This window comes from Halorussus marinus, from assembly GCF_004765795.1.
GTDB lineage: Archaea > Halobacteriota > Halobacteria > Halobacteriales > Haladaptataceae > Halorussus > Halorussus marinus.
In genome coordinates this window covers 1-56073 of record NZ_SBIV01000005.1, presented here as the reverse complement: position 1 = coordinate 56073, position 56073 = coordinate 1, and the positions used below count along the sequence as shown (strand labels likewise).

At 68.9% G+C, this 56073-nt stretch carries 54 protein-coding genes (1 of these 54 only partly in view); 31 read left to right on the top strand and 23 right to left on the bottom strand.

The genetic code is table 11. The features are described 5' to 3' along the window. Nucleotides 1-945, top strand: the 3' portion of a protein-coding gene (gene hemG / locus EPY72_RS11160) for a protoporphyrinogen oxidase (protein ID WP_244605566.1). Its footprint begins 378 nt before the window's first position; the window shows 945 of its 1323 coding nt (coding positions 379-1323); its start codon lies off the left edge, out of view; its stop codon occupies nt 943-945. 9 nt (nt 946-954) lie between these two features. On the opposite strand, the gene EPY72_RS11155 is transcribed toward hemG, so the two are convergent. After that, nucleotides 955-1614 (bottom strand): helix-turn-helix domain-containing protein, encoded by a 660-nt coding sequence (locus EPY72_RS11155; RefSeq protein ID WP_135806473.1) that lies wholly within the window; start codon nt 1612-1614, stop codon nt 955-957. A gap of 83 nt (nt 1615-1697) precedes the next feature. On the opposite strand from EPY72_RS11155, the gene EPY72_RS11150 reads away from it, so the two are divergent. After that, complete coding sequence (locus tag EPY72_RS11150) at nt 1698-2987, top strand: cytochrome P450 (RefSeq protein ID WP_135806472.1); 1290 nt, start codon at nt 1698-1700, stop codon at nt 2985-2987. On the opposite strand, the gene hemE is transcribed toward EPY72_RS11150, so the two are convergent. Together hemE and EPY72_RS11140 are read right to left on the bottom strand one after the other, a co-directional pair. Further along, a complete protein-coding gene (gene hemE / locus EPY72_RS11145) occupies nt 2988-3998 on the bottom strand; it encodes a uroporphyrinogen decarboxylase (protein WP_135806471.1) in 1011 nt (336 codons plus the stop codon). Nucleotides 3999-4098: 100 nt separating this feature from the next. Then, nucleotides 4099-4695 carry an HD domain-containing protein gene (locus EPY72_RS11140; protein ID WP_134672374.1) on the bottom strand — a complete coding sequence of 199 codons (597 nt, stop codon included), beginning with the start codon at nt 4693-4695 and terminating at the stop codon, nt 4099-4101. 77 nt (nt 4696-4772) lie between these two features. Here EPY72_RS11140 and EPY72_RS11135 point away from each other — a divergent pair, with 77 nt between their 5' ends. Next, complete coding sequence (locus EPY72_RS11135) at nt 4773-5111, top strand: DsrE family protein (RefSeq protein WP_135806470.1); 339 nt, start codon at nt 4773-4775, stop codon at nt 5109-5111. A gap of 22 nt (nt 5112-5133) precedes the next feature. On the opposite strand, the gene EPY72_RS11130 is transcribed toward EPY72_RS11135, so the two are convergent. Further along, on the bottom strand, nt 5134-5853 hold the full coding sequence (locus tag EPY72_RS11130) for an EthD domain-containing protein (protein ID WP_135806469.1): 720 nt from the start codon (nt 5851-5853) through the stop codon (nt 5134-5136). A 122-nt stretch (nt 5854-5975) separates the two neighbouring features. Here EPY72_RS11130 and EPY72_RS11125 point away from each other — a divergent pair, with 122 nt between their 5' ends. The 3 genes from EPY72_RS11125 to EPY72_RS11115 are packed head-to-tail and all read left to right on the top strand — an operon-like array spanning nt 5976 to nt 8551. Continuing rightward, on the top strand, nt 5976-7250 hold the full coding sequence (locus EPY72_RS11125; RefSeq protein WP_135806468.1) for a M24 family metallopeptidase: 1275 nt from the start codon (nt 5976-5978) through the stop codon (nt 7248-7250). Nucleotides 7251-7292: 42 nt separating this feature from the next. Then, entirely contained in the window at nt 7293-8297 is a 1005-nt protein-coding gene (locus EPY72_RS11120) for an LLM class flavin-dependent oxidoreductase (protein ID WP_135806467.1), read from the top strand. Between the two features lie 56 nt (nt 8298-8353). Beyond that, nucleotides 8354-8551: a hypothetical protein gene (locus EPY72_RS11115; RefSeq protein WP_134672369.1), complete on the top strand. Its 198-nt coding sequence runs from the start codon at nt 8354-8356 to the stop codon at nt 8549-8551. Between the two features lie 38 nt (nt 8552-8589). Here the strand turns inward: EPY72_RS11115 and EPY72_RS11110 are convergent, their stop codons facing one another. Then, the gene (locus EPY72_RS11110; protein WP_135806466.1) at nt 8590-9003 is read right to left on the bottom strand and encodes an EamA family transporter; all 414 of its coding nucleotides are present in this window, start codon (nt 9001-9003) and stop codon (nt 8590-8592) included. Between the two features lie 107 nt (nt 9004-9110). On the opposite strand from EPY72_RS11110, the gene EPY72_RS11105 reads away from it, so the two are divergent. From EPY72_RS11105 to EPY72_RS11095, 3 genes are all read left to right on the top strand, one after another. Then, entirely contained in the window at nt 9111-10472 is a 1362-nt protein-coding gene (locus tag EPY72_RS11105; RefSeq protein WP_135806465.1) for a PGF-CTERM sorting domain-containing protein, read from the top strand. Between the two features lie 107 nt (nt 10473-10579). After that, complete coding sequence (locus tag EPY72_RS11100) at nt 10580-10915, top strand: DUF8048 family protein (protein ID WP_134672366.1); 336 nt, start codon at nt 10580-10582, stop codon at nt 10913-10915. Between the two features lie 230 nt (nt 10916-11145). Further along, a complete protein-coding gene (locus tag EPY72_RS11095; protein WP_135806464.1) occupies nt 11146-11481 on the top strand; it encodes a HalOD1 output domain-containing protein in 336 nt (111 codons plus the stop codon). A gap of 27 nt (nt 11482-11508) precedes the next feature. On the opposite strand, the gene EPY72_RS11090 is transcribed toward EPY72_RS11095, so the two are convergent. Further along, nucleotides 11509-13602, bottom strand: a complete 2094-nt coding sequence (locus EPY72_RS11090) for an alpha/beta hydrolase family protein (protein WP_135806463.1) — start codon at nt 13600-13602, stop codon at nt 11509-11511. A gap of 217 nt (nt 13603-13819) precedes the next feature. Between EPY72_RS11090 and trxA the strand changes: the two genes are divergently transcribed. The 3 genes from trxA to EPY72_RS11075 all read left to right on the top strand — a co-directional run bounded on the left by trxA (nt 13820) and on the right by EPY72_RS11075 (nt 17025). After that, nucleotides 13820-14251 (top strand): thioredoxin, encoded by a 432-nt coding sequence (gene trxA, locus EPY72_RS11085; RefSeq protein ID WP_134672363.1) that lies wholly within the window; start codon nt 13820-13822, stop codon nt 14249-14251. 1 nt (nt 14252) lies between these two features. Then, a complete protein-coding gene (locus tag EPY72_RS11080) occupies nt 14253-14807 on the top strand; it encodes a class I SAM-dependent methyltransferase (RefSeq protein ID WP_135806462.1) in 555 nt (184 codons plus the stop codon). A 976-nt stretch (nt 14808-15783) separates the two neighbouring features. After that, the gene (locus tag EPY72_RS11075) at nt 15784-17025 is read left to right on the top strand and encodes an orc1/cdc6 family replication initiation protein (protein ID WP_134672361.1); all 1242 of its coding nucleotides are present in this window, start codon (nt 15784-15786) and stop codon (nt 17023-17025) included. A 485-nt stretch (nt 17026-17510) separates the two neighbouring features. On the opposite strand, the gene EPY72_RS11070 is transcribed toward EPY72_RS11075, so the two are convergent. Beyond that, nucleotides 17511-19175, bottom strand: a complete 1665-nt coding sequence (locus EPY72_RS11070; protein WP_135806461.1) for an ATP-binding response regulator — start codon at nt 19173-19175, stop codon at nt 17511-17513. 133 nt (nt 19176-19308) lie between these two features. Beyond that, nucleotides 19309-20304: an MBL fold metallo-hydrolase gene (locus tag EPY72_RS11065; RefSeq protein ID WP_135806460.1), complete on the bottom strand. Its 996-nt coding sequence runs from the start codon at nt 20302-20304 to the stop codon at nt 19309-19311. A 149-nt stretch (nt 20305-20453) separates the two neighbouring features. On the opposite strand from EPY72_RS11065, the gene EPY72_RS11060 reads away from it, so the two are divergent. Together EPY72_RS11060 and EPY72_RS19425 are read left to right on the top strand one after the other, a co-directional pair. Continuing rightward, a complete protein-coding gene (locus EPY72_RS11060) occupies nt 20454-20756 on the top strand; it encodes a hypothetical protein (protein ID WP_135806459.1) in 303 nt (100 codons plus the stop codon). 79 nt (nt 20757-20835) lie between these two features. Continuing rightward, nucleotides 20836-21012 (top strand): hypothetical protein, encoded by a 177-nt coding sequence (locus EPY72_RS19425; protein WP_167599508.1) that lies wholly within the window; start codon nt 20836-20838, stop codon nt 21010-21012. On the opposite strand, the gene EPY72_RS11055 is transcribed toward EPY72_RS19425, so the two are convergent. After that, nucleotides 20997-21662 carry a uracil-DNA glycosylase family protein gene (locus EPY72_RS11055; protein ID WP_135806458.1) on the bottom strand — a complete coding sequence of 222 codons (666 nt, stop codon included), beginning with the start codon at nt 21660-21662 and terminating at the stop codon, nt 20997-20999. The genes EPY72_RS19425 and EPY72_RS11055 overlap by 16 nt on opposite strands. A 177-nt stretch (nt 21663-21839) precedes the next feature. Between EPY72_RS11055 and EPY72_RS11050 the strand changes: the two genes are divergently transcribed. Genes EPY72_RS11050 through EPY72_RS11040 form a run of 3 tightly spaced genes read left to right on the top strand, consistent with a single transcriptional unit; the run spans nt 21840 to nt 24949 of the window. After that, nucleotides 21840-22907: a Bug family tripartite tricarboxylate transporter substrate binding protein gene (locus EPY72_RS11050; protein ID WP_135806457.1), complete on the top strand. Its 1068-nt coding sequence runs from the start codon at nt 21840-21842 to the stop codon at nt 22905-22907. A 38-nt stretch (nt 22908-22945) separates the two neighbouring features. Then, nucleotides 22946-23452 carry a tripartite tricarboxylate transporter TctB family protein gene (locus EPY72_RS11045; RefSeq protein ID WP_134672355.1) on the top strand — a complete coding sequence of 169 codons (507 nt, stop codon included), beginning with the start codon at nt 22946-22948 and terminating at the stop codon, nt 23450-23452. Beyond that, on the top strand, nt 23453-24949 hold the full coding sequence (locus EPY72_RS11040) for a tripartite tricarboxylate transporter permease (protein ID WP_135806456.1): 1497 nt from the start codon (nt 23453-23455) through the stop codon (nt 24947-24949). Between the two features lie 29 nt (nt 24950-24978). Here EPY72_RS11040 and EPY72_RS11035 read toward each other — a convergent pair whose 3' ends face one another. The 5 genes from EPY72_RS11035 to EPY72_RS11015 all read right to left on the bottom strand — a co-directional run bounded on the left by EPY72_RS11035 (nt 24979) and on the right by EPY72_RS11015 (nt 30140). Further along, nucleotides 24979-25158 carry a DUF5786 family protein gene (locus EPY72_RS11035; RefSeq protein ID WP_134672353.1) on the bottom strand — a complete coding sequence of 60 codons (180 nt, stop codon included), beginning with the start codon at nt 25156-25158 and terminating at the stop codon, nt 24979-24981. Between the two features lie 78 nt (nt 25159-25236). Next, complete coding sequence (gene tuf, locus EPY72_RS11030) at nt 25237-26502, bottom strand: translation elongation factor EF-1 subunit alpha (protein ID WP_134672352.1); 1266 nt, start codon at nt 26500-26502, stop codon at nt 25237-25239. 97 nt (nt 26503-26599) lie between these two features. Continuing rightward, nucleotides 26600-27820 (bottom strand): MFS transporter, encoded by a 1221-nt coding sequence (locus tag EPY72_RS11025; RefSeq protein WP_135806455.1) that lies wholly within the window; start codon nt 27818-27820, stop codon nt 26600-26602. A gap of 84 nt (nt 27821-27904) precedes the next feature. Further along, nucleotides 27905-28864 carry an aldo/keto reductase gene (locus EPY72_RS11020; protein WP_135806454.1) on the bottom strand — a complete coding sequence of 320 codons (960 nt, stop codon included), beginning with the start codon at nt 28862-28864 and terminating at the stop codon, nt 27905-27907. Between the two features lie 106 nt (nt 28865-28970). Then, entirely contained in the window at nt 28971-30140 is a 1170-nt protein-coding gene (locus EPY72_RS11015) for an AI-2E family transporter (protein ID WP_168216028.1), read from the bottom strand. Nucleotides 30141-30423: 283 nt separating this feature from the next. Here EPY72_RS11015 and EPY72_RS11010 point away from each other — a divergent pair, with 283 nt between their 5' ends. From EPY72_RS11010 to EPY72_RS10970, 9 genes are all read left to right on the top strand, one after another. Then, nucleotides 30424-31104, top strand: coding sequence for a helix-turn-helix domain-containing protein (locus tag EPY72_RS11010; protein ID WP_134672348.1), 681 nt, complete (start codon nt 30424-30426; stop codon nt 31102-31104). Nucleotides 31105-31174: 70 nt separating this feature from the next. Continuing rightward, the gene (locus EPY72_RS11005; RefSeq protein WP_135806452.1) at nt 31175-32524 is read left to right on the top strand and encodes an ABC transporter substrate-binding protein; all 1350 of its coding nucleotides are present in this window, start codon (nt 31175-31177) and stop codon (nt 32522-32524) included. Nucleotides 32525-32545: 21 nt separating this feature from the next. Then, the gene (locus EPY72_RS11000) at nt 32546-33457 is read left to right on the top strand and encodes a carbohydrate ABC transporter permease (protein WP_134672346.1); all 912 of its coding nucleotides are present in this window, start codon (nt 32546-32548) and stop codon (nt 33455-33457) included. Next, nucleotides 33457-34329, top strand: coding sequence for a carbohydrate ABC transporter permease (locus EPY72_RS10995; protein ID WP_134672345.1), 873 nt, complete (start codon nt 33457-33459; stop codon nt 34327-34329). Before EPY72_RS11000 ends, EPY72_RS10995 begins: the two co-directional genes overlap by 1 nt. Then, nucleotides 34329-35459, top strand: a complete 1131-nt coding sequence (locus EPY72_RS10990; protein ID WP_135806451.1) for an ABC transporter ATP-binding protein — start codon at nt 34329-34331, stop codon at nt 35457-35459. The genes EPY72_RS10995 and EPY72_RS10990 overlap by 1 nt, the downstream gene beginning before the upstream one ends. 54 nt (nt 35460-35513) lie before the next feature. Further along, on the top strand, nt 35514-36905 hold the full coding sequence (locus tag EPY72_RS10985; RefSeq protein ID WP_135806450.1) for a CaiB/BaiF CoA transferase family protein: 1392 nt from the start codon (nt 35514-35516) through the stop codon (nt 36903-36905). After that, on the top strand, nt 36902-37978 hold the full coding sequence (locus tag EPY72_RS10980; RefSeq protein WP_134672342.1) for a LeuA family protein: 1077 nt from the start codon (nt 36902-36904) through the stop codon (nt 37976-37978). The genes EPY72_RS10985 and EPY72_RS10980 overlap by 4 nt, the downstream gene beginning before the upstream one ends. Before the next feature lie 204 nt (nt 37979-38182). Next, nucleotides 38183-39781 (top strand): methyl-accepting chemotaxis protein, encoded by a 1599-nt coding sequence (locus EPY72_RS10975; RefSeq protein WP_135806449.1) that lies wholly within the window; start codon nt 38183-38185, stop codon nt 39779-39781. Continuing rightward, nucleotides 39774-40511, top strand: coding sequence for a bacteriorhodopsin (locus EPY72_RS10970; protein ID WP_134672340.1), 738 nt, complete (start codon nt 39774-39776; stop codon nt 40509-40511). The genes EPY72_RS10975 and EPY72_RS10970 overlap by 8 nt, the downstream gene beginning before the upstream one ends. A gap of 46 nt (nt 40512-40557) precedes the next feature. On the opposite strand, the gene EPY72_RS10965 is transcribed toward EPY72_RS10970, so the two are convergent. Then, nucleotides 40558-40989 carry an NUDIX hydrolase gene (locus EPY72_RS10965; protein WP_135806448.1) on the bottom strand — a complete coding sequence of 144 codons (432 nt, stop codon included), beginning with the start codon at nt 40987-40989 and terminating at the stop codon, nt 40558-40560. Between the two features lie 165 nt (nt 40990-41154). Between EPY72_RS10965 and EPY72_RS10960 the strand changes: the two genes are divergently transcribed. Further along, the gene (locus tag EPY72_RS10960; RefSeq protein WP_135806447.1) at nt 41155-41745 is read left to right on the top strand and encodes an AsnC family transcriptional regulator; all 591 of its coding nucleotides are present in this window, start codon (nt 41155-41157) and stop codon (nt 41743-41745) included. Between the two features lie 24 nt (nt 41746-41769). Here the strand turns inward: EPY72_RS10960 and EPY72_RS19420 are convergent, their stop codons facing one another. Continuing rightward, nucleotides 41770-41940: a hypothetical protein gene (locus EPY72_RS19420; protein ID WP_167599506.1), complete on the bottom strand. Its 171-nt coding sequence runs from the start codon at nt 41938-41940 to the stop codon at nt 41770-41772. A gap of 229 nt (nt 41941-42169) precedes the next feature. Between EPY72_RS19420 and EPY72_RS10955 the strand changes: the two genes are divergently transcribed. Both EPY72_RS10955 and EPY72_RS10950 read left to right on the top strand, forming a co-directional pair. After that, entirely contained in the window at nt 42170-44626 is a 2457-nt protein-coding gene (locus tag EPY72_RS10955) for a ribonucleoside-diphosphate reductase subunit alpha (RefSeq protein ID WP_135806446.1), read from the top strand. A 1-nt stretch (nt 44627) separates the two neighbouring features. Next, the gene (locus EPY72_RS10950) at nt 44628-45614 is read left to right on the top strand and encodes a ribonucleotide-diphosphate reductase subunit beta (protein ID WP_135806445.1); all 987 of its coding nucleotides are present in this window, start codon (nt 44628-44630) and stop codon (nt 45612-45614) included. On the opposite strand, the gene EPY72_RS10945 is transcribed toward EPY72_RS10950, so the two are convergent. From EPY72_RS10945 to EPY72_RS10920, 6 genes are all read right to left on the bottom strand, one after another. After that, entirely contained in the window at nt 45615-46106 is a 492-nt protein-coding gene (locus tag EPY72_RS10945; RefSeq protein WP_134672335.1) for an acyl-CoA thioesterase, read from the bottom strand. A 61-nt stretch (nt 46107-46167) separates the two neighbouring features. After that, nucleotides 46168-47754 carry a cobyric acid synthase gene (locus tag EPY72_RS10940; protein ID WP_135806444.1) on the bottom strand — a complete coding sequence of 529 codons (1587 nt, stop codon included), beginning with the start codon at nt 47752-47754 and terminating at the stop codon, nt 46168-46170. Next, nucleotides 47755-48444: a cob(I)yrinic acid a,c-diamide adenosyltransferase gene (locus tag EPY72_RS10935; protein ID WP_135806443.1), complete on the bottom strand. Its 690-nt coding sequence runs from the start codon at nt 48442-48444 to the stop codon at nt 47755-47757. Beyond that, nucleotides 48441-49745: a cobyrinic acid a,c-diamide synthase gene (locus EPY72_RS10930; RefSeq protein WP_135806442.1), complete on the bottom strand. Its 1305-nt coding sequence runs from the start codon at nt 49743-49745 to the stop codon at nt 48441-48443. The genes EPY72_RS10935 and EPY72_RS10930 overlap by 4 nt, the downstream gene beginning before the upstream one ends. Then, nucleotides 49742-50791: a nicotinate-nucleotide--dimethylbenzimidazole phosphoribosyltransferase gene (locus EPY72_RS10925; protein ID WP_135806441.1), complete on the bottom strand. Its 1050-nt coding sequence runs from the start codon at nt 50789-50791 to the stop codon at nt 49742-49744. The genes EPY72_RS10930 and EPY72_RS10925 overlap by 4 nt, the downstream gene beginning before the upstream one ends. Nucleotides 50792-50895: 104 nt before the next feature. Beyond that, a complete protein-coding gene (locus tag EPY72_RS10920; protein WP_134672330.1) occupies nt 50896-51657 on the bottom strand; it encodes a cobalt-precorrin-7 (C(5))-methyltransferase in 762 nt (253 codons plus the stop codon). A 272-nt stretch (nt 51658-51929) separates the two neighbouring features. On the opposite strand from EPY72_RS10920, the gene EPY72_RS10915 reads away from it, so the two are divergent. Then, complete coding sequence (locus EPY72_RS10915) at nt 51930-54575, top strand: heavy metal translocating P-type ATPase (protein WP_244605565.1); 2646 nt, start codon at nt 51930-51932, stop codon at nt 54573-54575. A 93-nt stretch (nt 54576-54668) separates the two neighbouring features. On the opposite strand, the gene EPY72_RS10910 is transcribed toward EPY72_RS10915, so the two are convergent. Further along, nucleotides 54669-54851: a hypothetical protein gene (locus EPY72_RS10910; RefSeq protein ID WP_135806439.1), complete on the bottom strand. Its 183-nt coding sequence runs from the start codon at nt 54849-54851 to the stop codon at nt 54669-54671. A gap of 213 nt (nt 54852-55064) precedes the next feature. Between EPY72_RS10910 and EPY72_RS10905 the strand changes: the two genes are divergently transcribed. Next, nucleotides 55065-55460 (top strand): CopG family ribbon-helix-helix protein, encoded by a 396-nt coding sequence (locus EPY72_RS10905; RefSeq protein ID WP_135806438.1) that lies wholly within the window; start codon nt 55065-55067, stop codon nt 55458-55460. Nucleotides 55461-56073 lie beyond the last annotated feature (613 nt).

Below are 56073 nucleotides of genomic sequence, written 5' to 3'. Positions count from 1 at the left end.
AAGCGCGAGGTGCTCGCCGAGCCGTTCACCGACCCCGGCGACCCCGAGGAGTCGGCGGGCGAACTGTTCGTCCGGAAGTTCGGCGCCGAGACCTACCGGAACCTGCTCGGACCGCTGTTCGGCGGCATCTACGGCTCGGACCCCGACGCGATGCCGGCCCGGTACGCCCTCTCGGGACTGCTGAAGCTCGAAGCGCGCCACGACAGCCTGTTGAAGGCCGCGATCGCGCGCACGGCGGGCGGAAGAGCGACCCCGCCGGCGATCTCGTTCGACGACGGCCTCCAGCGGCTCCCCGAGGCGCTGGCGGCCGCCCACGACGAGGTCGTCCGGCTCGACACCCCGGTGACGGCCGTCCGAGAGACCGACGGCGGCCGATACGCCGTCGAGACGCCGGAGGGTACGACCGCGTTCGACGAGGTCGTGGTGACGACGCCCGCGGACCTGACCGCCGACCTCGTCGCCGACCTCGCGCCAGCGTCGGCCGACGCGCTCCGGGAACTCAGGTACAACCGCCTCGGGATGGTCGCGCTCGAAGCCGACCTCGCCGACGGCGACGTAGACCCCGACGCCCTGGGCTATCAGGTCGGCTTCGGCGAGGATCTCCGGACGCTGGGGGCCTCGTGGAACGCGAGCATGTTCGACCGCGAGGTCGTGACCGCCTTCCTCGGCGGGATGCACGACCCAGAGATCCTCGACGAGAGCGACGAGACGCTCGGCGAGATCGCGGCCGCCGAGTTCGAGCAGGTGACGGGCGCGCCGACCGAGGTCGTCGAAGTCCACCGCCACCGGCGCGGGTTCCCGGCCTACGACGACTCGTGGACCGCGCTCGACCGGGTCGAACTCCCCGAGGGCGTCCGGCTCGCGACCAACTACACCGACCGGATGGGCGTGCCGAGCAGGGTCCGAGAGGCCGCCTCGCTGGCCGCCGAACTCGCCGGAGAGTGAGCTGCGCCCTTACTCGGGGCCCGCGTCGAGCGCGTCGGCGACCAGCCGTGACTCCGCCTTCCGAAGGTGCTCGGCGACCGTGCTCGGCGCGAGGTCGAGTTCGGCGGCGACCTCGTCTTGGGTTGCTCCCCGCGGGTTGTCGTAGTAACCGAGGGCCGAGGCGGCCTCCAGGACCTCGTGCTGGCGATCGGTGAGGTGCCGACTCGGCTCGCCGCCGGTCCATCCGTCGCCGACGGTCGCCACCGTCACTTCCGCGAGGTCGCTTGCGCGCTCCACCGCGGAGCGGAGGTCGTCGCTCGCGCCGACGAGCGTGAGTTCGACCCGGCCGTCGGGACGGTAGCGAATCGGGAGCGTGGCGACCAGCGTTCCGGCGGTAAACAGCTCCGCGAACTTCCGCTGGTCGTCCCGTCCGTCCTCCCGAACGTAGACGTACGTCGCGTCCGCTTCGACCGTCGTCACGTCGAACGACCGAACCCTCTCGCAGTCGGCGAGGGCGGCCCGGACCGCGGCCTCCCCGCCCGCGATCGAGAACAACTCCGTGGGATCGTCGGGGTCGATGCCGCCCGAGAGCAGTGTCGCCACGCCGAGCCCGTCGGTCGATTGGACCGCGCCGTGGACCGGGCTGGTCGCCGAACGCGGCGGGCGGACGCGGAGTCGAGCGCGTTTCATCGGGCAACCCATCGTTGGATGTATATAAATAACCGGCTATACTCGGCAGCACGCCCTCCCACCGGACGCGATTACGTCCGCGTATGAGCGAGTCACGAGACGCCCCTCCCGGTCTCCCGGTGATCGGTCACGCCTACGACTACGCTCGCGACCCCCTCGGGTTCGTGGAGCGAACCGTCGCCGAGTACGGCGGCGCCGTTCGCCTGTCGGCGATAAAGCGGGACGCGGTGTTGCTCGCCGATCCCGCGGCGATCGAGCGCGTTCTCGCGAGCAACGCCGACAACTACCGCAAGGGCGAGTTCCAGAAGCGGGAACTGGAGGGACTGCTCGGGGACGGCCTGCTGATCAGCGAGGGCGAGCAGTGGAGCCGCCAGCGCGACCGAATTCAGCCCGCGTTCTATCCGGGTCGGATCGCGAGCTACGCCGAGACGATGGTCGAGTGCACCTCTCGTCACCTCGACCGATGGGCCGATCGCGGCTCGATCGACGCGACCGAGGCGCTGCCCGCCCTCACTCTCGACGTGCTCGGGCAGGTTCTGTTCGGCGCCGACCTGCGGGACGCCACTGAGGTCAGAGAGGCCGCGGCGGCCGTGACTGACCGGTTCGCGCCCGATTCGAGGACGCCGTTTTACGTCCCCGACTGGGTTCCGACGGCGCGGAACAGGCGCTACCGTAGGGCGGTCGCGCGCCTCGAATCGTTCGTCGCCGACCTCGCGGACTCCCGTCGGAGCGGCGAGGGGGACGACGACCTGCTCTCGACGCTCGTCGAGTCCGGCGCGGGCGACGAAGAGATCCGCGACCAGTTGATAACGTTCCTGCTCGCGGGCCACGAGACGACGGCGCTGGCGCTGACGTACGCGCTGTTCCTGCTCGGGACCCATCCCGACGAACAGGCCCGGGTCGCCGACGAGATCCGCGACCTCGACCGGCCACCCGCGCTCGGCGACGACCTGCCGCGGACCGATCGTGCGATTCGGGAGGCGATGCGGCTCTATCCGCCGGTCCCCGTGGTGATGCGGGAAGCGGTCGGCGACGACGCGGTCGCGGGGTGCGACGTGCCCGCGGGCGCGTTGGTCCTGTGCTCGCAGTGGGCGACCCACCGTCGACCGGCGTTCTACGACGACCCAGAGGCGTTCCGACCCGAGCGGTGGATCGACGACGAGCGGCCGGCGTACGCCTACTTCCCGTTCGGCGGCGGCCCGCGCCAGTGCATCGGCCGCCGGTTCGCACTGGTCGAGGCCCGCCTCGTGCTCGCGAGTGTGCTCCGGCGGTTCCGAGTCCGAACCGCGGCGCCCGCGGAACTGGATCTCGTGGCGTCGATGACGCTGGCCCCCGCCGACACCGTGGAACTCGAGCTCCGCGAGCGGGGGTAATTACCGCTCGACTTCCTTCGCGGTCTCGACGAACGCCGTCGCGTTCTCGACCGGCGTGTTCCGGTTGATGCCGTGGCCGAGGTTCAGGATGTGGCCCTCGGGGCCGGCCTTCTCGATGACTTGGCGGGTCTTCTCGCGGACGAACTGCTCGTCGCCGAGCAGATACGTCGGGTCGAGGTTCCCCTGGACGGGCACGTCGCCGAGTTCCGCGCGGGCGTCGGCCACGTCCACGGTCCAGTCGAGGCTCACCACGTCCGCGCCCGAGTCGGCGAGCAGATCGAGCTTGCCGCCGGGGTTCCGCGAGAAGACGATCGACGGCACGTCGACGGCCTCGAAGATGCGCCGGTGGAGCGGCTGGACGAACGCGGCGTAGTCGTCGGGGGTCAGCAGGCCGGCGTAGGTGTCGAACAGCTGGATCACGTCGGCGCCCGCCTCGACCTGAAACTCCAGATAGTCGACGACCACGTCGGCGAAGCGTTCGAGCAACTCGGCGAACGCGTCGGGGTGCTCGACCCGGAAGCGCCGGATCGGGAGCTGTTTCTTGCCGGCTGGCTCGCCGGCAACCGCGTACGCCGCGAGCGTGAACGGCCCGCCGGCGAAGCCGATGAGGCTCGTCCGGTCGCCGACGCTGTCATCGAGGCGTTCGAGGAGCGCGCCGACGTAGTCGAGTTCCTCGCGGACGTCGGCGTGACCCGCGGGCACGTCGTCGGGACCCTCGACGGGGTCGGCGATCACCGGGCCGACACCGCTCTCGATGCGGTAGTCGAGCCCGAGCGGTTCGAGGACGGTCAGGATGTCCGAGAACATCACCAGCCCGTCGGGCTCGAAGATCTCCCACGGGAGCAGGGTGATTCGCTCGGCCACCTCGGGGGTCGAGATGGCCTCCTTGAACGTGTAGTCGGCGCGAATCTCGCGGTACTCGGGGATGTACCGGCCGGCCTGTCGCATCAGCCACACCGGCGGGCGTTCGGTCCGCTCGCCGCGAGCGGCCCGGACCAGAAGGTCGTTCATGGTTCCGACGTTGGCTCGGCGGGGGCTAATGGCTTCTGCATTCGGCGCCAGACGACACGACCTCGCGGGGTCGACCCCGCCGAACGGCGCCGAGGGGCGCTCAGTCGGTCGTCTGGCTGTACGTCCGGACCCACTCTTCGAGCGTGATCCCCATCGCCGACTGGGTGATCGCGTTCGAACTCGCGGCGTTGGCGCTCTTGACCAGTTCGGCTTCGAGGGTGCGGTCGGGGACTTCCCCGAGGAAGTGTGGGATGGCACGCTGGACCGCGAGCGGACAGCCGACCTCGTGGGCCAGCGCGTACCCCGACAGCGAGTGGGGGATCTCCTCGCCGGCGTAGGTCGGGTCCGGCTCCCCGAGCGTCTCGTCGTCGACGTGGTCGACGTACTCGTAGCACTTGCCCACGTCGTGGAGCAGACAGGCCGCACGGATCACGTCGAGGTCGGGGTCCGCGCCGTGGAACTCCCGCTGTTCGGCGGCCGACGCGACCGCGATGCGGGTCACCCCGCGGACGTGCTCGACGTTCGAGACCTCCTGAATGTTCCACGCGTAGGGGACGTCGTGAACGTCGCGCCAGCCGCCGCGTTCGAGGCCGAGCGTCCACGCCTCGACGACTCGGTCGCGGAGCGCCGGATCGTCGATGTCGGCGAGCTCCGGGAGCGCGGAGCGGACCTGCGCGTCGTAGTCTGGCTCTGCCATGTGCCCGAGTCGTCGCGTCGGACCGTAAGCGTTGGCCCGGCCACAACCGTTTCCCGCGACCGCGCCGTCTCTCCGGTATGCGAACCGTGTTCCACCTCATCACCGGCGAGGAGGCCCAACAGCAGACCGCGCTCACCGTCGCGGAGAACCTCTCGAACGACGAAACCGTCGAGATGGACGACATCGCGGTGGTCGCGCAGGCGGAGGGCATCGAGCCGCTCACAGCGGGCGGGGACGGGAGCGAGACGGTCGCCGACCTGCTCGCGGCCGGGATCTCGTTCAAGGCCTGTTCGAACACCCTCGACACCATGGACCTCTCGGAGTCCGATCTCGTCGACGGCGTCGAGACGGTGTCCTCGGGCGTCGGCGAGCTCACCCGACTCCAAGACGACGGGTACGCCTACATCCGGCCGTAGCCGGTCGTCGACACCGACGAACCTACGAGCGGTCGTCTTTCTGGACCGTCTCTCGACCGATAAAGCGGGGGCGCTCCTCGACGGCCAGGAAGTTGTCGACGTCCTCGCGGGCCGCCTTCGCGGTCCCTTTCTCGGGGTCGTAGTCCCGCGAGCCCTCGCTTCCCAGCGCGTCGTGGAGCGCGTCGAGGTCCTCGAAGTAGAGTTCGGCGACGCCGTCGAACTCCGCGTTCTCCGGGTCCGTCGGCAACACGGTGGCGTACCGGACCACGCCGTCGATCTCGCGGGCGATCGGGGTATGTTCGGTCTGCCAGTGGTCGACGAACTCCTCGTGGGTCAACCCCTCCTTGCGGACGAGAAACGCCGAGTGCTTGTAGAGGCCGTCGGTGTCGCCGTCGACGTCGTCTCTCTGGACGACCTCCTCGCCGACGAATCGGGGCCGCTTCTCGACGGCCAGAAAGTTGTCGACGTCCTCGCGGGCCGCCTTCGCGGTCCCTTTCTCGGGGTCGTAGTCCCGCGAGCCCTCGCTCCCCAACGCGTCGTGGAGCGCGTCGAGGTCCTCGAAGTAGAGTTCGGCGATCCCGTCGAACTCCGCGTTCCCCGGGTCCGTCGGCAGGACGGTCTGGTAGCGCGTGACGCCGTCGATCTCGCGGGCGATCGGGGCGTGTTCGGTCTGCCAGTGGTCGACGAACTCCTCGTGGGTCAGCCCCTCCTTGCGGACGAGCAGGGCGACGTGTTTGTACATAATTCGGTGGTCGTCGGGAGCGGTGTTAAAACTACGCGCGAACCCGACTCCGCGTGTGCAGTGGACGCGTCCGGCCCGGACGGCCACTTACTTTCATTACAGACCTCGGCGTACGGACGGTCATGGGTTTCTATCAGCGCGATTTCATGGAAGGCACCCGGGGCACGATGGCGGTCGACTGGGAGGAGCGCATCGACTTCCAGCGACTGCGCCGCGAGCGCAAGGCGCGGGCGCTCGAACGGATGCGCGAGGCCGGGCTCGGGAGCATGCTGTTGGTCGACGATCCCAACGTCCGGTACGTCACCGGCCTCGCGATGACCGGCGGGTCGGGCGCCGACCACTACACCCTCCTCACCGAGGACGGCGACGTCGTCCACTGGGACACCGCCGACCACGCGAGCAACCAGCGGTACAACTGCCCGTGGCTCGACGACGTGCGGTACGCCGCGCCTGGGCTGGGCAACGTCCCGCGGGCGTCGGGGCGCGAGTCGGCCCGCGACTGGCTCGCGGGCAAGATGGCCGACCTCGTCGTCGAGGCGGCCGAGGAGTACGGCGTGAAGAACGAACCGATGGGCATCGACGTGGGCAACCGCTCGCTCATCGGGAAGTTCGAGGACCGCGGCGTGGACGTTCGGCCCGACGAGTGTACGCAGGCCATGGCGGACGCCCGGAAGATAAAGACCCGCGACGAGATCGAGTGTCTCCGGATGGTCGCCGCGCTCTGTGAGGCCGGCTTCCAGCGGATCACCGAGACCGCAAAGCCCGGCGCGCGCGAGTCGGAGGTGTGGGGCGCGGCCACCGAGGAGCTCTGGGGGCTCGGTGCGATGGTGCAGGGCGGCTACGTCACCTCCGGGCCGAACACCTGGCCCAAACATCAGGCCAACACCACCGACCGCGTGATGCGGCCCGGCGACCTCGTGTACGCCGACTTCTACAACGTCGGGTTCAACGGCTATCGGTCGTGTTACTACCGGACGTTCAGCCTCGGCGACCCGACCGCGGCCCAGCGGGAGGCCTACCGGAAGGCCCGCGACGACCTCTACGACGTGCTCGAACGCATCGAACCCGGCGCGACCACCGACGAGATCTGTCGGGGGTTCCCCGACGAGGACGGCGAGCAGATGGAGTGGTACGGCGCCGAGGAGTTCTGGGAGATGACCACGAACCACTGGGCCCACGGGCTCGGGCTCCAGCTCTACGAGGTGCCGCTGATCTGGCGCGGACTCTCGCCCGACCACCCGATCGAGATCGAGGAGGGGATGACGATGGCCGTCGAGACGATGCGGCCGGCCGACCGGCAGGGCGTCCGTGTCGAGGAGATGGTGGTGGTGCGCGAGAACGGCGTCGAGATCCTGAGCCAGTGGCCCGTCGAGGAGATCACCACAATCGACTACTAGCCGGTCCCGACAAACTAAGTCGACGGCCAGCGACCACGGGGTATGGAGATCGGCACGGGGCTTTTCACCTGTCAGCGCCGACCCGACGACGACAGATCGACGAGCGACATCTACGAGGAGATGCTGACTCTCGGCCGGGCGGTCGACGACGCCGGCCTCGCGAGCGCGTGGGTCTCCGAACACCACTTCGCCGAGGACGGCTACCTCTCGGCGACGATGCCCGCACTCGGCGCGCTGGCGACCGCGACCGACGACGTCGAGATCGGGAGCTGTATCGCGCTCGCACCGCTGTACGACTCGGTCCGGCTCGCCGAGGACGCCGCCACGGTCGATCTGCTCGCGGACGGTCGGCTGACCCTCGGGCTCGCCATCGGGTCGAATCCCCGGGAGTTCGAGGAGTTCGGCGTCCCCCGCGAGGAGCGCGTCGACCGGCTCCGGGACGCCACCGACCTCCTGCGCGCGGCGTGGTCCGACGGCCCGCTCGAGTACGACGCGCAGTTTCACGAGGTCTCGCCCGACGCGACGGTCACCCCCAAACCGGACGAGTCGATCCCGATCATGTACGGCGGGGCGGCCAAGCCGGCGGTCCGGCGGGCCGCCCGCGTCGCCGACGCGTGGTGTGCGCCCTCCGCGCTCTCGATCGGAGGGGTGCGAAAGCGCGTCGAGGACATCCGGCGGGTCCGCGACGAGGAGGGCCTCGACGGGGAGTTCGACGTCTACGTCCTCCAGCACGGCTTCGTCGGCGATTCCCGCGAGGAGGCGTGGGCGACGATGCGGGACGGCTACCTCTATCTCCAGCGCCGGTACGCCGAAATCTTCGACGACGAACCGGTCGCAGAGCTGTCCGACGAGCGCCGAACCGAACTCCGCGAGCAGGCCATCTACGGGTCTCCCGAGGACGTCGTAGAAGAGCTGACCGCGTACCGCGAGGCGCTCGGCGACGACGTCCACTTCATCTTCCGGACCTACCACCCCGGGATCGGCACGGACGCGATGGTCGAGTGCATCGAGCGCCTCGGCGGCGAGGTCGTCCCCGCGTTCGAGTGACCGGGCGGGCCGGCGACCCACGCACGTTTAACATCTCAGGGACCTTCGACAGTCGTATGACATCGAAGTGGCGACAGCTCCTGCCGCAGTTCGTGGCGATGATGCTACTTTACTTCGCGTCCGTCGTCGTCCTCGCCGCGGTCGGGGTCGACGGGTTCGTCCCCCGGATGATCGCGGCGCTGACCATCGCCTTCGGCTACCCCTCGGTCCTGCGGCGGTTCGACCTCGAACCCGAGGTGTGGAGACGGGAGTGAGTCCGGGGCGTCGAGCTCCACGCCGACGCGGCCGGCGGTCAGGTCGAGAGCACCGCCACGGCCCCGACCGCGAGCGCGATCCCCACCGCGTCGCGGGCGCCGAGCGACTCGCCGAGAAACAGGACCCCGAGCACCGCCGCGACGACGAAGTAGAGGGCGGTGATCGTCGAGACGACCGACGCGTCGCCGTACTGGAGCGCGGCGTAGTAGCTCACGCCCCCGACGCCCGAGAACAGCCCGCCGGCGAGCGCGTAGCCCGCGCCGACCCCGGTGACCGCGGGCGCGCCGCCCTGCGAGAGGATGTACGCGACCGCGACGCCGGCGCCCACGAGATACGAGATCGCCATCGCGATCTCGGGTTCGAGCGTCCGGGTGGCGAGGTCCGCCAACACCACCCACGCGCCCCACGTTACCATACCGACGCCGGCCAACAGGAGAGCCGTCCGGGACATGGCCGGACGCTCGCAGGGAGTCAGTTTACGCTTTTGGATGCGACAGGCTCCGCCTACGCCCGTACAGCCGGCCCATAACAAACACCGTCGAGCGTCGAGTGACGCGCATGAGACTGCTCGCAGCGGTGCTGACGGCGCTCGTCGTCGGCGCGGGGCTGGCCGCCGCCCTGCCCGCGATCGCCACGAGCGCCGCCGACGCCGGCCACGGAGACGCCGAGACGCTCGCCCGCCCCGACCTCCCCGAACAGTGGCAACGGACCCACGGGGGCGAGGGCGACGACACCTTCGCGGACCTGGTCCGAACCGACGACGGCGGCTACCTCGCGGTCGGGTGGGCCGGCGGCGAGGACCGCGACGGATGGGTCGTCAAGACCGACGCCGAGGGCGAGATCGAGTGGGAGCGCACCTACGGCGAGTCGGGCACCGACCGCTTCTACGGGGTCGCGCGGGCCGAGGACGGCTACGTTCTGGCGGGCCGGACCGATCGGGACGAGAGCCCGCGGGGCTGGATCGTCGAGGTCGGGCCCGACGGCGAGGTCGTCGCGGAACGGACGCCGTCGGCGGGCGCTTTCTACGCGCTCGAAGCCGACGATTCGGGCTACCTCCTCGCGGGGTGGACCCGGAGCGACCGCCGCGAGGGCGTGGCGCTCAGGCTCGACGAGAACCGATCGACCGAGTGGACCGAGGCGTACCCGACCCCCGAGCGGTACGGCGACGGCTACCTCCGCGCGATCGTGCCCCGTGAGTCGGGGTACTACCTCGCCGGCAAGGTCGAGGGCGAGACCGACGACGGGTGGGCGCTCGCGATCGGCGCCGACGGCGCCGAGCAGTGGCAGACGACCGCGGGCGGGGCCAGCAGGGACGACGTGTGGGCGGCCGCGCCCGCCGACGGCGGCTTCGTGTTCGCCGGCGAGACCGAGAGCAACGCCACCGGCCCGCGCGACGGGTGGCTCGTGAAGGTCGGCGCGAACGGCTCGGTCGCGTGGGAGCGCAGGCCGGGCGGGAACGGCACCCAGTGGCTCGACTCGGCGATGCGGACCGAGGAGGGCTTCCTGTTCACCGGAAGCTCGAACGCGGGTCCCGACGGGAGCGCGGACGGCTACGTCGTCGCGACAGACGCCGACGGTCGGGTCACAGACGAGTCGTACTACGGCACCTCGGGGTGGGACAAGCCGTGGCCCGCGATCCGCGGCCACGACGGCGGCTACCTGCTCGCGGGCCAGACCGGCGGCGCCGACGCCGACGGCCGGGACGGCTGGCTGGTCCGGATCGGGTCGCCGAACGCGACTGACGCCGAGACGACCGACCGAGCGACGACCGACACCCCGGGCGGCGACGATCCGTCGACCACGGCGCTCCGGGCCGAGACGGCGACCGCGACCGAGACGCCCTCGACCGGCGTCCCCGGGTTCGGTCCGGTCGTCGCGGTGGTCGGGCTCGTCCTCGCGGTGCTGATCGCGCGACGGTAGACCCCCGATCGTCGGGGCCCAACGCCGGGGTGTTCGGTCGCGACGGCGGCCGTCATCGATCCGACTCACCGCCGCCGTTTAACCGTGGGGCGGCCGTAGCGGCGGGCATGGCCGACCCCCTCGATCCGTTCCCCGACGTCGACGACGAGGCCGACCGCGCGCTCGTCGCCCGCCATCAGGAGGCCGTCCGGGCGCTCCCGGCTCTCTCGGTCGAGGATCTCGTCTACGACTACCGGACCCAGTTCCACCGTGACCCGCTCGTGGCCCGGACCGACGCCGCGTACTACCTCTCGGTCCGGAGCCACGTCTGGGCCGAGTTCGGCGAGCGGCTCGACGCCGGACCCGACGGGCTCTCGCGGCTGAAGGCGATCCACGCCGAGCAGTTCCGCGAGCACGTCGGCGAGCAGGCGGCCGACGACGCGATGATCCTGACCAGAGAGTGAAAGGCCCCGAGTCGATGCGCTAACAGCCTCGGAGTCGACGGGCTGAGTGGTCCGGAGTTAGCGCGCGAACCCCGGCCGCCGGCACGCTACCGGCAGTAATTTCCGGTGGTGAGCCGATAACGGTAAACGCGAACCGAGGGTTTTTTATCAGATACCGTAGTTCTCAGATGCTACGGAATCGGGAGTTCGGCTGTCCGTATCTAACTATGAGAGACGCGACGACACACTACGTGGAACGCGAACCGTCGCTCGACCGCGGCGAGCGGCCGGCGTACCGAATCGCAACCGACGCCGACGATCCGGCCGTCAGCGTCCCGCGGGCGGTCGCGGCGATCACCGACTGCGAGCCGACCGACGAGGAGTTCGTGCTGTACGACGTGATCGATCCGGACGCCCTCGGGCGGCTGTTCGACGACCGGTGCGACGGACGGCCGCGGACTCGGGGACGGGTCGTGTTCGAGTTGCGGGGGTGCCGGGTCGAGGTCCGGGCCGACGGGAACCACGTCGTTCACGGACCCCGTCCCGACGTCGAGGAGTCCGAGACGGTCGCCCCCGAGTCGGCGTGATCTGACCCGCGTCCCTGACGCGTCGACCTACGCGTCGGGGTCGTGGCGCTCGAACCAGTCGGTCAGCTCTTCGAGCCGGTGGATCGCCCGGTCGGGGTCGCCGATGGCGTGGTGCTCGTCCGGGTAGACGACGAGTCGAGCCGGCACGTCCTGTTTCTTGACGCTGACGTAGAGCTGTTCGGACTGGGAGGGCGGACACCGCCAGTCCTCGCCGCCCGCGGTCACCAGCAGGGGGGTGTCGATCTCGCCCGCGTCGACGAGGCTCGAACTCGCGTCGTAGCCCTCGGGGTTGTCCCACGGCAGGCCGTAGTCGTTCTCCCACCAGACGTGGCTGTCGTCGGTGCCGAACGACGACCGGAAGTCGTAGATGCCGTGCTCGGCGGCGGCCGCCGCAAACCGGTCGCTCGCGGTCACCAGATACCCCGTCGTCATCGCGCCGTAGGAGAACCCGGTGGCGAAACACCGCTCGTCGTCGACCCAGCCCCGGTCGACCAGTTCGTCGACGGCCGCGAGCACGTCGTCGCGCTCGCGGGGCCCCCACTCGCCGCGGATCTGCTCGCTGAACTCGCGGCCGTACGAGGAGCTCCCGCGGTAGTTCGTCCGGGCGACGACGTACCCCTGACCGGTCAGGTGAGCGTAGTCGAACGAGAACGTCGGCGCGTCGTACGCGATCGGGCCACCGTGGATCGAGGCGACCAGCGGGCGGGGGTCGGCGTCTGGGTCGTCGGGGTCGTACTCCGGGGGCAGGTAGGCCAGCACGTCGATCTCGGCCCCGTCGGATTCGACGGTGATGCGACGACACTCCGGCGTCCGAGCGCCCCCGACGAGCTCCTCGTTGACCGCCGAGACGCGGGTCGGCTCCGCCGAGTCGAGATCGACGGCGGGCGCGCTGAACACGTCGGTTCCGGCCGCCGGGTCCGAGAGCACGACCGCGGCGCGACCGCCCCGGAGGTCGAACCCCTCGATCGTTCGATCCCGGCCCTGCGCGTCGAACGTCCGCTCGGGGTCGCCTTCCAGGGTGAACCGTGCGAGTCGGGTCAGTCCCTCGTCGCCGATCGGCACGATCACGTCGTCGCCGTCCCAGCCCGGCGCGCCGTAGCGGGCGACGGTGCGGTCGAGGTCGCCAGATCGCGACGCCGGCGCGCCGAGCCGACCCGCGTCGGTCTCGCCCGAGGCGTCTGCCGGGGCGTCGCGCTCGGCGACGTAGACCCGGTCGGGGTCGTACCAGTTCTCGGGGTCGCCGCCGACGAACGCGAGCCGGTCGCCGTCCGGGTGCCACCGGAGACGCGACGCGGTGAGGTCGCCGTCGGTCACCCGCCGGAGGTCCTCGCCGTCGGGTGCGATCGCGTACACGTCCATCACGTAGTTGTCGTCGGGGCGGTCGGTCCGGTTCGAGAGGAAGGCGATCGTCGATCCGTCGGGCGACCACGCCGGTTGGAGGCCGATCGCGGGCTCGTGGGCGCCCCCGCCGTGGGCGTCGTCGAGCCGGTCGGCCTCCCGGCTCTCACAATCGACCACGAACAGATAGGTCCGCACCTCGTCGAGCCAGCCCTTCCCGTCGTACTTGTGCTGGAGGCGCTCGGTCTCGATCGGGGCGTCGTCCTCGCGGCGGGCAGTCAGGTACTCGCGTTGGTCCTCTGTCGGGTCACGGGCCGCGACCGCGAGCCGCTCGCCCGCGGGTCCCCAGTCGAACGACTCGACGCCCTCCTCGAAGTCGGTGAGCTGGCGGGCGTCCCCGCCGCGCTCCAGATCGAACGCCCAGACCTGCGGTTTCGGCTCGTCGGCGCCGGCGTCGACTCGCTCCTCGTCGTCCGACGGCTCGTCGTCGTCACCGTCGGCCCGCGAGACTGCGAGTTCGGCGTCGGTCTCTCGGGCCGCGACGAACCCCAGTTTCGTGCCGTCCGGGCTCCACGCGGGAACGCTCGCGTCCGACGCCCGCGAGAGCCGCGTGGGGTCGCGTGCGCCGTCGGCGGGCGCGACGAAGAGCGAGCTCCGGCGGTCGTCTTCGGTGCGGTCGAACTCGTCGGCGACGAACGCGACGCGCTCGCCCGTCGGCGAGACGGCCACGTCGGTCAGGAGGGTCAGCCCGTAGAAGTCCTCGACGTCGAGGGGTTCGCTCATACCGATCCGTGGGATGCGTGCCACATCAACGTACGGGCACGAGCAAACGCCGCCGGGGAGCTTCCGTCTCGCTGTCTCCCGGGCCCGGCGTCGCCCCCGAAACCGACCGCCTGCACCGCCGACGCTCCGTGGGCGGGGTCGGGACCACCATCGGCGATCGTCAGTATTGCAGGAAATTTGCACAACAGTTAATGCCGTCGGGCGACAAGTACGGACGATGACCGACGACGAACTCGAAGCCATCCGCGAGCGAAAGCGCGAACAGCTCGCCGGCGAGCGCTCCGACGCCGGCTCCGAGACCCGAACCGATGCGACCGACGGGGTGGGATCGACCGACGAACCCGTCCACGTCGAGAGCGTCGAGCAGTTCTCCGAGATCACGAGCGGCGACGGCGTCGTGCTCGTCGACTTCTACGCGGACTGGTGTGGCCCGTGCAAGATGCTCGAACCCGTCGTGGCGTCGGTCGCCGAGACCACCCCGGCCACGGTCGCGAAGGTCGACGTCGACCAACACCAGGGGCTCGCGTCCCAGTACGGCGTCCGGAGCGTTCCGACCCTCGTCGTGTTCGCCGACGGCGAGCAGGTCGAACAGCTCGTCGGGATGCAGGACGAACAGAGCCTGACCCGGGTAGTGGAGCGCCACGCCTGAGATGGGGTTCCACACGTTCGACGCCGACCGTGCCGACAAGCTCGAAGACGAATCGCGCTACCGCTACCTCTCCCGCGAGGAACTGGTCGAGGCGATCGACCCCGAGCCGGACGCCGCGCTCGCGGACCTCGGGAGCGGGACCGGCTTCTACACCGACGACGTGGCCCCGTTCGCGGGAGAGATCCGCGCGGTGGACGTCCAGTCCGCGATGCACGACGCCTACCGCGAGAAGGGCCTCCCGGAGGACGTCTCGCTCGTGACGGCCGACGTCGCGGACCTGCCGTTCGGCGACGGCGACCTCGACGGCGCGTTCTCGACGATGACGTTCCACGAGTTCGCGAGCGAGGCCGCCGTCTCGGAAGTCGCACGCGTGCTCCGGGACGGCGGGCGATTCGTGGTCGCCGACTGGTCGGGGGCGGGCCGCGGGGAGAGCGGGCCCCCGGTCGCGGAGCGCTACGATCGCGACGAGGCGGTCGAACTGCTCGAATCCGCGGGCTTCGACGTGGAGCGGGCGGACGAACGTCCCGAGACGGTGCTGATAGTCGCGTCGCGGTAGCCGACCGATCGGCCCTTTTGTCTCACCGTGTCACGACCCCGCCGTTTCCGCTGTCTCGAAGCGATCGGAGCCGTTCGGACCGGAGCGCTCGAAGCCGAACGTAACCCCACGATTTCCGCTGTTTTGGGACGGTTCCGTGTGTCGTGCCAGTTGGCTTACGGCGTCGAGACCGGACGTTCAGCCTCGCGATTTCGACACTATCGAGGCTACCCACCCGACGATACGACGAGGAACGCCGCCAACTGAGGCGGAAGATCGGCGGCGCGTCGGTCTCCACGGGTCACGGTAACACCACCGTTTCCGGTGTTTCGGTCACGAGACGAGCCTCGTTTTGGGTCCGACTCACGGCCACCAACACCGCGGTTTCCGTTGTCTACGGTCGCTCGTTCGAGACCCACTGGCCGGCTGAGGCCGATTTCGGCCGGAAAAGACGTCGAGAGAGGTCGACAGTTGGTCGTGGGACTGACGCTCACTCCGTCGTTTCCGCTGTCTCGGGGCGGCGGGTGCGGGGACGGGGCGAAAGGGCGGCCACACACCCACCCCACTGTTTCCGCTGTTTTCCGCGAGAACAGTGGGGAGGGGGTTGGGACGCCACAATCGGCCCGCCACGATCCGGCGGCTGTTCGTCGGGGATCAAATACTGTCAATATTAGCGAGGTATCGTCTTCGCTTCCTAGAAAATACGCACAGCAAACCGAGAGATATAATAGTCTATTTTGACTAATTGTCCTACGGATATCGTTTGCTGTCTTGGGTAATAAAGGTTCCCAAATTAAATACCAACTCGAACCCCCTCCTGCCGATCCCGTCGAAGACTCCGGAAACGATGGGGTGGGTGTGTGTTTAAGTCAGATCCGACAACGGAAACCACGGCCTCCGGGAACGACGCCTTGAGTTAAAAAGAATCGAACAAAAGAAACAGCGGACACCGCCGTCGCCCTGTGGATTTATGTGGTCGTCCACCCAACGACAGTTCATGTCATCGTTCAGTTTCGATCGGGACAACTCCCTCTACAAGAACCGCGACGCCTTGCTGGAGGAGTACACCCCGAACAACCTCGTCGGTCGCGACGACGAGTTGGAGGAGTACCACGCCGCACTCCAACCGATCATCAACGGCGAGGCCCCGTCGAACATCTTCCTCTACGGCAAGAGCGGCGTCGGCAAGACCGCCGCGACCCGATTTCTCCTCAACCGTCTCCAGGACGACGCCGCCAAGTACGACGACATCTCGTTGAACGTGATCGAGATCAACTGTGACGGTCTCAACTCGAGCTATCAGGTGGCAGTGCGACTCGTCAACACGCTCCGAACCCCGTCCGAACAGATCAGCAACACCGGCTACCCACAAGCGCAGGTGTACAGTTTCCTCTGGGAGGAACTCGACAAGGTCGGCGGAACTATCATCGTGGTCCTCGACGAGGTCGATCACATCAACGACAACTCCATCCTCTATCAGATCCCGCGCGCACGGAGCAACGGCTACCTCGAAGACGCCAAGATCGGGCTCATCGGCATCTCGAACGACCTCTCGTTTCGCGACTCGCTCTCCGCGAAGGTCCGGTCGTCGCTCTGCGAGAAGGAGGTGTCGTTCCCGCCGTACGACGCCACCGAACTCCAGAAGGTGTTGAGCCAGCGCGAGCAGGTCGCCTTTCACGAGGCGGCGCTCGCCGAGGACGTGATCCCGCTCTGTGCGGCCTACGGCGCACAGGACGCGGGCGACGCCCGACAGGCCCTCGATCTCCTGCTGGAGGCCGGCGATCTCGCCCGGAAGGAGGCCGTCGAGCAGGTCACCGACGAGCACGTCCAAGAGGCACGCGAGAAGCTCGAACGCGACCGCATCATGGAGGGGGTCGCCGACCTGACCGAGCACGCCCGACTCATCCTCTACGCGCTCACCTCGCTCGAGGCCGAGGAGACGACGCCCGCTCGTTCGCGCGACATCCGACCCCGGTACGAACAGCTGTGCAACCACGTCGGCACCGAACCGCTCACCAGCCGTCGGATGCGCGACCACCTCGCCGACCTCGCCATGCTCGGGGTCATCTCCTCGACCGAGAAAAACGAGGGGATGTCCGGGGGCAAGTACCGCGAACACGCCCTGAAACAGGACCTCCAACTGGTGGTCAGCGCGCTCGAAGAGACGATCGAGTTCGCCGGCGTCCACGACAGCATCAGGCCGTACTACCAGACCACGTTCGGCGACATCGAGGAGTGACCCGCGAGCGACCCCGAAAATCACTCGTCGGCCTCCCCGTCGCCCCAACCCCACGATTTCCGCTGTTTCGACCGCCGAACCGAACCCCACCGTTTCCGCTGTGCCCACGACCCATCAATTACCCCACCGTTTCCGCTGTGCCCACGACCCATCAATTACCCCACCGTTTCCGCTGTTCGACGCTCTCGACCCCGTATCGGTCCGGGAGTCTCGTCGACCGCGCCGAACGCCGGTCGCGCTCGCGGAGTTCGGCTCTCGCCGTCCGGTCGCGTTCGGCCGGGCGAAACAGCGGAAACTGCGGAGTGATCGGGCCGCGGAATAAACACCGGAAACATCGGTGTCGCGACGAACCGCAGACCCGCCGCGGGCCCGGCGACGAAACAACGGAAACACCGGTGTGGACCGGCCGCACGCCCCGTGAGGGCAGACAGCGGAAACGACGGGGTCGCGGGCGACCGCCCGACTCGGCGACTCGACCGGACCGATCAGAACTCCGGGGTCCGGTCGCCCGCCACGCTCGCGTGCTGGAGTCGCAGAATCACCGCACTCCCGTCGGTCCGGTCGTCGTCGAACGCCAGTTCGCCGCCGAACTTCTCGACGATCCAGTTCGCGAGCCAGAGCCCGAGGCCGCTCCCGTGGTGGAGCGCGGTCTCTTTGCCCTCCGAGAGCACCTCCTGTTCCTCTTCGGGGATGCCCGGTCCGTCGTCGAGCACCGCCAGCTCCACCCACCCGCTCTCGTCGACGGGCCGGGAGACGCACACGGTGACCGACGGGGACTCGCAGTCGGTGTGTTCGATGGCGTTTTCGAGGACTTCGCTGATCGCGGCGTCGATGGTTTTGTCGGCGTACGCGTAGACGGAGTCGGGACAGTCGACGAGTATCTCCGTCTCCGGGTACGACTGGCGAAACTCCTCGACGGTGTGTTCGATCGACTCGGCGAGGTCGATCTGGGTCCGGGTCTCGTCCTCTCGGTCGAGGGTCTTCCCGACCTCCCGGGCCTTCTCGCTGATCTCGATGAGTTCGATCACCTTCCGCTTGATCACGTCGACGTCGGCTTCCGAGCCCGGATTCTCCTCGAGGAGGTTCTCGGCGTGGCCCAACACCACGTTGAGGTCGTTGCGGAGGTTGTGCCGGAGGATCCGGTTGAACACCTGAAGTCGCTGTTCGCGTCTGACGAGTTCCTTTCGGGTCCGGACCGAGTCGATCGCGTAGGCGACGCTACTGCCGAACTTCGAGAGGACGCGCCGCTCGGTCTTCCCGAACGCGCCTCGGGTGACCGACCACAGGCTCAGCGTGCCGTAAATCGTGCTCTCGTACACCAGCGGCACCACGGCGACGACCGCCGATTCGCCGTCGGCGTCTTCCGAGCCGTTTCGATCGGCGCCGCCTCGGTCGTCGGCGTCCGGAACGGGCCGCGTCGCGACCTGAACGGTCTCGGTGGCGATGGCCTCTCGTATCAGCCGAGGATTCGACACCGACGCCGCCCCGTCGGTACTCCGGGGCTCCGACGGCGCGTCGTCTCGATCGGCGGCCAACGCGATCGGTTCGAGGGCGGCCACGTCGATGCCCGTCGCGACCTGCGGATGGATCACGTTCGCGTTCGCGTCGGTCTTGCCCACCCACGCGACCGAGTAGGGCTCGGTCCCGGCGAGTTGCTCGCAGACGATCTCCTCGATCTCCTCGCGCGAGGACGCCCGAAGGACCGCCTGACTCACGTCCCAGATCCGGTCGTTGACCTCGATCTGGCGGTCGACGCGTCGCTCGGTCCGCCGCCGGGAGATGGCGTTCTCGATGCGGTTTGCCAGCACCGTGAACTGCTCTTTCCCGGTCGCTTTCTTGAGGTAGTCGGTGACCCCCGCCGAAATCGCTCTGCTCGCGATCTGCTCGCTGCCGCCGCCGGTCAGCAGGATGAACGGGAGGTCGGGATACGATTCGTGAACCTCGTCGAGAAGCTCCAGCCCGTCCATCCCCGGCATCTCGTAGTCGCTGACCACGCAGTCGAACTCCTCGGCGGCGAGTTTGTCGAGGGCGGCGTCGGCACTCCCCACGGTGCAGACGTCGATGTCGTAGTCGCCGAGGACGTCGGCGGTGATTCTCGCGAAGAAGTCGTTGTCCTCGACGTGGAGCACGCGGGGCGGTGCGTCTACCATGCTTCGTGTGGTCGGATTCAGGGCTTCCTAATAAGTGGTTTCATTCCTTTAAATTCCCAGATCAAAAATACGAACGGACGTGAACCCGAGCGGCGCCACCGACTCGGCTCCGGCGTCGCCCGACCGATCCGACCTACTCGGAGTCGACGGCCACGTCTTCGGCGCCGAACACCGCGTCGAGGTCGGGGTCGGTTCGGAGTTCGTACCCCGAGTCGGTGTTGGCCACCACGCCCTCGCGTTCGAGCCGATCGAGGTGGGCGTACGCCTCCCCGGGCCCGTGAAGGATGTGGATGTTCGACAGTTCGCCGAACAGGTCGGCGCTCACCGTCCAGGCGTCGGCGGCGCCGCGCTCGCGCAGGACGGCGACGACTCGCTCGGTGCGCTCGCGGTGGTGGTCGATGATCTCGCGGGCCCGCTCGGTGGGGTTCGAGATGGGGTCCCGATGGCCCGGCCACGACCGGACGTACTCGCCGTCGACGATCCGGTCGAGCGAGCCGAGATACGCCTTCAGCGGGTCCTCGACTCGCGGGTCCGCGCCGCCGACGTTCGGGGTGTACTTCGGCAACAGCGCGTCGCCGGCGAACAGCTCCGGGCCGTCCTCGCCGTCGAACCGGAACCCCGTCAGCCCCGCGGTGTGGCCGGGCAGGTGGACGGCTTCCAGTTCGAGGTCGCCCACCGAGAAGCGCTCGCCGTCGGCGAACGTCTCGACGGTCGGGGCCCGTCCCCTGATCTCCTCGTGGCGACCCAGAAACGCCAGTAGCTCCTCGGCCTTCTGCTCGGGGACGCCCCACCGATCGAAGAGGTCGCGTCGCTCTATCTCCTCGACGTGTGTCGTTCCGCCGGCCTCGATCATCTCGGCGTCGGCCTCGTGGACGTGGACGGTCGCGTCGCTCTCGGCCTGAATCTCGCCCGCGAGCCCGGCGTGGTCGTGATGCCAGTGGGTCAACAGGACGGCGTCGACGTCCTCGAACCCGAGGCCGTGGGCCGCGAGTCCCGACCGTAGCTGTTCGCGCGTCGCCGAGTCCGCGACGCCGGTGTCGACGAGCGCGGTCGTCTCTGCGTCGGCTCCGAGGACGTAGACGGCGTTCTCGCCCTCGAAGACGGTGTTCCCGAGCTGGATCCGTTGCACGGTCCCACTCGGCGGCGTCGGAATAAGTCGTTTTCCCTCCCGCCGGTCGCCGCCGGCGCGTCGGGCGCCCTGCCGCCGGTTTACCACGCCCGTAGTAAATATTATCACGGAACTTTTATGATAGATACCGATCGGGGTTCACCTACGCGATGAGCGACCGAACCGAGTCACGGGGGCGCGACGAGGAGGCCGTCAACTGGACGCGGACCGACGGCGGCGTCGAGATCTACGACGAACGGAACCCCGACGCGTGGGTCCGGATGGAGTTCGTCAGCGGTCTCGACCCCGGCAAGCGACTCTACGGCATCTGTGACGACTGCGGGCTGGTCACCCCACAGCGGGGTCTCCCGGCCGACAGCATGGTCTGTGCCGACTGCGGGGCGGAGTTCGACGCCGAGTCGCGCCCGAACCGCGCCGCCGACCCCGGCCCGGAGTGCGATCCGGATCGGTAAGTAGCGACGCGCTCGGGGTCGGCGACGCCCGGACGGACCCACACCGAGTTTTAACACCGATGGCGGCGTCGGCGTACGCATGGCGGTCCCTCGTCCCGAGACGCCGGTACAGATCGCGCTGGTGGCCGTCGGCGCGGCGGTCGCGTTCGTCGTAGTCTTGCCGCTGGTTCCGACACTTCTCGATCTCCTCGCGGGGACCGTCCGAGGGGTGGTCGACGCCGTCGTTCCCGGCGGCCCAGACTACCGCACCTCGTAGGTCTCGTCGCCCGCGAGAAACCGACTCAGGTCGGCGGTCTGGCGATAGTCCGAGTCCAGTAGCTCCGACAGCGACGCCGCCAGTCGCTCGCGATCGGCGTCCGCCCACTCGGTCGGCTCGCGGATCGGAACGACGAGGAAGCCGCTTCCGGGGACGTGGTCGGCGTGGAGTTCGGCCATCCCGCGGTCGTCGACCAGCGCCGCCCGGGCGCCGTAGGTGGCGAGGACGTGTCGGGTCGCGGCCTCGCCGACCGGGAGCAGAACGTGGGCGGCGATCGCCCGGAGTTCGGCGTCGAAAAACGGTTCGAGGTCGTCGTACTCGCGGTCGGTGGGCGCCCGATCGTCCGCCAGACAGCACATGTACCGGTAGCTCAGAAAGAGGTTTGCGACCGCGGGCCCGTCGCCGTCGCCGTCTCGGTCGGCTACGAGGCCGACCTCGTTCAGCACGGACCGGAGTCGCTCGCCGGCGGGACTCCCGGTGAACGGAACGCCCGTCTCGCACCCGCCGTGGACGCCGGGGTGGTCGCCGACGACGTGGAAGTCGGCGTTCGCGTCGCCGTACCCGAAGACGGCCGCCTGCTCGCCCTCCGCGCCCGGACAGGGCGGGCGCATGTCGAACGGGTTGGTGATCCTGTCGGTGACGTTCTTCACGCGCCACCGTAGCGCGTACCGCGTTATATTCGGCCCGGTTCGCGCCCCCGACTCGGGATTTCCGCCGTCTCCGGGGCCGTCGCGCGCCCGCGACCGGGCTCACACCTTCCTCCCGAACTAACATAACAAAATAGGCAAAAAAGTTCTTATCCGATATAGTAAAACATTGGTGGTGGAATGGTGGGGGAAGACAACGACGCGATACTCGAATCGACAGGACGGCGACGGTTTCTCAAGGCGACCGGCGTCGGTTCGGCGGTCGGACTCGCCGGACTGACAGGTCTCGGCGCCGCACAGGAGTACCCGAGCGACGACATCGAACTGATCGTTCCGTGGGCGGCCGGCGGCGGCACCGACCGAACCGCCCGCCAGCTCGCCTCGCTGGCGGAGAACGAACTCGACACGTCCGTCTTCGTGACGAACCAGACCGGCGGGAGCGGGAGCGCGGGCTTCCGAGCGGCCGCCAACGCCGAAGCCGACGGCCACACGGTGGGCGTGCTGACGGTCGAGATCGCCACGATCTCGCACCTCGGGATCGCCGACATCACGCCCGACGACTTCGACGCCGTGATGCAGTACAACTTCGATCCGGCGTCGCTGACCGTCCACGAGGACGCTCCGTACAGCACGATCGAGGAGTTCGTCTCCTACGCCGAGGACAACCCCGGCGAGATCCGGATCTCGAACTCGGGGATCGGCGCGATCTGGCACCTCTCGGCGGCCCAGATGGCCCAGCAGGTCGGCATCGACGTCGAGCACATCGGCTACGACGGCGGCGCGCCCGCGACCCAAGCCGTGGTCAACGGCGAGGTCGAGGCGACCACCGCGAGCGCCGCGGAGGTCGCCCCGCAGGTCCAGGACGGCCCGCTCAACATGCTCGCGGTGTTCGGCGAGGAGCGCAACGACCTGTTCCCGGACGTGCCGACTCTCCGGGAGAAAGACATCGACGTGACGATCGGCGCGTGGCGCGGGCTCGGGGTCCCGTCGGGCACGCCCGACGAGCGAGTCCAGACGCTCAACGGCGCGTTCCAGTCGGTGTACGAGTCCGACGACTTCCAGTCGTTCATGGACGAGAACGGCTTCGGGCTGGTCAACCGCGGCCCCGAGGAGTACGGCGAGTTCATGGCGTCCGAACTCGACCGCTTCGAGGAGATCGTCGCCAACCTCGGTCTCGGACCGGGCGGCGACGGCGGCACCGAAACCGAGTCGGGAACCACGACAGCGTCTGAGACGACGAGCTCGTAATCCGGTCGGGACGCGACCGGGCCACTCCGAGTTTTTCAATGGCTATCGACATTCGACACACCGATAAAGTCGGCGCGGCGCTGCTGGTAGCGCTGTCGGCGGGCGTGTTCGTCGCGAGTCGCGACTTCCCGAGCGGGTTCGGCGAGACCCCGGGCGCGGCCTTCTTCCCCCGAGTCATCGCGGCGACGATCGCTCTGCTGGCGGCCGTACTGCTCGTTCGAAGCGTGGTCGCTCGCGACCCTCGAACCCACAGTGTGGGGACCGAAGCGGTGGTCCGGTTCGCGGTCCCGGCCGGGTTCCTGCTGGCCTACGTGCTCGTGATGCCGGCGGTCGGGTTCGTCCTCGGAACGCTGGGGTTTCTCGTCGGGCTGATGTGGTACTCCGGGGTGAGGCGGCTCCGCACGTCGGTCCCGCTCGGGGTCGCCATCGCGGTGGTACTCCACTACGTGTTCCGGGCGTTCCTGCGCGTTCCGCTCCCGGAGGGGAGCGTCGTGTCGCTCTCGGAGTTTCTCCCGTCGCTCCCGCTGGTTCTGGGGGTGGCGTAGATGAGCGTCGTCGGCAACCTCCTGCAGGGGGCCGCGATCGTCTACCAGCCGTTCGCGCTCGCGCTCATCGTGGCGGGCGTGCTCATCGGGATGACGATGGGGTCGCTCCCCGGGATGACCGCGACCATGACCGTCGCGGTGCTCGTCTCGTTCACGTTCGGCATGGAGGCCGCCGAGGGGATGATGCTCCTGCTCGGCATCTACGGCGGCGCGCTGTACGCGGGCTCGATCCCCGCGATCTTGATCCGGACGCCCGGGACCCCGAGCGCGGCCGCGACTGTCTTCGACGGCTTCCCGCTGGCCGAACGCGGACTCGCGGGCCGGGCGATCGCGGTGGCGACGGTGGCGTCGTTCGTCGGCGGCGCGGTCAGCGTCGTGTTGCTCGCGGCGTTAGCACCACAGATCGCGAGCGTCGCCATCGAGTTCGGCTCGGCGGAGTACTTCGCGCTTGCGGTGTTCGGGCTCACGATCATCGCCAGCGTCAGCGGCGACTCGCTTCTCAAGGGGCTCGTCTCGGGCCTGCTCGGCATGCTGCTCGCGACGGTTGGCCTCGACCCCGTACTGGCGTATCCCCGCTTCTCGTTCGGCTTCGAACCGCTCACCTCCGGCATCCAGTTCATCGCGGTGATGATCGGGCTGTTCGGCATCGCGGAGGGGTTCCTGCGCTACCAGCGCGGCATCGAGACCGAGCAGGTCTCCCAGGAGTTCACGAACGTCATCCCCTCGCGGGCGGACCTCTCGAAGATCCGCAACGTCGTCGTCGGATCGAGCGTGGCGGGGGCGTTCATCGGCGCGATCCCGGGCGCTGGCGGCGACATCGCGTCGTTCGTCACCTACAACGAGGCCAAACGCTGGGTCGAGGGCGCGGCCGCGACGTTCGGCGACGGCGACATCCGCGGGGTGGCGGCGGCCGAATCGGGCAACAACGCCTCGACCGGCGGCGCGCTGATCCCGACGCTGACCCTCGGTATCCCCGGCGACTCGGTGACCGCGATCCTGATCGGCGCGCTGATGGTCCACGGCATCCGGCCCGGCCCCGGGCTGTTTCAGGACGAACCCGAACTCGTCTACGCCATCTTCGTCGGCTTCTTTACCGTGTACGTCGTCATCCTGGTGTTCGGGCTGGTCGGCGCCCGCTACTGGGCTCGGCTCATCGACTTCCCGGGGAAGTACCTCTGGCCCGCGATCTTCGTGCTCTCGATCGTGGGAGCGTTCGCGCTCCGGGGTAACGTCCTCGACGTGTGGGTCGCGCTCGGTGCGGGCGCGCTCGGCTACGTGATGCGGGTCGAAGACTACCCACTCGCGCCGATGGTGCTCGGGCTCATCCTGGGGCCGATCGCGGAGGTGAACCTCCGGCGGTCGCTCAAGCTGTCGGGCGGCTCGTTAGAAATCTTCTACTCCGAACCGCTCACGCTCGGCATCTTCGCGCTGGCGGCGGTGTCGCTCGTTGTCCCGTTCGTGCAGGCGTGGCGCGGGTCGAACACGGAGTCGGCGTAGGTCGGCGCGACCTGAGTGGTCGCCGGCCGCTACTCCTCGTCGGCGCCCTTGATCTCGTCGAGCTTGTCGAGGAGCTCGTCCTGAGAGGCCTCCGAGTCGAACGAGACCTCGCCGTGGTGGTCGTTCTCGTGGACGTTGACCGCGGCGTCCTCGTCGATGTCGTTGTCCTGATCCTGCTGTTCGGACTCGTCGTAGCTACCAAAACCCATGTGTAGACCGACTCCGCTCGGACAGTAAAATGAACCGATGTGGCCGCGCGAACGCGGGCGCGCTCGACGCGATTTCCCCTACCCTTCGTTGACTTCCAGCACGCGGCCCGCCGCGATGGTCTGGCCCATGTCCCGCACCGCGAAGCTCCCCAGTTCGGGGATCTCGCTCGAGGACTCGATCGAGAGGGGCTTTTGCGGGCGAACCGTGATGACCGCGGCGTCGCCCGACTGGATGAAGTCGGGGTTCTCCTCCTCGACCTCACCGGAGGCCGCGTTGATCTTCTGGTCGATGGACTCGATGGTGCAGGCGACCTGCGCGGTGTGGGCGTGAAAGACCGGCGTGTAGCCGTCGGTGATGACCGACGGGTGTTGCATCACCACGATCTGGGCGGTGAAGGTCTCGGCGACCGACGGCGGGTCGTCGGCGGGACCACAGACGTCGCCCCGGTGGATGTCGTCTTTGCCGACGCCCCGGACGTTGAACCCGACGTTGTCGCCGGGCTCGGCCCGCGGCACCTCCTCGTGGTGCATCTCGATCGTCTTGACCTCCCCGCCCACGTCGCTTGGCTGGAACGAGACGCTGTCGCCGGTGTTGAGGACGCCGGTCTCGACGCGGCCGACCGGGACGGTTCCGATGCCCGAGATGGTGTAGACGTCCTGAATCGGGAGTCGGAGCGGCGCGTCGGTCGGCGGCTCCGGGGCTTCGAGGCCGTTGAGCGCTTCGAGCACGAGTTCGCCGTCGTACCACGGCATCTCGTCGCTTCGCTCGACGACGTTGTCGCCCTCCAGCGCCGAGATCGGGATGAAGCTCGCGTCGGCGGTGTCGAACCGGACCTGATCGAGCAGGTCTTTGACCTCCGCGATCACCTCCCGATACCGCGTCTCGTCGTAGTCGGCGGCGTCCATCTTGTTGACCGCGACGATGAGTTCGTTGATCCCCAGCGTGCGCGCCAGGAAGACGTGTTCTTGGGTCTGGGGCGCGACGCCGTCGTCGGCCGCGACGACCAGGACGGCGTTGTCGGCCTGCGAGGCCCCCGTGATCATGTTCTTCACGAAGTCGCGGTGGCCGGGCGTGTCCACGATGGTGAAGTAGTACTCGTCGGTCTCGAACTCCTGATGGGCGATGTCGATGGTGACACCGCGCTCGCGCTCCTCGGCGAGGTTGTCCATGACGTAGGCGAACTCGAAGCCGCCCTTGCCCTTCTCCTCGGCCTCCTCGCGGTGCTGTTCGATGACGTGGTCCGGGACGCTCCCCGTCTCGAAGAGGAGCCGCCCGACCAGCGTTGATTTGCCGTGGTCGACGTGACCGATGATGGCCAAGTTCTGGTGCGGTTTGTCTGCCATATGTTCCCACCCTCCGGCTCTAGTCGTCGGGAGCCAGCGCCATTAGCGTTTCCGGCCACCCGGCCCGCCCCGACCCGGAATCCGCGGGCAGACCGCCTCAGCCTCCGGTCGGCGTCTCCGAGGTGGGCGCGCGCCACGCGATCACCGCGCCGAGCGCCCCGAGGGCGGCCGCGAGGCCGAACGCCGGTAGGTAGCCGGCCCGCTCGATGACGGCGCCCCCGGCGATGGGTGCGGCGAAAGCGCCGAACAGCCCCACGCTCGTCAGCATCGAGACCGCGGTCGTCCGGACCGCCGGCGCGACGACCTCCGCGACGTAGGTGTAGAGCAGGCCGAGCGCGAGCTGGACCGCGAACCCCGAGACGACGATCAGCGCGACCACGACCGGCACCGCCGAGAAGACGACGAAGCCGGCGATCGCGGGCGCGGCGACCACGAACGAAAGCACCGCGACCGGCCGCCGGGCGCCGCCGAACAGCCGGTCGGAGAGGACGCCCCCGCCGGTCCGCGAGAGGACGCCGACCGCCGGGAACACCGCGGTGAGCGCCCCGCCGGCCGCGAGCGAGACGCCGAGCCCCTCGGTCAGGTAGCTCGGGAGCCAGCTGTTGAGAAAGAGATACAGCGAAAAGCCGAGGAAGCTCAGCGTACAGAGCGTCCAGGCCGCCCGGTCGGTGAACAGCGCGGCGAACTCCGCCCGGTCGGGCTGGCCGGTCTCGACCGCGAGCCGGCGGTTCCGGGTCGCAAGCAGGAAGACTCCGACCCCGACCGCCGCGATGGCCGCGAACGCCGGCAGCGTGGCCGGCCAGCCGAACGGCTCGGCCAGCAGCGGGCTCCCGAACTGTCCCAGCGTGAATCCGACCGGGGCGCTCGCGGTGAACAGCCCGACCGCGGTCGCCCGCACGTCGGGTTCGACCGCCTGTCCCGCGAGGTTCGCGCCGGCGTTCCACACGATCACGTAACACAGCCCGCCCAGCATCCGGGACGCGAACAGCCACCAGTAGGCCCCCGCGACCGCGGCGGCCCAGCCCCACGCGCCCGCGATCAGGAGCGCGACGCCGGCGGCCGCGACCGCCCTGCGGACCGACACCCGGTCGAGCGCGATCCCGACGGGGACGCTGGCGACGACCGCGGTCAGGTACATCACGCTCACGAGCCACCCCGCGGCGGTCGCGCCGATCCCGAGCGACTCTCTGACCAGCGGGAGCACGCTCGCGGGCGCGATCTCGTAGGCGCCGGCCGCGGTCGACAGCAGGAACACGCCCGCGACGAGCCCGACGGTGCTGGACCGCGAGGGCTCGTCCGGGTCGGCGTCGCTGGACACGCGAGTACGTTTTCGGGACGGGTATAAAACTCCGAGCGTGCCGGAACCCGGCGCGGCGGGCGCCCACGGCGAGCCGGCGTCGTCCTACTCGGCGGCCGCCGCGATGCGGTCGTACTGGTCGTCCGAGATGTCGATCTCCGACGCGCCGAGGTTCTCCTCGAGTTGGTCGGTCGTCCGCGCGCCCACGATGGGGATACACTGGAACTCGCGCTGGTCGGCCAGCCACCGGAGGGTCACCTGGGCGGGCGTGGCGTCGACCGCCTCGCCGACCGCTCGGATCGCGTCTAAGACCGCCCACTGACGGTCGTCCCACCGGTCGTCCCACTCGTAGAGGTCGCCCCGGGACCCCTCGGGCCCGGCGGCGTCGCGCTCGTACTTGCCGGTGAGAAAGCCGCCTTCGAGCGGCGAGTACGGACAGACCGCGATCCCCCGGTCGGCGCACACGTCGAGGTAGTCCGCGACCGGCTCCCGGTAGGCGGGGTTGAACCGCGGCTGGGTCACTTCGAACCGCTCTAGGCCCTCTATGTCGCTGGTCCAGAGGGCCTTCGTGAGCTTCCACGCCGCCATCGAACTCGCCGCGAGGTAGTTGACCTTCCCCTCCCGGACGAGGTCGTTCAGCGTCCGGAGCGTCTCCTCGATCGGCGTCTCGTCGTCCCACCGGTGGATGTAGTAGACGTCGAGGTACTCCGTGCCGAGGCGGTCGAGCGTGCCCTCTATCTGGGCCCGGATGTGCTTGCGCGAGAGCCCCCGATCGTTCGGGCCGTCGTCGAACCCGAAGTACACCTTCGAGGCGAGCACGAACTCCTCGCGGTCGTGGTCGGCGAGCCAGTCGCCGATCCACTCCTCGGCGGTGCCGTTGGGGTCGCCGTAGACGTTCGCGGTGTCGATGAAGTTGACCCCGCGTTCGTACGCGGTGTCGAGCAGGTCGTGGGCGGTCTTGCGGTCGGTCTCGACGGTGCCGTTCGACTCCTTGCCGAAGCGCCACGTTCCGAAACAGATCTCCGAGACCTTCGTGCCGGTGGACCCGAGGCTGACGTACTCCATACGCCTCGTATCTTCGCTTCGAGCCTTAACTGTGTGCGTCGCGGAACCACGCGCCGGCCGGTGTGGTTCCGAGTCTCGGGCTCTCTCCCTCTTCTCCCTCTCTCGACTACTCCCCGCCGTCAGCGCCGGTGGACTCCCCCGGCGGATCGCCGCCGAGCGACGGGGCGGCGTCGACCGCGGAGGTGAGGCGGTCGCCGTGGAGCAGGTCGGTCAGCACGATGCGGACCGCTTGAAGCACGAGCACGGCGAAAAGCGGGAGCAGGAAGAAGCCGTACCACCCGAACAACAGCGGACCGAGCAGGTACGCGAACATCATGATGCCGGTGTGTATCTGTCGCCCCGAGATGTACGGCTGGAGGAACGTCTGGGGTAAGATGTCCAGCACGAGAAACGAGACCACGAGGAGGCCGACGGGAAACACCAGTGCCACCCCGCCGGTCCGGAACGCGACCGTCCCGAGGTAGATCACCAGCGGGACGTACACCAGTTTGCTGACGACCAGCGGGATCAGGCTCGTGATCCCGGTCAGTAGCGCGAGCAACACGGGAAACGGGATTCCGAGCGGGTCCGGGGCGACGAGGTTGAAGCCGTAGTAGATCACCGCCGCCAACACCGCCATCGTGAACACGAACACCACGTTGCCGAAGAAGACGGTTTCGAGGTCGTCGTCGACCGCCTTCGCGTAGGCGTGGCCGGCCGAGTCCGGCGGGGCCACGTTGCGCCGGAACCACTCGGCGACGCTATCGCCGTCCCGGAGCAAGAAGAACGCGAGTCCGAACGCGAGCGTGACGTGAACGAGGGCGTTGATCGCCGACCCGAGCACCGCGAGACCGCTGGTCAGCAGGCTCCGGAGCCGATCGAACGGGAGCGACCGGAGTCGCCCCGGCTGATTCAGGAGGGTCGCGAGCGCGTCGCGCTGGCCCTCGCCGAGCGCTTCGACGTTCACGAACGGCGAGAGCAGTTGGACGTACTCGTCCGGACCGACACCCGACAGCGACGCGACGTCCCGGAGTCCGGCCGCCAGAACGTACCCGACGATCAGCAACACCGGGACCACAAAGCCCAGCAGGGTCACGGCCGCCGAGGCGCCGTCGCGCCCGAGCCGCGATCGCACCCGGCCGAACACCGGCCGCGACGCGTAGTAGACGAACACGCCGAAGACGAAGGTGCCCAGAAACGAGTAGCCGAGGAAGGCGACGCCGAGCCCCAGAAAACCGATGTAGAGCCACCACGCCGCGCGGTTCCGGTCGCGATCGAGCAGTGACGCGAGGCTCACTGTTCGCGCGGGGTCGGCCCCGCCCCGGCCGACGGTGCGGTTCCCGTCCGGTTCCCGACCCCGTCCCACTGCCCCGCTCGCGTCGTCGTCGCGTCCGAGCCGTATTCAGCCATGGTACACACGTCACGACAGCCGTCGTGATAACTGCTGTTGCCGAAACGCCGCCGATCGGCGTCGCTCGGCGTGTTCGGCGGGTTCGACTCGGCCGGCCGTCCCGCGTCGGGGCGATCGACACGAGTTAGCACGCGAAACGTTAATAATCCCCACTACGTGACTCTACTGGATGTTCCGCGCCAAGCTCTATCTCGATCTCCGGACCGACTGCGTCCTGAGCGAGGTCACCGATCGGTGGAACACGTCGTTCACGGTCAACCACGAGGAGGTCCTCGATGACGAGCACATCTCCTTCGTGATCGACGCCGAGGACAAGGTCGCGGAGTTCGTGGCGGCGTTCGAGGACTCCGAGCAGGTCTCGAACGTCGAGCGAGTCGACGAGACGCACATAAAGCTCACCAAGCGGGCCTGCGGCGCGCTCCCGATCATCCGGTCAAACCACGGCATGATGCAGTGGTGGGACCGGGTGGACGGGACCCAGCGGGCGTTCGACATCGTCGTCTTCCGCCGGGAGGACCTCCGGAACATCGTGGCCGAACTCCGGGAGATCGGCTCCGTGCGGCTCGCCCAGCTCACGCCGTACCGGGCCGCTGAGACGATGCTCTCGGACCGGCAAGCCGAGGTGGTCGCGCTCGCGCTGGACGCCGGCTACTACGAATGGCCCCGCGAGACCGACGCCGAGACGCTGGCGGCGGAACTCGAGATCAGCCACGCCACGTTCCTCGAACACCTCCGAAAGGCCGAGCGCGCGCTCCTGCGCAACGCGCTCGACGGCGGCGACCGACGGGGCGCGTTCTCGTCGGACGACTCCGGGTCGGCGCTCGACGCGGCCGAGACCGGCGCCGATTGAGCCGGACTATTTAAAGAGCCTACTGGTGTAGGGCGAAGACATTCCACGCCTTAGTATGGTATGTATTCGCATGGCTAGACAGCACTCGACGAGGCGCAAGTTCCTGACCGCGGCCGGCGGGGCGACGGCGGTCGCCGTGGCCGGCTGTACGGGCGGTTCCGAGTCGGACTCGGAGGGCGACTCCGCGACGACTGTCGGCGAGGTCGAATCGGGCGATGCGACCCAGACCACGATCAAGTATCTCTCGGACCGGGGCGACTCCAAGCAGGTCATCGACCAGATCATCTCGGAGTTCGAGAGCGAACACGACTACACGGTCGACGTCACCTACACGTCGAAGGGGACCTCGACCGACGAGCAACTCCAGAAGATGCGGGCCGCGGGCAACCCCCCGGACGTCGTCTTCGACACGTCCGCGGACGCCTACCGCTACCAGCGAGACGGCGACGCCGCGCCGGTCAGCGAGGCGGTCCAGGGGACCGGCCTGCCCGATCCGGTCAACGTCGACGGCGAGTCGTACTTCGTGGCGACGATGGTCGAGCCCCTGATGGGGTGGTACCGAAACGACATCTACGAGGAAAACCCCACGACGTGGGAGACCTGGCAGTCCGAGGCCCAGCGCGTCTCCGAGGAGGAAGACATCAACGGCTACGTCGTCCAGTCGGGCCAGACCAACAACGCCGACACGTCGATTACCCAGTACCACTGGCAGAACGACGTCGACATCTACAGCGGCCCGTCCGACGACATTCAGGTCACGATCGACGACGAGGACAACCGTCAGGCGGCCATCGAGACCTACGAGTGGGTCCAGCAGATGGCCGAGTACGCGCCGAACGGCTCCGGCTGGGAGTGGGGCGACGCCATCGCCGCGCTCCAGCAGGAGAACGCCGCGGCCGCGATGAGCGTCGGCGGGCTCCCGATCCTCACCATCTCCGCGAACCGTCCGGACCTCGTCGAGAAGCTCTCGCCGACCGCGTTCCCGGTGCCGGACGGCAACGGTCAGGACAAGTGGTGGGCGTACATGGAGGGTCACGTCGTCTGGAACTCCGGGGGCGCGACCGAGGGCGCCCGGCAGTTCGTCGACTTCTTCAGCAAGTCCGAGCGGTTCATGGACTTCGTGCTCTCGGCGCCGCTGTTCCAGTTCCCGCCGACCCGCGAGGGCCTCGACAGCGAGGCGGTCCGGAACAACGAGACGATCCAGAACCACCCCGACGTGATGGAACTCGTCCGGGACAACTGGGACGCGTTCACCTCGGTCCTCGCGACCGGCGACGACGGCGCGCCAAACATCGTCGCGGCCGACGCCTACGGCCAGCAGGTGTTCGGTCAGTCGGCCGAGCAGCTGCTCGTCGGCGGTCGCTCGCCCGAGGAAACCGTCGACTGGGTCGCCGAAGAGCTCCGGGGCCTCCAGGACTGAGACGCCTCCTCTCCCACCACTATGAGTACGGTCACGTCCGTCAGGTCCTCGCTCGCCGAGTTCGACGAGCGACGGCTCTTGTTGCTCGCAACGTTCCTCCCGCTCGCGGCGTTTTTCACCCTCGTCTGGGCGATCCCCATCGCCTACGCCCTCGGGATGAGTCTCTTCGAGAACCCCACGCGGGCGGCCTCGTTCGCCGGTCTCTCGAACTACGTCGAGATCCTGACCGCCGAGCAGTTCCCGCTTTTCCTCTGGAACAGCGTGCTCTACGCCGTCTCGACCACCGTCTTCAGCCTCCTGCTCGGGCTCGGGCTCGCGCTGGTGGTCAACCAACAGATCCGGGGCGGGAGCGTCCTCCGGACGATGATGATCTTCCCCTATCTCCTGCCGACGCTCGTGGTCATCTTCATCTGGCAGTTCCTCTTCGACCCGAACATCGGCGTCGTCAATCAGTGGCTCGTCGACTTCGGGGTGGTCGCCGACCCCATCGCGTTCTTCTCGACGATCGAGTGGGCGATGGCGGCGGTCGCGGTGACCAGCGTCTGGAAGTTCGGCTCGTTCGCCTTCTTCATCCTGCTCGCCCGGCTCCAGGCCATCGACCCGAACCTCTACGAGCGCGCCCGCGTCGAGGGCGCCTCGACGTGGCAGGCGTTCCGCGACATCACGGTGCCCCACCTCCGGGGGGCGATTCTCATCATCCTCCTGGTGCGGGGCATCTGGATGTTCAACAAGTTCGACATCATCTACCTCTCGACCCGCGGCGGGCCGCTGAACGCGACCACCACCCTCCCGATCCGGGTGTACGAGCTCGCGTTCAACGAGGTGAACTTCGGCGCCGCGACCGCGCTCGCCGGCATCATGTTCTTCCTGCTCGCCGGCGTGGCGGTCGTCTACTTCAGGGTCTTCGAGCCCGAGAAGGAGGTGACCCACTGATGGCGCTCGGCGAAGGCGCCGCCGGCTCGGTCGTCCCCCAGCGGCTCCAGACTCGCATCAAGCGGATCGCGCTCGTCCTCGTCGCGGCGCTGGTCGCGGTGTTCGTCACCGTCCCGGTGTACGTGATGGTCGCGGTCGCGGTCCAGTCGCCCGCGGCGGTGTTCCGCGGCGGCGACGTGAACCTGCTGATCGACTCGCTGACGCTCCGGAACTTCCGGGTCCTGATCGAGGACACGAACACGATCCAGTACTTCGCCAACAGCCTCATCGTCACCGCGAGCTCGACCGTCCTCTCGACGGCGCTGGCGGTGGCGGCCGGCTACGGGCTCACGCGCTTCGAGTTCACCGGCAAGACGGTCGCGGCCCGCGCGGTGCTGTTCGCGTACATGTTCAGCCCGATCGTGCTCGCGATCCCGCTGTACGTCATCTTCTTCTCGCTCGGCCTGCTGAACAGCTACTTCGCGCTGACGATGGCGCTGACCGCCATCTCGGCGCCCTTTACCATCTGGCTGATGTGGCAGTACTTCCAGACGGTGCCGATCTCCTTGGAGGAGTCGGCGTGGGTCCGGGGCGCGAGTCGGACTCGAACCCTCTGGGACGTGGTACTGCCGGTCGCGCGCCCCGGCTACATCTCGGCGGCGATCTTCTCGTTTGCGGTCGCGTGGAACGACTTCACGATGTCGCGGGTCGTGATGAGCAACGACGAGATGTACACCATCACCGTCGGCGCCAGCCTCTTTCTCGACCGCGTCACCATCGGGTGGGGCGAGACGATGGCGGTGTCGCTTCTCATCTGCATCCCCCCGTTCCTCATCGCGGTTTTCCTCCAGAACTACCTCCTGCAGGGCTTTAACGTCGGAGGACTCGAATAATGGCACGTCCGATCCACCTCGACTCGGTTCGCAAGGAGTACCGATCCGCCGGCTCGGTCCACGTCGCGGTCGACGACCTCACGCTGTCGATCCCCGAGGGGTCGTTCACCACGCTCGTCGGCCCGTCCGGCTGTGGCAAGACGACGACGCTCCGGATGATCGCGGGGCTGGAGACCCCCACCGAGGGCCGGCTCTCGTTCGGCGACGAGGACGTGACCGGCCAGTCGCCCCAGGACCGCAACTGCGCGATGGTGTTCCAGTCCATCGCGCTGTACCCTCACATGACGGTCCGCCGGAACATCGGCTACGGGCTCAAGGTCCAGGGCGTCCCGAAAGACGAGCGCGACCGCCGGATCGACGAGGCGGCCGAGACGCTCCAGATCACCGAACAGCTCGAGAAGATGCCCGCGGAGCTATCGGGCGGCCAGCAACAGCGGGTCGCGCTCGGCTCGGCGTTCGTCCAGGACCCCGACGTCCTGTTGCTCGACGAGCCGATGAGCGACCTCGACGCCAAGCTCAAGGCCGAACTCCGGGTCGAGGTCCAGCGCCTCCATCAGGAGCTCGACGCGACGGTCGTCTACGTCACCCACGACCAGACCGAGGCGATGACGATGAGCGATCAGGTCATCCTCCTGAATCAGGGCCGGCTCGAACAGTTCGCCCCGCCGGGCGAGCTGTTCGACGCCCCCGTCTCGGAGTACGTCGCCCGGTTCATCGGGACGCCGTCGACGAACCTGTTGCCCGCGACGGTCGCCGAGACCGACGACGGCTACGCGCTCGCGGGCGACGGCTTCGGGGTGCTGGCGCCGGCCGACCGCTTCGCCGACCGGGTCGGCGACTCGATCACGGTCGGGATCCGCCCGCAGTACCTCTCGGCCGACGGCGGCGACTACGAACTCACCGTGATCGCGGGGGTTGTCGAACAGCTCGGCACCGAGTTCGTCGTCCACGGTCACACCCCCGACGGCACCGACGTCGACGCGGTCTCGACGGCGTTCGGCGCGGTCGAGCACGGCGACGAGCTCGTCGTCGGCTTCGATCCCGGGGACCTGTTCGTCTTCGACGCCGACGGCCGGACCATCTGTCACGGCGACGCGCTCGCGGGCGAGACGCCTCGCCAGTCGCCCTGACCGCCCCGCATCGACACCACCACTCGCCTCACCGACACCACACCACCTCATACGATGACGAACGACACGACTCTCCCCGCGAACAGCGTCTCGGCCGACCGACGACCCGCCCGCAACGGGCCGGCGGGTGCCGACTCGACCGGCTCCGACGACCGCACCGACCGCCGACCCCCCGAAGGCCCGCCCCGATCGGGCTCCAGAGCCCTCGACGACGATCGGCTCCGCGCCGACGGCGGCCGGGTGGCGCCCGGGCTCTTGCCCGGCGGGGAGGGCCGCCCGCTCTCGGACGTGACGGTCCTCGAACTCGGTCACATCATCGCCGGCCCGTTCTGCTCGATGGTGCTCGCCGACCTCGGGGCGGAGGTCATAAAGGTCGAACACCCCGAACTGGGCGACGCGGTCCGGGATTCGAGCCCGATCGGCAACAGCTCGTTCAACTACGTCAACCGGAACAAGCTCGGGGTCGCCCTCGACCTGAAGTCCGAGGAGGGCCGGGCCGTGTTCCACGACCTCGTCGAGGAGGCCGACGTGCTGGTCGAGAACTTCGCGGCCGGCACCGCCGACCGCCTCGGGGTCGGCTACGACGACCTCGCGGGCGTGAACGACGAACTGGTGTACTGCTCGATCAAGGGGTTCAATCCGGGCCCGTACGAGTCGTTCCCCGCGCTCGACCCCGTCGCGGAGGCGCTCTCGGGCGTGATGAGCGTGACCGGCCACCCCGGGGAGCCGCCGGTCCGGTCGGGCACCAGCCTCTCGGACATGGCGGCGTCGCTGTACGCCGCGGTGACGGTGCTCGGGGCGGTCCGCCAGCGCGACGCGACCGGCGAGGGCCAACACGTCACGGTCCCGCTGTTCGAGAGCACGGTCGCGCTCATGGGCTACTGGCTGGCGTACACCCAGGCGTACGACGACGTGCCCGAGCCGATGGGCGCGAGCCACCCCGGCTGGGCGCCCTACGACGTGTTCGAGTCGGCCGACGACGAGTGGGTGTTCGTCGGCCCGTCGTCGGACCGCCAGTGGCGGCGGTTCTGCGACGCGCTCGACCTCGACGTCGCCGCCGACGACCGGTTCGCCGAACTCGCCGACCGACTCGACAACCGCGAGGAACTCCACGAGATCGTCGCGGCGACCTGCGCGGAGTTCGGGACCGACGAGATCGTCGCCCGACTCCAGGACGCCGGCGTCCCGGTCGCGCCCGTCAACGACACCGAAGACGTCTGTGGGGACCCGCATCTCCGGGCGACCGAAGCGCTGGCCGAGGTCCGGGCCACCGAGGGCGAGGGCGGTCGCGTCCGGACGCCCCGGTTCCCGGCGCGGGCGTCGGGGTTCGACCGCGTCGAGTCGTCGGACCCCCCCGCGCTCGGCGAGGACACCGGGGCGGTGCTCGAAGCGCTCGGCTACGACCGCGAGGAGATCGACCGGCTCCACGAGGAGGGCGTGGTGTGAAGCTCCTCGATCTGACGCTCAGGGAGGGCGAACAGCGTCCCGGCGTCGAGTACTCGGTCGACCGGAAGGTCGCGGCCGCCCGCGAACTCGACGCGCTCGGCGTCGAGTACGTGCAGGTCGGCTTCCCGGTCGCGGACGATCGGACCGCCCGGGTCTGTGACCGCCTCGACCTCGACGCGGCGACGACGGGGATCGCTCGCGCGGTCCCGGGCGACGTCGACGCGGCGATCGAGGCCGGCGTCGACGTCGTGAACGTCTTCGCCCCGACCAGCGACCGACAGCTCGAACACGTCCTCGGGAAAGATCGCGTGGAGCTGACCGCGGCCGCGACGGCGGCCGCGGACCGCGCCCGCGAGGCCGGTCTCGGCGTCCACTTCGACGCGATGGACGGCTTCCGGACCGATCCGGGCGCCCTCGACGACCTGTTCGGGGCGGTCGACGCGGACCTCTACACCGTCGCCGACACCGTCGGGAGCCGGACGCCGACGGGGGTGGTCGAGCGCCTCGACGCGCTCGATACGGACCTCGAACGGGTCGGGGTCCACTTCCACGACGACCTCGGGGTCGCCACCGCGAACACGCTGGCGGCCGCCCGATGCGGGGTCGCGAAGGCCGACGTGTCGGTGGCCGGGCTCGGCGAGCGCGCGGGCAACGCCTCGCTGGAGGCGGTCGCCGCGTCGGCGCTGGCCGGCGACGAATGCGTCGACGTCGGGCTCGACGAGGGGTCGCTACTGCCCGGCGCGCGCGCGGTTCTCGACGCGCTCGGCGAGGACGTGGCCCCGACCGCGCCACTGCTCGGCGAGGACGCGTTCGCCCACGAGTCCGGGCTCCACACCGCCGCGATGCTGGCCGAGCCGAGCGCCTTCGAGCCGTTCGACCCCGCGCGGTTCGGCGGCGAACGCCGGCTCCTGTTCGGCGCCGCGACGGGCCGCGGTGGGGCGCGCCGGTTGCTCGAACGGGCCGGCCGAGAGCCGACCGACGAGCGCGTCCGCCGGCTCCTCGACCGGCTCGATGCGGCCGACCGCGAACTCGGGCTCGACGAGGCGGTGGCGATCGCCGACGAAATCGCCTGACACGGCGGTGCGTAACTGGTTCGGACTCGCCGATTCGTCGACGCCGCCCGGCGACCAACCGACCACGCGGTGCTAACGGCCTCGAAACGGGCGCCTCGAAGTCCCCCGTTCATCCGTCCAGTCCTCGGATATAGAGTCTATTATCTCGTCTGATACTTAGGTCCAAAAGTTTAAAAGTTGAATTTGGGAATACGGTTTTGGCAAATGACAACTGTATCCGTAGACTGGATCTTGCAGAAGTACAGCCGCCGAATCGGCGCGGCGCTGGGGGTCGCGCTCGGGGCGACCGTCGTGTTCGGCGTCCTCTTCGCGATGGACGTCTCGCGCGTCGGCGCGACCGGGGGGCAGGCGGTCGCCGCCACGCTGTTCGTCCTCGCGCTTCATATCGGTCTGCTCGGTATCGTTCTGGCCGGGAGCGTCGGCGTCGAACTCCGGAACCTCACCGCCGCGGCCGAAGCCATCGAGTCGGGCGATCTCGACGTCACCCCCGAGAGCGACCGCCCCGACGAGTTCGGCCGTCTGGCGGCGTCGTTCGACAGCATGCGGCGATCGCTCGACGAGGCGTTCGCGGAGTCCGAGACCGCCCGCGAAGAGGCCGAGCGCGCTCAAGAGCGCGCGGAGGCCGCCCAGCGGGAAGCCGAAGAGCGAAGCGAACGCCTGCTCGAACGGGCCGAGGACGTCGGCGACGCGATGGCCTCGGCCGCCGAGGGCGACTTCAGCCACCGCCTCGACACGGACACCGACATCGAGGCGATCGAACGGATTGGCGCCGCCTACGAGGAGATGGCGACCGATCTGTCCGCCACCGTCGAGGAGATCATCGCGTTCGCCGCCGAGGTCGAGACCACGAGCACCGCGGTCGCGGACGACGCCGCGGCGGTCGAGCGGCGCCACGAGTCGCTCGCCGCGGACATCCGGTCGCTGGCCGACGACGTCGCGAGTCAGGCCGACCAGCTCGAAAGCGCGGTCGAGGAGGCCAACGACCTGTCGGCGACGATCGAGGAAGTCGCCTCGACGACCGACGAGGTCGCCGACCGAGCGACCGACGCCGCCGAGGCCGGCGAGGCCGGCGCCGAGCGCGCCGAGGAGGCGATCGACGCGATCGACCGGATCGAGGAGGCGGTGACCGAACTCGGACGGCTGGTCGACAACCTCGACGAACGGATGGAAGAAGTCGGCGAGACGACGGGACTCATCGACGACATCGCCGAGCAGACCGGCCTGCTGGCGCTGAACGCCAACATCGAGGCCGCCCGCGCCGACGCTGAAGGCGACGGCTTCGCGGTCGTCGCGGACGAAATCAAGCAACTCGCGGCCGAGACCCAGGACGCGGTCGATCAGATAAGCAGTATCATCGAGACCGTTCGGGGCGACGTCACCGACGTGACTCGGGAGATGGACGACACCAGACGTCGCATCGACGAGAGCGTCGAAACCGTGACGGCGACGGGCCAGACCCTGCAGGGACTGACCGACACGGTCACCGACGTCGACGACGCGATGGCGGAGATCAACCGCGCGACCGACGACGGTGCGGCCGCGACCGAGGAGGTCGCGGTCGCGGTCGAGACCGTCCGCGAGGTCGCCGTGGAGGTCGCGGACCGATCCGAGGACCTCGCGGCGACCGCCGACGAGACCGCGGCGACGATGGCCGACGTCCGCGAGCGAACCGATACGCTCGCCGACCGGACCGCGGACCTCCGCGAGATGCTGAGTTCGTTCGAGACCCGAGACTCCGGCGACGAAGACGACCCGATCGCCGCGTCTCCGTCCGGCGCGCCAGTGGGGGGAAGCGATGATTGACGAACCGACCCTGTACGCGGTCGGCGGCGTCGCGTACGCGGTCACCCTCGCGGTCTTGCTCCTGTGGCTCCGCCGGATTCCACAGCGGCTCCATCACTACTGTCGGCTCGTCGTGGCGGTCATGGCCGTCAGTACCGTGTGCAGTTTCCTCGCGGCCGCCGGCGTGGGCGCGTTTTCGGCTCACGGCTACTTTTTCGCCCTGCCGAACGTCGCCAACGACGTGTTCGCCTACTCGTTACTGTGGTTCGTCACCGCGAAGCTCGCCGGTGCGAAGCGCCGGAACCTCGCGATCGTGACCGCCGCCCCCGCAGTGCAGGTCCTTGCGTTCAACTTCGGCGCCAGAGCGGGCGGTCTGGTGACGCTCGTCTCGACGCTGATCGTCATTGGCGGGCACGTTTTCGTCGCGTACCTGTTCGTGGGGCCGATCTGGGAGACGGCCCAAAACCGCTCGGCCGATCGGCGACTGCTCCACTGGAAGGCCCGAAACCTCCTGCTTTTCCTCCTCGCGATGCTCATCGCGTACGCGTTCATCTCGGACGCGGGAGCGTTCACGAAGTTCGGAGACATTCTCATCAACCACTACATCTCGGTGCTGATCCGCGTCGGCTTCGCCGGCTTCCTGTTCGCGAACATCCGCGCGCTGGACGAAGCCGAGCGCGCCGACGACCGCGCCGACCCCGTTCGGTCGCCCGAGTTCGACGGTCCGACCCCCGAAGCGACCGGCGACTGACGCCGGGCGCGGGGCCGCGGCCTCCGGGATTTTCCGCGAGTCGATCCTACAGCAGGTGGACGTAGTCGTCGAGCGCGAGCGCGAATTCCTCGTCGGCCGGGAGGTCGACCCACGAGAACTCGAACTCCGCGCCGACCTCCTCGCCCGACCCGGTCACGGTGTGAGTCCACCGGTCGCGGGGGTCGTGGACGGTCGCGTGGAAGAAGTGGCGGACGTACCGCCGCGCCGGCCTGCGGCGCCACACGTCGGTCGCGAGGTGGCGCGTGTCGGCGAGCGCGCCGAGCCCGCTCTCCTCGGCGACCTCCCGAAACACCGCCTCCCGGGGCGTCTCGCCCGCCTCGATGGTCCCCTTCGGGATCTGGAGGCCGTCGTGGCCCGGGCCCTCGAACGCGAGCAGTTCGCGCTCGCCCCGGGTGATGTACGCGCACGCCTTCTGGACGTACGTGATGTCGTCGGCCGCGGCTCCGTCGATAGACATGTTTACCATTCGACGACGTTTCCCCTCAAAAGCGTTTCTGCAAGGAGTATTAAGGAGAGTAAGGGGATCGCCGGGACGCCCCCGTCCCGCGCCGATCGCGCCCCGGACCGGGTCGGGGCCGCGGCGCCGAAACATGTTTGACGGTGGACACGCGAGTGCGTACCAATGAGGGAACTCGACGAAACCGACCTCGAAATTCTCCAGTTGCTCGTCGCGAACGCCCGCCGACCGTACAACGAGATCGCGGACGCTGTAGAACTCTCGCCGCCGACGGTCTCCGACCGCATCGACCGCATGCGCGAACTCGGCGTCATCCAGCAGTTCACCGTCGATCTCGATCGCTCGCTCCTCTCGGAAGGGATCGCGGTGCTCGTCGACCTCCGGATCGAACCCGGTCGGGTCGCCGACGTCCGCGAGCGCGTCGAAGCGCTCGACTCGGTCGAACACGTCTTCGTCACCGCCGACGGCCGGGTGGTGTTCCACGCCAGACTCGAAGACGGCGCGGTCGAGCCGCTACTCGCGGACTCGCTCGACACCGACGCGATCCGGTCGTACGACGTCGACCTGCTCGCGGAGTCGTCGTGGTCGCCAGAACCCGAGGGCGCGGAGTTCGCCCTCGAGTGTGACGAGTGTGGCAACACCGTCACCAGCGAGGGCGAGTCGACCCGGATCGACGGCGACCTCTACCAGTTTTGCTGTTCGTCCTGTCTGGCGCGATTCGAACAGCAGTACGAGGAGATGAGAGAGGCGGCCTGATCCGGCCGCCGGCCCCGAGTTCGCCTACTCGACCGACTCGAAGACGAGCAGTATCGTGACCCCGTTCGACCCGAGGCCGATCTCCTGATCGACGAGGTCGTAGCCGTCCTCTTCGTACGCTCTGATTCGGTTGTTGGCCGTGCTCTCGGCCTGCTTCTGGCTCCCCGACTCGACTATCTCTAGCTGTTTGCTCACGCTCCCCGTTCGACGGTGAGGACCGTAAATGGGGAGGTCGGTTTCGCGAGTCACTCGCTCGGTAAATCTAACTTGTACTTCTGAAAGTAGTGTTGGAAAGCTTTATCCGGGTCGGGGCGAACACCAACTGGTACGGCCGGAAATCGGACGAGTCAGCCGCTCGACGCCGAACAGTGGCAACGCTGTCGCTCGCCGTATCGACGCCGACGTCCGGTCCGGCCGACCACCCATGAATCAGACGACGACTTCCACCACCGAGACGATCCGCGCGGTCCTCGACCGCGCACGAACGGGACGCGAGGACGTACTCACCGACCCGGTGTTCGACGACCTCGCCACCGAGATCGAACGGAACCTCTACGAGGACGCCTCGATCGAGGAACTGTACGACGCGGTGATCGACGCGCTGACCGCCCGGATCGAGCGCGATCCTGCCTACAAGCGGATCGCGGCCGCGGCGTTCCGCGAGCGCTACTACCGCGAAGTCGTCGGGACGGTTCCCGACGACTTTGCGGCGGCCGCCCGCGAGAGCTTCGCCGAGAACGTCGAGAGAGGCGTCGAAGACGGCCTGCTCGACGAGCGCATGCTCGCCTTCGACCTCGAAGCACTCGCGGAGTCGCTCGCGGTCGAGCGCGACGAACTGTTCGACTACATGGCGCTGGACACTCTCTACCAGCGGTACTTCCTCCAGACCGCCGACGGCGAGCGCCTCGAACTCCCGCAGGCGTTCTGGATGCGCGTGGCGATGGGGCTCGCGCTGGCCGAACCGGTCGCCGACCGCGAGGCCCGCGCCCGCGAGTTTTACGAGCTCATGTCGACGCTCCGGTTCGTCCCGTCGAGCCCGACGCTGTTCCACGCCGGGACGACCCACGCCCAACTGAGTTCGTGTTACCTGACGACCGTGCCCGACGACCTCGCCGGCATCTTCGACGCCTACAAGGGCCACGCTCGGCTCTCGAAGTGGAGCGGCGGGCTCGGCAACGACTGGACGCCGATCCGGGCCGCCGGGTCGCTCATCGAGTCGACCGGCGTCGAGTCGACCGGCGTCGTCCCGTTCCTCAAGATCTCGAACGACGTGACCGCGGCGATCAACCGCTCGGGCAAGCGCCGCGGCGCGGCCTGCGCGTATCTGGCGTGCTGGCACCTCGACTTCCCGGCCTTCGTCGACCTGCGACGCAACACCGGCGACGAGCGCCGCCGGACCCACGACATGAACACCGCGGCGTGGATTCCGGATCTGTTCATGAAGCGGGTGCGGGCTGACGAGCAGTGGACACTGTTCTCGCCCGACGAGGTGCCCGAACTCCACGACACGTACGGCGAGGAGTTCGAGGAGCTATATCGCGAGTACGAGCGGAAGGCCGAGGCTGGCGAGCTCCGCCAGTACGAGACGGTCGACGCCGCCGAGCTCTGGCGCGAGACGCTCACCAGGCTGTTCGAGACCGGTCACCCGTGGATCACGTTCAAAGACCCCTGTAACGTCCGGTCGCCCCAGGACCACGAGGGCGTCGTCCACTCCTCGAACCTCTGTACCGAGATCACGCTCAACACGAGCGAGGACGAACACGCCGTCTGCAACCTCGGGTCGGTGAACCTCTCGAAGCACGTCGAGCCGGCGGCCGAGCGCGTCCCGTCGGAAGGGACCGACGGGAACGCGGCGCTCGGCCTCGACCGCGAGAAGCTCCGGGAGACCGTCGAGACCGGGATGCGGATGCTCGACAACGTTGTCGACCTCAACTTCTACCCCACCGACGAGGCCGAGCGCTCGAACATGCGCCACCGCCCGGTCGGGATGGGCGTGATGGGGTTCCACGAGGCCCTGCTCGAACGCGGGATCCCGTTCGCTTCGGAGGCGGCGGTCGAGTTCGCCGACGCGTCCCAGGAGCTGGTCTCCTACCACGCCATCCGGAGCTCGGCGGAGCTGGCGGCCGAGCGCGGTGCTTACCCTTCGTTCGAGGACTCGAAGTGGGATCGGGGTATCCTCCCCCAGGACACTCTCGACCTGCTCGAAGAAGAACGCGGCCGCGAGATTCCCCTGCCCCGCGAGGAGCGCCTCGACTGGGGGCCGGTGCGGGAGGCGGTCGCCGACCACGGGATGCGGAACTCGAACACGATGGCGGTCGCGCCGACCGCGACCATCTCGACCATCGCCGGCACCACGCCGTCGATCGAGCCGGTCTACTCGAATCTCTACGTCAAGTCGAACATGAGCGGGGACTTCACGGTCGTCAACGACCGCCTCGTCGCGGACCTCGACGAACGGGGCCTCTGGGACGAGGAGATGGTCGACCGGATCAAATTCCACGACGGCTCGATCCAGGAGATCGAGGCGATCCCCGAACCGATCCGAGAGCTCCACCGGAGCGCGTTCGAGATCGACCCGCGCCACCAGCTCCGGCTCACCGCCCGCCGGGGTCGGTGGATCGATCAGTCGGTCTCGCACAACGTCTTTTTCCCGTCCACCGACGGCTCGCTGCTCGACGACGTCTACCAGACCGCGTGGGAGCTGGGGCTGAAGACGACCTACTACCTGCGGACGCTCGGGGCCTCACAGATCGAGAAGTCCACCGTCGACATGGCGGAGTACGGGAAGACTCAGACCCGGGATCAGTCGAGCGCCGAGTCGAACCGCGAGCGAACCGACCTCCCGAACGTCGAGGACCCGACCTGCGACGCCTGCCAGTGATATGATACTGAACGACGACAAGACCGACCCGAACAAGATACTGCCGATCGAGTACGACTGGGCGCGCGAGTACTACCGCGCCGGCGTGAACAACAACTGGGTGCCCGAGGAGATTCCGATGGGCGAGGACGCCAATCAGTGGAACGGCGACGCGCTGACCGACGCCGAGCGCCAGCTCGTCGAGTGGAATCTTGGGTTCTTCTCGACCGCCGAATCGCTGACCGCCAACAACATCGTGCTGGCGCTCTACGAGTACGTCACCAGCCCGGAGTGTCGTCAGTACCTCCTCAGGCAGGCCTACGAGGAGGCCATCCACACCGACACCTTCATCTACTGCTGTGACTCGCTCGGCCTCGACCCCGACTACGTCTACGGCATGTACGAGGAGGTGCCGTCGATCGAGGAGAAAGACGCGTACGTCGTCGATTTGACCGAGGACATTCTCGACGACGACTTCGAGCTTCGGACCGACGCGGACGTCCGGTCGTTCCTCCGGGACCTCGTCGGCTTCTACGTCATCATGGAGGGCATCTTCTTCTACGCCGGATTCGCGATGATGCTCGGGCTCAAGCGACAGAACAAGATGGTCGGTATCGGCCAGCAGTTCGAGTACATCATGCGCGACGAGTCGGTCCACCTCGCGTTCGGGGTCGACCTCATCAACACCGTCCGGGAGGAGCACCCGGGCGTCTGGACCGACGAGTTCGGAGCCGAGATCGCGGCGCTGATCGAGGAGGCGGTCGAGCTCGAACAGCTCTACGCCCGGGAGGCCTGCCCCGACGAGATCCTCGGGATGGGCCCCGAGCAGTTCGCCGAGTACGTCGAGTACGTCGCCGACCGTCGCCTCCGCCAGCTCGACCTCCCGGCGTCGTACGGCACCGACAACCCCTTCCCGTGGATGTCGGAGGCGACCGACCTCAACAAGGAGAAGAACTTCTTCGAGACCCAGGTGACCGAGTACCGGTCGGGCGGCTCGCTCGACTGGTAGCTACTCGGTCTCGGCCAGCGCCGCCCTGCGCCGGGACCGCTCTTCGAGCGCCTCGCGGCGCTTTCGCTCCTGTTCGTCGGTCGGACACCGGAGATCGGGCACGGCCGCCGCGTTCTCGTCGCCGTCGAGCGCGACGAAGGTGAAAAACGAGGTGGCGGTCTCGCGGCGCTCGTCGTCGCTCGGCCGCTCGGCGTACACGTCGACTTTCGCTTCCATGCTCGACTCGCCGGTCTCGAAGACGTAGGCCTCGGTCACCACGACGTCGCCGAGGTCGATCGCTTCGAGGAAGTCGACGTGGTCCATCGACGCCGTGACGACCTGCCGCCGCGAGAACCGCCGCGCGGAAATCGCTCCACAGATGTCCATCCAGTGGAGGACCGACCCGCCGAGCGCCCGACCGAGGTTGTTGGTGTCGTCGGGCATCAGGATCTCGCTCATTTCGGTGTGTGACTCGTCCAGCGTCGCGGTCTGCACCGTCTCGGTCTGCTCCATGTCGCGGGATTCGGCGCCGCCCGAATAAAACTACTAGGATTTCACTACACAAAGCGAGCTTTCATAAATCGCGCGCCGTGGGCAGTCCGAGCGCCGCCAGATCCACATGCTCGCGAACGAGTTCGGCCGCGGCGTCGTGGGGCGAGGCCGCCTTCCCGCCTGCGTCCGGCGGCGTCTTCCCGCTCGCCTCGAAGACCCGCGCGACGAACGCCGAGCGGGCGTTCTCGTTCTCGAACAGGCCGTGGAGGTAGGTCCCGAGCACTCGGTCGGTCGCGGCGCTGGCGGGGCCGACCGGCCGGTCGACCGGCGCCGTGGGCGTCGACTCGCCCATGTGTATCTCGTAGCCCGAGACCGTCCCGGACGCGCCGGCGATGGGGCCGGTCCCGTCGACCGATCGGGTCACCTGCGCGACGCGCTTGTCGGCCGAGAAGCTGGTCTCGACCGGGAGCAGGCCGAACCCCGGGACGGTCCCGCGCTCGGCGGTGCTCTCGACGCCCGCGTTCCGGATTCGCTCGCCGAGTACCTGATAGCCCCCACAGAGGCCGACGATCGGTCCGTCGAACTCGGCCAGCGCCTCCCCGAAGCCGGCTTCCCGGAGCGCGAGCAGGTCGTCGACGGTGTTTTTCGTCCCCGGGAGGACGACCGCGTCGGCCTCCCCGAGGTCGGCGTTCGGGGGAACGTACGCGACCCGAACGCCGGGCTCGCGTTCGAGCGGTTCGAGGTCGGTGCCGTTCGAGACCCGCGGGAGCCGGACCGCCGCGACCGTGACCGCCCGGTCGTCCGGGACGCCGTCGTCGTCGCCCCGGACCGCCCGCTCGCCCTCCGCGGGCAACGAGACGCTGTCCTCCTCGGGGAGTCCGGGGTCGTCGTACGGAAGCACGCCGAGGATCGGGACGCCGGTTCGGTCCTCGAACTCCGCGATCCCCGGGTCGAGGATCGACCGATCGCCCCGGAACTTCGTGACGAGCGCGCCCACCACTCGCTCGCGGACGTCGTCGGGCATCAGTTCGAGCGTGCCGTAGAGGCTGGCGAACGCGCCGCCGCGCTCGATGTCGGCGACCACGATCACGTCGGTGCCGTCGGCGAACCGGGCGGTCTCGACGTTCGCCAGATCCCGGTCGTGGAGGTTGATCTCGGCGATACTGCCCGCGCCTTCGGCGACGACCACCTCGTGGTCGGCGGCGAGTCGCTCGAAGGACTCGACCGCGGCGGCTCGGGCGCGCACCCAGTGGTCGTCGTAGTACGACCCCGCCTCGAAGTGGCCGACGGCCTCGCCCTGAACGACCAGTTGGCTCTCGCCGTCGCCGCGGGGCTTGAGCAGGACGGGGTTCAGATCGGTCGTCGGCGTGATCCGGGCCGCCCGGGCCTGAACGTACTGGGAGACGCCGATCTCGCCCTCTCTCCTCTCTCCCTCCCCCAGACCCCCTCCCTCTCTCCTCGCACCCGATTCCGCCGCCGCGCGCTCGCCCGCCCCGCGGTCGCCGCCGGCCGCGGGCGCGAGGACGGCCCGAGCGTTGTTGCTCATGTTCTGGGCCTTGAACGGCGCGACCGAGACCCCGGCGTCGGCGAGGTGCCGACAGAGCCCCGCGGCGACGGTGCTCTTGCCGACGTGGCTCGCGGTCCCGGCGACCAGCAGCGTGCGGGTCATTCAGTACTCCGTGCCCTTCCGAGCGGCGTGGCCCGACTCGATGGGGTGGGCCTCCTTCCGGACGTTGGTGACGAGGTCCGCGCGCTCGCACGCGAACTCGGGGCGGTCGTGGCCGCCGGTCAGGACCAGTTCGAGGTCGTCGGGTTTGGTCTCGACGAGGTCGATCACCGCCTCGGGGTCGATCAGGCCGCGGTTAGCGGCGTAGAGCACCTCGTCGAGGATCAGCATGTGGACGCCCGCGTCGGCCGGCGCGTCGGTGGCGACCGGTTCGTCGCCGGTCGACTCGCTGGCCTCCACTATCTCACGCGCACGCGCGAGCGCGGCGGCGGCCTTCGCGTCGTGCTCGTCGTCGTCCGAGCCGTCGAGGAAGCCGTGCCAGCCGTAGTGGCCGGTGTTCTCGTAGGTGAACCCGGGGACGCGTTCGATGGCGTTGTACTCGCCGCGCGTGTCCTCTACGGTGCCGGTCCCGCCCTTCATGAACTGGAGCATGTGGACGCGGTAGCCGTGGCCGGCGGCCCGAAAGCCCATCCCCAGCGCGGCGGTCGTCTTGCCCTTCCCGTCGCCCCACCAGACCTGCACCAGTCCGAACTCCTCGGGGGTCGACGGTTCGATGGCCTCTGCGGTCGGCGCTCGGTCGCTCGCTGTCTGTTCGCCCGTGCTCCGGTCGGTCGATGTGTGGTCGTCTGTCATAGGTGGTCGATGAATGTGTCGAACGCGCCGCTCTCGGCGTGGACGTGGCAGTAGGTGCCCAGCGTCCGGTATTCGGTCAGTCCGTCGCGATCGCCGTCGATCCCCTCGCCCCGCTCGACGTCGAAGGCGAACCGGGCGTCTGTCGCGGGGTCGGCGGCGGAGTAGTGGAACTCGTGGCCCCGGAGGCGGTCGCCCGCGCTCGCGGTGAGGGTCCGCTCGCGCGCCCGGAGTTCGACGTGGTCGAGCGCCTGATAGCGCTCGCGCATCTCCACGTCCGCCGGGAGGACGCCCGCCATCTCGTAGCTGTCGCCGTCGGTCGTCGTGAGCGACTCCGCGAGCGCCATCAGTCCGCCACACTCCCCGAACACGGGGAGTCCCTCGCTCGCGCGCTCGCGGAGGGTCGCCAGCGCCGGGCTCACCGCGAGGTCTTGGGCGTACAGCTCCGGGTAGCCCCCCGGGAGGTAGACCCCGTCGCAGTCGGGCAGGTCGTCGCCCGCGACGGGTGAGAACGTCCGCACGTCGGCCCGCGCTCGGAGCCGCTCGACGGTCGCGGGGTACCGGAAGCTGAAGGCCCCGTCTCGGGCGATCGCGATCCGCTCGCCGGTCGCTCGCTCGCCCGGTCGGGAGTCGGGGTCGGGCCGCGGCGGCTCGCGGGCCGTCGCCAGTAGTCGCTCGGCCCGGACGTGTTCGGCGGCCGCCGACAGGGCCTCGTCGCTCAGGGGCCGCTCGTCGCCGCGTTCGAGCCCGAGGTGGCGTTCGGGGACTTCGAGGGCGGGGTCGGGCCCGATCCGTCCGAAGTACGCGAGGTCGTCGGGGAGCGCTTCCCGGACGCCCTCGGCGTGACGACCGCCGTGGGCGCGCTGGGCGAGGACGCCGGCGACCTCGACGTCCCGACCGACGCGCTCGGCGTACTCCCGGAAGCCGAGCGCGGTCGCGGCCACGCTCTCCATCCCGGCCGCGGCGTCGACCACGAGGACGACCGGGAGGTCGAGCGCCTCGGCGACCATCGCGGTGCTGGAGCCGTCGCCGTCGTACAGCCCCATCACGCCCTCGACGACGCAGATGTCGCCGTCGCCCCGGTAGTAGTTGCGTCGCAGGCCCTCGCGGCCCTCCAGCCAGCAGTCCAGCGTCCGCGACGGGCGACCGGCGACTCGCTCGTGGTGGCTCGGGTCGATGAAGTCGGGCCCGGCCTTCGCCGGCTGGGGGTCCCGGCCCGCCTCCGCCAGCGCCCGGAGCACCGCGAGGGTGGCGACGGTCTTGCCGACGCCCGAACTCGTCCCACCGAGAACCACGCCCTTCACGGCCCGGCCTCCCGAGGGTCGTCGTCCGGGTCGGCGTCGCGGCCCTCGCCCGGCCGGCCGTCGCCGGTAATCCGGTCGTAGACGACGCCGATCTGCTCGCGGATCGCGGCCGGCGACGCGCCCGCCCGGTCGGCGAGCGCGAGCGCGCCGCCCATGCCGACCCCTTCTTTGGCCTCGCCCGCGAGGTAGGCGTCGGTCGCGGGGTGGTCGCCGGCCTCGAACTCGGGGTCGGTCACGGTCAGCGAGAGGTCGAGGTCGTCGGCGAGCGCGCCGATCGCGGCGGTGTCGTCGTCGGCGACGAAGCGCGTCGTGGCGAGTTCGAGCGGCGCCTCGATCCCCGCGTGGCGGACGAGCGCGCCCGCCGCGGCCAGTTGGGTCCCGCCGGCGAGGGTCACGTCGGTCCCGGCATCGAGTGCGCCCCGCGTCAGCCCCGCGACCGCGGCGAGTACCGGGTCGCCCATCCGGCGGACGGCCCCGCGGGGATCGCCTCGACAGTCGCCCGCCGAGAGGTCGCTCGCGGCGAGCGCGTCGGCGACGACCTCGCGTTTGAGTCCCATCGGATTGTCGGGTAGCGACGAGGACACCGACGCGCGTTCGCCGAGCGCCGAGAGGACGCCGAGCGCGGTGGTGGTCCCGCCCGGAACCGTCTCGGCGACGACGAGCTCCTCGTCGGGCAGTGACGCGCCGAGGTCGCGAGCCGCGGCGAACGTCTCGGAAGCGTCCGCCACCGGCTCGGGCTCGCGCACGTCCCCACCGGGGCCCGATCCCACCTCGACGGTCGGCGCGCCGGTCGGCGCGGCGAGTCCGGCGTCGACTATCAGCGTCTCGAAACCGAGCCGCTCGCGGACCGCGCGAGTGACGACCGCGGGCGTGGGACACCCCGTGGGACTGACCGGGACGACCGGCGCGTCGACCGGCCGGCCGTACTCCACGATCTCGGCGTCGGCGCTCGGGGTGTGGGCCATCAGCGCGGGATCGGCGCCCGCGGCGCTGATGCCGTCGATCTCGGCGGTCCGGGTGGCGCCGGAGACGAGGACGAACCTCATCGGCCACCCCGGCCCGACCCGCCGGTCCGCAGTCTCTCGGTCGCCGGTTCGCTCGCGGCGTGACGAAACACCATCGTGGCGTGATTAGGACAAGCTGGGTTTAACTACTTAGTGGTTCGGTCGGCCCTGACGACCAGCACCGAGAGGTCGGAGTACGGGGAGTCCGAGCCGCCCGCAGAGTCGGCGAGCGCGCCAAGCGTCGTGCGCGTGATCGTCTCGTCGTCGTGAGTGAGTCGCTCGCAGACGAGCGCGTCGAGGCACGTCGGCGCGCCGCTCTCGACCAGTTCGCGAGCCACGTCGCCCGGCATCCAGTCGAACGGGCGGGGCAACACCAGCAGGTGGCGGTTCCCGACCGCGGCCCGGAGCCTGTCGAGGTCGGGGTCGATCTCGCCGCTCTTGTGGAGGGTCACGAACACCGACTCCTCCATCGGCGTCCGAGCCCTGCTCGCGGCCACCTGAAGCGACGAGACCCCCGGGACAACCCGGACCGGTCGCTCGACCGCCGCCTCGACCTTCCCGACGAACTGGTAGCCCGAGTGGTTCGGGTCGCCCATCAGCACCGCGGTCCCGGTCTCGCCCGACGCGACGCGGTCGGCGAACGCCGCCAGCGTCTCGGCTTCGTCGGCGTAGCCACACGCCAGGAGGTCCGCGTCGGTGCGGTCGGCCACGTACTCGATCACCGTCTCGAAGCCGACGACGACGTCGGCGTCTCGGATCGCGCGCTCGCCCCGGGGCGTGAGGTACTCGAGGTTCCCCGGTCCGATCCCGACCGCGCGGACGGGGTCGTCCGGACCGTCGGGTTCGGGGTCGGCGGCCGCGACGCCGGCGGGGTCGGGCCCCGCATCGAGGTCGTAGTCGTCGCTCACGGTTTCACCTCGCCGCCGGGCCGGCGTCTCTCGGTCGACATCACTCGGGACGTTCCGCGCGAGCGGTAAAACCGTTCGGTGGCGCGCTCGGGGGCGATCGCCCCGCGTACAAATTTAGGAAACAAAAGACGCACACCGGCTGAGTTTACTTATGATCGTATTCGGCACCGCGATCGTCGGCTCGAAAAGGGAAAATCCGCATAAACGTGGGTCCCGTAGTACACGACAACGAGACACCTATGGCCCAAACCGCACACCTCGAGATACGGGGTATGAGCTGTGCCAACTGCTCGGGGACGGTCGAAGACGCCCTCGGGCAACTCGACGGCGTTCGGGAGGCGAACGTCAACTTCGCCACCGACGAAGGCACCGTCGAGTACGATCCCGACGCGACCTCGCTCGCAGATATCTACCGGGCGATCGAGGACGCCGGCTACGAGCCGGTCGCCCGGCAGGTGTCGGTCGGCATCTCCGGGATGTCGTGTGCGAACTGCTCGGAGACTAACGAGAGCGCCCTCGAAGCGACGCCCGGGGTGATCGAGGCCGACGTCAACTACGCGACCGACGAGGGGACGGTGCGGTACAACCCGCAGGACGCCGCGCTCGGCGACCTCTACGACGCCATCGAGCGGGCCGGCTACGAGCCGATCCGCGACGACGACACCGACACCGACGGCGCCACCGACGCCGACCGGCGAGACGAGGCCCGCCAGGCCGAGATCAGCCGACAGCTCCGGCTGACGCTGTTCGGCGCGGTCCTCTCGCTCCCGCTCGCGTTCTTCATGCTCGAACACTACCTGTTCGACGACCTGCTCGGTGAGGCGGTCCTCGGCGTGCCCCTCGGGTGGGTCATGTTCGGGCTGGCGACGCCCGTCCAGTACTTCCTCGGCAGGGAGTTCTACGAGAACTCCTACACCGCGGTCGTGCGCAACCGGACCGCGAACATGGACGTGCTCATCGCGCTCGGCTCCTCGACCGCGTACTTCTACAGCGTCGCGGTCCTGTTCGACCTGCTCGCGGGGAGCCTCTACTTCGACACCGCCGCGTTCATCCTCGTGTTCATCACGCTGGGCAACTACCTCGAAGCCCGCTCGAAGGGGCAGGCCAGCGAGGCGCTCCGGCGACTGCTGGAGATGGAGGCCGACACCGCGACGGTGATCCGGGACGGAGACGAGACCGAGATCCCGGTCGAGGACATCGAAGTCGGCGACGTGATGGTCGTCCGGCCCGGCGAGAAAGTCCCCACCGACGGCGAGGTGGTCGAGGGCGAGAGCGCGGTCGACGAGTCGATGGTGACCGGCGAGTCGGTGCCCGTCGAGAAGCGCCCCGGCGACGAGGTCGTGGGCGCGACCGTCAACGAGAACGGCGTCCTGAAGGTCGAGGCGACCAAGGTCGGCGCCGAGACCGCCCTCCAGCAGATCGTCCAACTGGTCAAGGAGGCCCAGAGCCGCCAGCCCGAGATCCAGCAGGTCGCCGACCGGATCTCGGCGTACTTCGTGCCCGCGGTCATCACCAACGCCCTGATCTGGGGGCTCGCGTGGTACGCCTTCCCCGAGGCGCTCGCCGGGTTCGTCTCCGGCCTCCCGCTGTGGGGGCTGGTCGCCGGCGGGCCGGCGGTCGCGGGCGGCACCGTCACCGTCTTCGAGTTCGCGGTAGTCGTGTTCGCCTCCGCGGTCCTCATCGCGTGTCCCTGCGCGCTCGGACTGGCGACGCCGGCCGCGACGATGGTCGGGACCTCGATCGGCGCCCAGAACGGCGTCCTGTTCAAGGGCGGCGACGTGCTCGAACGCGTCAAGGACGTCGACACGGTGGTGTTCGACAAGACCGGGACGCTGACCGAGGGCGAGATGCGATTGACCGATGTGGTTCCGATCGCTCCCGATAGCGACGGCGCTGGGGCGGCCACGGACGGCGGCGAGCCGACCGACGGTGAGCGCGAGCCGCGCCAGACGGAGTCCGCCGGTGGTCCGGAAGCCTCCTCGGGCCCTCGATCCGACGGCGGAACGCTCGAAGCGCCCGCGGAGATCGACGAGGCGTTCGTGCTCGGCGCCGCCGCCAGCGCCGAGAAGGGCAGCGAACACCCCCTCGCGGAGGCCATCGTCGAGGGCGCCGAGGAGCGCGGCATCGAGGTCGAGGACCCCGAACGCTTCGAGAACGTCCCCGGTCACGGCGTGAAGGCCGCCACCGGCCACGGGGAGGTGCTGGTCGGCAACCGAAAACTGCTCGAAGACGAGGGCGTCGACCCCTCCCGGGCCGAGGCAACGATGGAGCGACTCGAACGCGAGGGTAAGACCGCGATGCTCGTCGCCGTCGACGGCGAGCTCGTCGGAGTGGTCGCCGACGCCGACACGGTGAAAGAGACCGCGAAAGACGCTGTGTCCGGCCTCCGGGAGACGGGCCGGGACGTGATGCTCATCACCGGCGACAACGAGCGGACCGCCCGCGCGGTCGCCGACCGGGTCGGCATCGACCCCGAGAACGTCCGGGCGGAGGTCCTGCCCGAGGACAAGGCCGAGGCGGTCGAGTCGATCCAGTCGGCGGATCGCCGCGCGATGATGGTCGGCGACGGCGTCAACGACGCGCCCGCGCTCGCGGCGGCCTATGTCGGGGCCGCGATCGGGAGCGGTACCGACGTGGCGATCGAGGCCGCCGACGTGACGCTGATGCGCGATGACCCGGCCGACGTGCTGAAGGCGATCCGCGTCTCGGAGGGGACCCTCTCGAAGATCAAACAGAACCTCTTCTGGGCGCTCGGCTACAACACCGCGATGATCCCGCTGGCCTCGCTCGGACTGCTTCAGCCGGTGCTCGCCGCCGGTGCGATGGCGTTCTCCAGCGTGAGCGTGCTGACCAACAGCCTCCTGTTCCGGCGATACACCCCCGACCACGACTACGAACTGCTCGGGTTCCTGCGGTGAACGCCGCCTCGTCGCGGGCCTCGGGGCGCCGCCCCTTCGGAAAATCGGGTTTTCGACCGGGGCTCGCCGACCGCCCCGTCGGAACCCCGACCGCTATCGGAGCGCGACTTGGACGCCCTCGTAGGCGAGTCCGCCCTCGAAGACGAGCAGGAGCGCGACGAGCGTGCCGGTGAGCCCGGTCAGTTCGAACCACTCGAACGTTCTTGCGGCCAGTACCACCAACTGGACGGTGAGCAGGACGTAGATCACGGTCGGAACCAGTGCTGCTTCGTCCATCGGTCCCACCAGTCGAACGGTGGTCGCGCGGAAGACAAAAAATTGACGTTTAAAGGAGCCCGGAGACGAAGCCGACCCCCATCTCGACCGGTATCGCGGCCGCTCTCCTCGCGTCCCGACTGTGACTGTCGTCGTGGTGGCCGTAACTACGTACGCAGGCTCGGCTCCGTGCCCAACGAAAACACACAAGCCGTTCGCGAGCAAGCCCAAGGCATGCGCACGAGTCTCACTGTTCCCGAGGACGTGCTGGCGGCGTTCGACGAGACGTGGCAGGCGGAAGGGCTCGACTCGCGGTCGCGGGCGGTCCGCGAGGCCATGCGCGAGTACGTCGAGTCTCACGACGAACTCGAAGCCACCGCCGGCGAGGTCGTCGCCGTGCTCGCGTACGACTACGAACACGAGTCGGTGGTCCACGACCTCCACGACGTCCAGCACGAGTTCGGCGACGTCATCGCCGCCACGAGCCATGTCCACCACGGCGAGTGGTGTCTCGAAACCGCGTTCTGCCGCGGTCCGGCCGGCGACGTCCGCGAGCTCGCGTACCGCCTCCGGAACTTCGACGCGGTCGCGAGGGTGAAAGTCATGGTTCTGGGAACCGACCGAGAGTAAGTCCGGGCGGGGCTGGAATCACGATAACGCGACCCACTGGACTTACGGTTCGACGGTCTTAAGTGTAACCCGGCCATTCGTGGTAATGTGAACGAAGTCCGGTGGTTCGGGCTTCCGTGAGCCAGCGAGAATCGGCGTCTTTTTAAGACGCCTCGGCTGGCTGACGTTCAAAATCCGATCCGACGCCCTTAAGTGAAGTCGGGTGCTCGGTGTTGGATGTGCACGAGCCTTCGGGGGTCTTCCCGCCGAAGGCCGGCCCGGTTCGACGCCCTTAAATGAATAGGGCGGTTCGAATCGTAATGCAGCAAACGACACGACGTGATTCGGGACGCGTTCAACTCGCGTCGCGATCTCGGACCGAACTCGCTTCGATGGGTTTAAGACCGATCGAAGCAAACGTTCAGGTCCGAAGGAAATGAGGATTCCACCCCTGCGGTCCGCCGTACACGATGGGATCTGATGTTAGCCCTGGTAGTTCGGTGACACCCGGTCGGACGTCGGCCAGTGTCGTCGAACTGACGGACATTTAGCATTCAGTTGCTTCCGCCAGAGACCCACCGAACCCTTCGTGGTTCGGCAACCATTCCGGTTGATCCTGCCGGAGGCCATTGCT

Excerpts from the sequence above, each read along its gene's own strand:
- EPY72_RS11100 (WP_134672366.1), top strand. The coding sequence starts at position 10,580 with ATGGCCGACCCCCTCGATCCGTTCCCCGACGTCGACGACGAGGCCGAC.
- EPY72_RS11150 (WP_135806472.1), top strand. The coding sequence starts at position 1,698 with ATGAGCGAGTCACGAGACGCCCCTCCCGGTCTCCCGGTGATCGGTCAC.
- EPY72_RS11140 (WP_134672374.1), bottom strand. The coding sequence starts at position 4,695 with ATGGCAGAGCCAGACTACGACGCGCAGGTCCGCTCCGCGCTCCCGGAG.
- EPY72_RS11010 (WP_134672348.1), top strand. The coding sequence starts at position 30,424 with ATGTTCCGCGCCAAGCTCTATCTCGATCTCCGGACCGACTGCGTCCTG.
- EPY72_RS11125 (WP_135806468.1), top strand. The coding sequence starts at position 5,976 with ATGGGTTTCTATCAGCGCGATTTCATGGAAGGCACCCGGGGCACGATG.
- EPY72_RS10915 (WP_244605565.1), top strand. The coding sequence starts at position 51,930 with ATGAGCTGTGCCAACTGCTCGGGGACGGTCGAAGACGCCCTCGGGCAA.
- EPY72_RS11040 (WP_135806456.1), top strand. The coding sequence starts at position 23,453 with ATGAGCGTCGTCGGCAACCTCCTGCAGGGGGCCGCGATCGTCTACCAG.
- EPY72_RS11045 (WP_134672355.1), top strand. The coding sequence starts at position 22,946 with ATGGCTATCGACATTCGACACACCGATAAAGTCGGCGCGGCGCTGCTG.
- EPY72_RS10925 (WP_135806441.1), bottom strand. The coding sequence starts at position 50,791 with ATGAGGTTCGTCCTCGTCTCCGGCGCCACCCGGACCGCCGAGATCGAC.
- EPY72_RS11090 (WP_135806463.1), bottom strand. The coding sequence starts at position 13,602 with ATGAGCGAACCCCTCGACGTCGAGGACTTCTACGGGCTGACCCTCCTG.
- EPY72_RS10970 (WP_134672340.1), top strand. The coding sequence starts at position 39,774 with ATGATTGACGAACCGACCCTGTACGCGGTCGGCGGCGTCGCGTACGCG.
- trxA (WP_134672363.1), top strand. The coding sequence starts at position 13,820 with ATGACCGACGACGAACTCGAAGCCATCCGCGAGCGAAAGCGCGAACAG.
- EPY72_RS10955 (WP_135806446.1), top strand. The coding sequence starts at position 42,170 with ATGAATCAGACGACGACTTCCACCACCGAGACGATCCGCGCGGTCCTC.
- EPY72_RS10990 (WP_135806451.1), top strand. The coding sequence starts at position 34,329 with ATGGCACGTCCGATCCACCTCGACTCGGTTCGCAAGGAGTACCGATCC.
- EPY72_RS10960 (WP_135806447.1), top strand. The coding sequence starts at position 41,155 with ATGAGGGAACTCGACGAAACCGACCTCGAAATTCTCCAGTTGCTCGTC.
- EPY72_RS10940 (WP_135806444.1), bottom strand. The coding sequence starts at position 47,754 with ATGACCCGCACGCTGCTGGTCGCCGGGACCGCGAGCCACGTCGGCAAG.
- EPY72_RS11060 (WP_135806459.1), top strand. The coding sequence starts at position 20,454 with ATGAGCGACCGAACCGAGTCACGGGGGCGCGACGAGGAGGCCGTCAAC.
- hemE (WP_135806471.1), bottom strand. The coding sequence starts at position 3,998 with ATGAACGACCTTCTGGTCCGGGCCGCTCGCGGCGAGCGGACCGAACGC.
- EPY72_RS10995 (WP_134672345.1), top strand. The coding sequence starts at position 33,457 with ATGGCGCTCGGCGAAGGCGCCGCCGGCTCGGTCGTCCCCCAGCGGCTC.
- EPY72_RS11155 (WP_135806473.1), bottom strand. The coding sequence starts at position 1,614 with ATGAAACGCGCTCGACTCCGCGTCCGCCCGCCGCGTTCGGCGACCAGC.
- EPY72_RS10910 (WP_135806439.1), bottom strand. The coding sequence starts at position 54,851 with ATGGACGAAGCAGCACTGGTTCCGACCGTGATCTACGTCCTGCTCACC.
- EPY72_RS10935 (WP_135806443.1), bottom strand. The coding sequence starts at position 48,444 with ATGACAGACGACCACACATCGACCGACCGGAGCACGGGCGAACAGACA.
- EPY72_RS10905 (WP_135806438.1), top strand. The coding sequence starts at position 55,065 with ATGCGCACGAGTCTCACTGTTCCCGAGGACGTGCTGGCGGCGTTCGAC.
- EPY72_RS11115 (WP_134672369.1), top strand. The coding sequence starts at position 8,354 with ATGACATCGAAGTGGCGACAGCTCCTGCCGCAGTTCGTGGCGATGATG.
- EPY72_RS11020 (WP_135806454.1), bottom strand. The coding sequence starts at position 28,864 with ATGGAGTACGTCAGCCTCGGGTCCACCGGCACGAAGGTCTCGGAGATC.
- EPY72_RS11120 (WP_135806467.1), top strand. The coding sequence starts at position 7,293 with ATGGAGATCGGCACGGGGCTTTTCACCTGTCAGCGCCGACCCGACGAC.
- EPY72_RS10975 (WP_135806449.1), top strand. The coding sequence starts at position 38,183 with ATGACAACTGTATCCGTAGACTGGATCTTGCAGAAGTACAGCCGCCGA.
- EPY72_RS11135 (WP_135806470.1), top strand. The coding sequence starts at position 4,773 with ATGCGAACCGTGTTCCACCTCATCACCGGCGAGGAGGCCCAACAGCAG.
- EPY72_RS11005 (WP_135806452.1), top strand. The coding sequence starts at position 31,175 with ATGGCTAGACAGCACTCGACGAGGCGCAAGTTCCTGACCGCGGCCGGC.
- EPY72_RS11105 (WP_135806465.1), top strand. The coding sequence starts at position 9,111 with ATGAGACTGCTCGCAGCGGTGCTGACGGCGCTCGTCGTCGGCGCGGGG.
- tuf (WP_134672352.1), bottom strand. The coding sequence starts at position 26,502 with ATGGCAGACAAACCGCACCAGAACTTGGCCATCATCGGTCACGTCGAC.
- EPY72_RS11110 (WP_135806466.1), bottom strand. The coding sequence starts at position 9,003 with ATGTCCCGGACGGCTCTCCTGTTGGCCGGCGTCGGTATGGTAACGTGG.
- EPY72_RS11050 (WP_135806457.1), top strand. The coding sequence starts at position 21,840 with ATGGTGGGGGAAGACAACGACGCGATACTCGAATCGACAGGACGGCGA.
- EPY72_RS11075 (WP_134672361.1), top strand. The coding sequence starts at position 15,784 with ATGTCATCGTTCAGTTTCGATCGGGACAACTCCCTCTACAAGAACCGC.
- EPY72_RS19425 (WP_167599508.1), top strand. The coding sequence starts at position 20,836 with ATGGCGGTCCCTCGTCCCGAGACGCCGGTACAGATCGCGCTGGTGGCC.
- EPY72_RS11070 (WP_135806461.1), bottom strand. The coding sequence starts at position 19,175 with ATGGTAGACGCACCGCCCCGCGTGCTCCACGTCGAGGACAACGACTTC.
- EPY72_RS11130 (WP_135806469.1), bottom strand. The coding sequence starts at position 5,853 with ATGTACAAACACGTCGCCCTGCTCGTCCGCAAGGAGGGGCTGACCCAC.
- EPY72_RS10945 (WP_134672335.1), bottom strand. The coding sequence starts at position 46,106 with ATGGAGCAGACCGAGACGGTGCAGACCGCGACGCTGGACGAGTCACAC.
- EPY72_RS11000 (WP_134672346.1), top strand. The coding sequence starts at position 32,546 with ATGAGTACGGTCACGTCCGTCAGGTCCTCGCTCGCCGAGTTCGACGAG.
- EPY72_RS10950 (WP_135806445.1), top strand. The coding sequence starts at position 44,628 with ATGATACTGAACGACGACAAGACCGACCCGAACAAGATACTGCCGATC.
- EPY72_RS10965 (WP_135806448.1), bottom strand. The coding sequence starts at position 40,989 with ATGTCTATCGACGGAGCCGCGGCCGACGACATCACGTACGTCCAGAAG.
- EPY72_RS11080 (WP_135806462.1), top strand. The coding sequence starts at position 14,253 with ATGGGGTTCCACACGTTCGACGCCGACCGTGCCGACAAGCTCGAAGAC.
- EPY72_RS11035 (WP_134672353.1), bottom strand. The coding sequence starts at position 25,158 with ATGGGTTTTGGTAGCTACGACGAGTCCGAACAGCAGGATCAGGACAAC.
- EPY72_RS10985 (WP_135806450.1), top strand. The coding sequence starts at position 35,514 with ATGACGAACGACACGACTCTCCCCGCGAACAGCGTCTCGGCCGACCGA.